Source organism: Stieleria mannarensis, from assembly GCF_014154935.1.
In the GTDB taxonomy this organism is placed as follows: Bacteria; Planctomycetota; Planctomycetia; order Pirellulales; family Pirellulaceae; genus Stieleria; species Stieleria mannarensis.
In genome coordinates this window covers 115,344-173,014 of record NZ_JACEHH010000015.1, presented here as the reverse complement: position 1 = coordinate 173,014, position 57,671 = coordinate 115,344, and the positions used below count along the sequence as shown (strand labels likewise).

37 protein-coding genes (2 of these 37 cut by a window edge) are annotated in these 57,671 nt (G+C 60.3%); 26 read left to right on the top strand and 11 right to left on the bottom strand.

Annotated elements, in window-relative coordinates:
- The 17 genes from H1B37_RS12525 to H1B37_RS12445 all read left to right on the top strand — a co-directional run.
- On the top strand, positions 1 to 796 hold the end of the coding sequence (locus H1B37_RS12525; RefSeq protein ID WP_182866995.1) for a PSD1 and planctomycete cytochrome C domain-containing protein. Its footprint begins 2,321 nt before the window's first position; only the last 796 of its 3,117 coding nucleotides appear in the window; the start codon falls outside the window, past its left edge; the stop codon is at positions 794 to 796.
- Positions 786 to 2,231 carry a DUF1501 domain-containing protein gene (locus tag H1B37_RS12520; protein WP_182866994.1) on the top strand — a complete coding sequence of 482 codons (1,446 nt, stop codon included), beginning with the start codon at positions 786 to 788 and terminating at the stop codon, positions 2,229 to 2,231. Before H1B37_RS12525 ends, H1B37_RS12520 begins: the two co-directional genes overlap by 11 nt.
- Positions 2,232 to 3,170: 939 nt before the next feature.
- Positions 3,171 to 4,079, top strand: coding sequence for a DUF58 domain-containing protein (locus tag H1B37_RS12515; protein WP_182866993.1), 909 nt, complete (start codon positions 3,171 to 3,173; stop codon positions 4,077 to 4,079).
- Complete coding sequence (locus H1B37_RS12510) at positions 4,076 to 6,343, top strand: BatA domain-containing protein (RefSeq protein WP_182866992.1); 2,268 nt, start codon at positions 4,076 to 4,078, stop codon at positions 6,341 to 6,343. Before H1B37_RS12515 ends, H1B37_RS12510 begins: the two co-directional genes overlap by 4 nt.
- Positions 6,340 to 8,739: a hypothetical protein gene (locus tag H1B37_RS12505; protein ID WP_182866991.1), complete on the top strand. Its 2,400-nt coding sequence runs from the start codon at positions 6,340 to 6,342 to the stop codon at positions 8,737 to 8,739. The genes H1B37_RS12510 and H1B37_RS12505 overlap by 4 nt, the downstream gene beginning before the upstream one ends.
- A 31-nt stretch (positions 8,740 to 8,770) precedes the next feature.
- Complete coding sequence (locus tag H1B37_RS12500) at positions 8,771 to 14,674, top strand: hypothetical protein (RefSeq protein WP_182866990.1); 5,904 nt, start codon at positions 8,771 to 8,773, stop codon at positions 14,672 to 14,674.
- Positions 14,675 to 14,811: 137 nt separating this feature from the next.
- A complete protein-coding gene (locus tag H1B37_RS12495; RefSeq protein WP_182866989.1) occupies positions 14,812 to 15,915 on the top strand; it encodes a prenyltransferase/squalene oxidase repeat-containing protein in 1,104 nt (367 codons plus the stop codon).
- Entirely contained in the window at positions 15,912 to 16,649 is a 738-nt protein-coding gene (gene bshB1 / locus H1B37_RS12490) for a bacillithiol biosynthesis deacetylase BshB1 (protein WP_182866988.1), read from the top strand. The genes H1B37_RS12495 and bshB1 overlap by 4 nt, the downstream gene beginning before the upstream one ends.
- Positions 16,650 to 16,942: 293 nt before the next feature.
- Positions 16,943 to 18,553 (top strand): alpha-L-fucosidase, encoded by a 1,611-nt coding sequence (locus H1B37_RS12485; protein WP_182866987.1) that lies wholly within the window; start codon positions 16,943 to 16,945, stop codon positions 18,551 to 18,553.
- A gap of 14 nt (positions 18,554 to 18,567) precedes the next feature.
- Entirely contained in the window at positions 18,568 to 19,620 is a 1,053-nt protein-coding gene (locus tag H1B37_RS12480; protein ID WP_182866986.1) for an aldo/keto reductase, read from the top strand.
- Between the two features lie 345 nt (positions 19,621 to 19,965).
- A complete protein-coding gene (locus H1B37_RS12475) occupies positions 19,966 to 21,405 on the top strand; it encodes an MFS transporter (protein WP_182866985.1) in 1,440 nt (479 codons plus the stop codon).
- 257 nt (positions 21,406 to 21,662) lie between these two features.
- Entirely contained in the window at positions 21,663 to 23,138 is a 1,476-nt protein-coding gene (locus H1B37_RS12470) for a sulfatase family protein (protein ID WP_182866984.1), read from the top strand.
- Between the two features lie 966 nt (positions 23,139 to 24,104).
- Positions 24,105 to 24,335, top strand: coding sequence for a hypothetical protein (locus H1B37_RS12465; RefSeq protein WP_182866983.1), 231 nt, complete (start codon positions 24,105 to 24,107; stop codon positions 24,333 to 24,335).
- A complete protein-coding gene (locus H1B37_RS12460; RefSeq protein WP_182866982.1) occupies positions 24,313 to 24,609 on the top strand; it encodes a type II toxin-antitoxin system RelE/ParE family toxin in 297 nt (98 codons plus the stop codon). The genes H1B37_RS12465 and H1B37_RS12460 overlap by 23 nt, the downstream gene beginning before the upstream one ends.
- 109 nt (positions 24,610 to 24,718) lie before the next feature.
- On the top strand, positions 24,719 to 25,246 hold the full coding sequence (locus H1B37_RS12455; RefSeq protein ID WP_182866981.1) for a hypothetical protein: 528 nt from the start codon (positions 24,719 to 24,721) through the stop codon (positions 25,244 to 25,246).
- A 193-nt stretch (positions 25,247 to 25,439) separates the two neighbouring features.
- Complete coding sequence (locus H1B37_RS12450; protein ID WP_182866980.1) at positions 25,440 to 25,877, top strand: hypothetical protein; 438 nt, start codon at positions 25,440 to 25,442, stop codon at positions 25,875 to 25,877.
- Between the two features lie 702 nt (positions 25,878 to 26,579).
- Positions 26,580 to 27,026, top strand: coding sequence for a hypothetical protein (locus H1B37_RS12445; RefSeq protein WP_182866979.1), 447 nt, complete (start codon positions 26,580 to 26,582; stop codon positions 27,024 to 27,026).
- Positions 27,027 to 27,134: 108 nt separating this feature from the next.
- Here H1B37_RS12445 and H1B37_RS34375 read toward each other — a convergent pair whose 3' ends face one another.
- Both H1B37_RS34375 and H1B37_RS12435 read right to left on the bottom strand, forming a co-directional pair.
- Positions 27,135 to 30,275 (bottom strand): dockerin type I domain-containing protein, encoded by a 3,141-nt coding sequence (locus H1B37_RS34375; protein ID WP_182866978.1) that lies wholly within the window; start codon positions 30,273 to 30,275, stop codon positions 27,135 to 27,137.
- On the bottom strand, positions 30,236 to 30,496 hold the full coding sequence (locus H1B37_RS12435; RefSeq protein ID WP_182866977.1) for a hypothetical protein: 261 nt from the start codon (positions 30,494 to 30,496) through the stop codon (positions 30,236 to 30,238). The genes H1B37_RS34375 and H1B37_RS12435 overlap by 40 nt, the downstream gene beginning before the upstream one ends.
- A 317-nt stretch (positions 30,497 to 30,813) precedes the next feature.
- Here H1B37_RS12435 and H1B37_RS12430 point away from each other — a divergent pair, with 317 nt between their 5' ends.
- Positions 30,814 to 32,487 (top strand): hypothetical protein, encoded by a 1,674-nt coding sequence (locus H1B37_RS12430; protein ID WP_220498176.1) that lies wholly within the window; start codon positions 30,814 to 30,816, stop codon positions 32,485 to 32,487.
- A gap of 295 nt (positions 32,488 to 32,782) precedes the next feature.
- Here H1B37_RS12430 and H1B37_RS12425 read toward each other — a convergent pair whose 3' ends face one another.
- Complete coding sequence (locus H1B37_RS12425) at positions 32,783 to 34,822, bottom strand: M13 family metallopeptidase (protein WP_182866975.1); 2,040 nt, start codon at positions 34,820 to 34,822, stop codon at positions 32,783 to 32,785.
- A gap of 455 nt (positions 34,823 to 35,277) precedes the next feature.
- A complete protein-coding gene (locus H1B37_RS12420; RefSeq protein ID WP_182866974.1) occupies positions 35,278 to 36,705 on the bottom strand; it encodes a sulfatase family protein in 1,428 nt (475 codons plus the stop codon).
- A gap of 456 nt (positions 36,706 to 37,161) precedes the next feature.
- Between H1B37_RS12420 and H1B37_RS12415 the strand changes: the two genes are divergently transcribed.
- The 5 genes from H1B37_RS12415 to H1B37_RS12395 all read left to right on the top strand — a co-directional run bounded on the left by H1B37_RS12415 (position 37,162) and on the right by H1B37_RS12395 (position 44,702).
- Complete coding sequence (locus H1B37_RS12415; RefSeq protein ID WP_286177676.1) at positions 37,162 to 38,922, top strand: peptidylprolyl isomerase; 1,761 nt, start codon at positions 37,162 to 37,164, stop codon at positions 38,920 to 38,922.
- 412 nt (positions 38,923 to 39,334) lie between these two features.
- The gene (locus H1B37_RS12410; RefSeq protein ID WP_182866972.1) at positions 39,335 to 40,729 is read left to right on the top strand and encodes an aldehyde dehydrogenase family protein; all 1,395 of its coding nucleotides are present in this window, start codon (positions 39,335 to 39,337) and stop codon (positions 40,727 to 40,729) included.
- 119 nt (positions 40,730 to 40,848) lie between these two features.
- Positions 40,849 to 42,432, top strand: a complete 1,584-nt coding sequence (locus tag H1B37_RS12405) for a phytoene desaturase family protein (protein WP_220498175.1) — start codon at positions 40,849 to 40,851, stop codon at positions 42,430 to 42,432.
- A 222-nt stretch (positions 42,433 to 42,654) separates the two neighbouring features.
- On the top strand, positions 42,655 to 43,530 hold the full coding sequence (locus H1B37_RS12400) for a lysophospholipid acyltransferase family protein (protein ID WP_286177675.1): 876 nt from the start codon (positions 42,655 to 42,657) through the stop codon (positions 43,528 to 43,530).
- Positions 43,527 to 44,702 carry a glycosyltransferase family 2 protein gene (locus H1B37_RS12395; protein WP_182866971.1) on the top strand — a complete coding sequence of 392 codons (1,176 nt, stop codon included), beginning with the start codon at positions 43,527 to 43,529 and terminating at the stop codon, positions 44,700 to 44,702. The genes H1B37_RS12400 and H1B37_RS12395 overlap by 4 nt, the downstream gene beginning before the upstream one ends.
- 433 nt (positions 44,703 to 45,135) lie before the next feature.
- On the opposite strand, the gene H1B37_RS12390 is transcribed toward H1B37_RS12395, so the two are convergent.
- From H1B37_RS12390 to efp, 3 genes are all read right to left on the bottom strand, one after another.
- Positions 45,136 to 46,560 carry a class II fumarate hydratase gene (locus H1B37_RS12390; RefSeq protein ID WP_182866970.1) on the bottom strand — a complete coding sequence of 475 codons (1,425 nt, stop codon included), beginning with the start codon at positions 46,558 to 46,560 and terminating at the stop codon, positions 45,136 to 45,138.
- Positions 46,561 to 46,953: 393 nt separating this feature from the next.
- Entirely contained in the window at positions 46,954 to 48,300 is a 1,347-nt protein-coding gene (gene mgtE, locus H1B37_RS12385) for a magnesium transporter (protein WP_182866969.1), read from the bottom strand.
- Between the two features lie 9 nt (positions 48,301 to 48,309).
- Positions 48,310 to 48,879: an elongation factor P gene (gene efp / locus H1B37_RS12380; protein WP_147867623.1), complete on the bottom strand. Its 570-nt coding sequence runs from the start codon at positions 48,877 to 48,879 to the stop codon at positions 48,310 to 48,312.
- A 158-nt stretch (positions 48,880 to 49,037) separates the two neighbouring features.
- On the opposite strand from efp, the gene epmB reads away from it, so the two are divergent.
- Positions 49,038 to 50,078: an EF-P beta-lysylation protein EpmB gene (gene epmB / locus H1B37_RS12375; RefSeq protein WP_182866968.1), complete on the top strand. Its 1,041-nt coding sequence runs from the start codon at positions 49,038 to 49,040 to the stop codon at positions 50,076 to 50,078.
- Positions 50,079 to 50,147: 69 nt separating this feature from the next.
- On the top strand, positions 50,148 to 51,782 hold the full coding sequence (locus H1B37_RS12370; protein ID WP_182866967.1) for an ABC transporter permease subunit: 1,635 nt from the start codon (positions 50,148 to 50,150) through the stop codon (positions 51,780 to 51,782).
- Between the two features lie 529 nt (positions 51,783 to 52,311).
- Here the strand turns inward: H1B37_RS12370 and H1B37_RS12365 are convergent.
- From H1B37_RS12365 to H1B37_RS12350, 4 genes are all read right to left on the bottom strand, one after another.
- Positions 52,312 to 52,983, bottom strand: a complete 672-nt coding sequence (locus H1B37_RS12365) for a YMGG-like glycine zipper-containing protein (RefSeq protein WP_182866966.1) — start codon at positions 52,981 to 52,983, stop codon at positions 52,312 to 52,314.
- A 497-nt stretch (positions 52,984 to 53,480) separates the two neighbouring features.
- Complete coding sequence (locus tag H1B37_RS12360; protein WP_182866965.1) at positions 53,481 to 53,813, bottom strand: P-II family nitrogen regulator; 333 nt, start codon at positions 53,811 to 53,813, stop codon at positions 53,481 to 53,483.
- Positions 53,814 to 53,823: 10 nt separating this feature from the next.
- On the bottom strand, positions 53,824 to 54,861 hold the full coding sequence (locus tag H1B37_RS12355) for a Gfo/Idh/MocA family protein (protein WP_182866964.1): 1,038 nt from the start codon (positions 54,859 to 54,861) through the stop codon (positions 53,824 to 53,826).
- 67 nt (positions 54,862 to 54,928) lie between these two features.
- Positions 54,929 to 55,825: an AAA family ATPase gene (locus H1B37_RS12350; protein WP_182867007.1), complete on the bottom strand. Its 897-nt coding sequence runs from the start codon at positions 55,823 to 55,825 to the stop codon at positions 54,929 to 54,931.
- A 170-nt stretch (positions 55,826 to 55,995) separates the two neighbouring features.
- Between H1B37_RS12350 and H1B37_RS12345 the strand changes: the two genes are divergently transcribed.
- On the top strand, positions 55,996 to 57,671 hold the 5' portion of the coding sequence (locus H1B37_RS12345) for an outer membrane protein assembly factor BamB family protein (protein WP_182866963.1). It continues 7 nt past the right edge of the window; the window shows 1,676 of its 1,683 coding nt (coding positions 1–1,676); its start codon is at positions 55,996 to 55,998; its stop codon lies beyond the right edge, outside the window.

The window sequence follows — 57,671 nt, the reverse complement described above, 5'->3', positions numbered from 1 at the left end:
GGCTCGACCGGTCCCCAACGAACAACTCGCATCGCTACCCGAGCTGCCCGATCCCAAACCCAGCCGCTGGCAGTATGGTTTTGGTCGTTTCGACGAAGACGCCGGCCGGACCGAATTCACCGCGTTTCCGCACTTCACCGGCACACACTACAGCGGCGGAGAAAAACTGCCCGACGCCGACCTGGGTTGGGTGCATGTGAACGCCGCCGGTGGACACCCCGATGGCGCCGATCGCTCCGTGATTCGTCGTTGGGTGGCGCCGCACGATGGTGTCGTTTCGATCAGCGGAAAACTGCATCATCCGGCAAAGAATGGCGACGGGGTGCGGGGACGCATCGTGACAAATCGGTCGGGGGTGGTCGGCCAGTGGGTCGCGCACAACGGCGGTGCCGAGACGAAGCTGGATTCAATCGACGTTCGATCCGGCGACACGATCGACATGATCACCGACTGTCGCACCAACCACAGTTCGGACTCCTTCACTTGGCCGGTGACGATCACGTTGACCGCACCAGACGGATCGGAGGCGACGTTCACTTCACAAACCGAGTTTGCCGGCCCCGCGGTCTCCGCCGATGCAGTCCCCGGTCAGATCGCTCGAGCTTGGGAACTCGCCTACAACCGGCCACCCAGCAATCATGAATTGACGATGGCCATCGAATTCATTGCCGATCAGATCCGGACGATGGATTCGATGCCGGAGGCCGTTCCGCCGGGACGAACAAGTGTTTCCCAGGCGATGACCAACCTGTGTCAATCGCTCCTCAGTTCCAACGAGTTCTTGTATGTGGAATGAAGCCGTCACACGCCGCTGTTTCTTAAATCGCCAGGCCTTGGGGATCGGGTCAGTCGCGCTGACCTGGTTGCTGCAGCAAGAACAGGCGGCGGCGAAACCGAAGAACGTTCCCAAAGAACCGCTGTCGTTCGACTTGGATCTCAAGACGACGCACCATCCGCCCAAGGCCAAGGCGATGATCTCGCTGTTCCAGCACGGCGGCCCCTCGCACATGGACTTGACCGATCCCAAACCGGAGCTGACCAAGTACGACGGCACGCAGTACGATGGCGAAGTCGGATTCAGTTTCGTCAACGAAGCCAGCAAGAAACTGATGGGCACCCGCTGGAAGTTCGCCAAACACGGCCAGTGCGGGACGGCGCTTTCCGAGTTGTTGCCCGAAACGGCAAAAATTGTCGACGACATCTGCTTGATCCGCAGCATGCACACCGGCGCGAACGGGCATGAAGTGTCGATCCGCTACTTCCACGGCGGAATCCCCGGCGTCACCGGGCGAGCCCACATGGCGTCGTGGTTGTTGTATGGGCTGGGCAGCGAAACACAGGAGTTGCCCGCATACATGGTGCTGACTGATCCGGGCGGGCATCCCGTCGACGGCACCCACAATTGGTCCAGCGGCTTCATGCCCGCACTGTATCAAGGCACGGTGCTGCGTCCCAAGGAGCCGCGGATTTTAAATTTGGATGCGCCGGCCCATCTGCAGGGCGTTCCGCAACGGCAGAACTTGGATTTCCTGCAAGCACTCAATCGCAACCATGCCCGGCGGTTCCCCGGCGCCGGTGACTTGGAAGCCCGGATCGCCAGCTATGAATTGGCCGCCCGGATGCAAACGGCGGCGGCCGAAGCGTTGGACATCGCCAAAGAAACCAAGGCGACGCACGAGTTATACGGAATCAACGACGATGCAACGAGAGAATACGGAACGCGTTGCTTGATCGCGCGGCGGCTGGTCGAACGTGGCGTTCGGTTCGTGCAGTTATTCCTCAACGGCCAGCCCTGGGACAACCACAGCAACTTGGGGACGGCATTGCCGGCGATTTGCCGCAAGACCGACAAGCCCTCGGCCGCCTTGGTCCAGGACCTCAAACAACGTGGCATGTTGGACGACGTGATGGTGCATTGGGGTGGCGAGATCGGTCGGCTGCCGGTGACACAAAATCAGGGTGCTCCGGAGAAGGACGGCCGCGACCACAACGGTCAAGGGTTCAGCATGTGGTTAGCCGGCGGTGGCATCAAACCGGGGATGACGTTCGGTGCGACCGACGATTTCGGCCACCGCGTGATCGAAAACAAGGTCACGCCGAACGATTACCAGGCGACGTTGTTGCACCAATTCGGATTGGACTGGAACGATCTGGTCTTTCACCACAACGGCCGCCAAGAAATCTTGACCGCCGGTCGCCCGGCCCGCGTCGTCAACGAAATCCTGGCGTGATCCCTTCGGCACGACACCCTTGTCGCCGAGAATGAAGCCCACCGATAGCAGCGCGGCCCCACGGATGTGGTTGTGGACATCAAGTTTAGCCATCGCACCACCTCCAGCGGCCATCCGTTATGAAGGGCAGCGTGGGGTCATGGCGGATCGAGATCGCCGTATGCTGCTCCGCGTTCCTCTTGAAACCCGACGTTGTACATTGACGATCAACGATGCCATTCGATTCCTGGTGACATCTCGGCTGATCGGCTCGATGGTGTTTTTCACGCCGTTGTGGGCCCATCACTTGGTCTATTGCGGCTTGAAGCCCGACCGAGTCAGCAGGGGATCGAAAAGCGGTGTCGATCGCTTTGGACTCGTGGGCCTCGGGGCGCTCTTCGTGTATCTCGCGATCGCGAATACGATGCAGCTCCAGCACCGAGACTTCTATCGCCCGTTTCCCAAATGTGACCAATTGGCATATCGGAATGTCACTTCCGCGTTGGTAGGCCGTGGCAAATGAAGCACAATGCATGTTTCGCGGGTCGATCGCTTCCTTTCGGGCCCAGGAACTTCGCCGATCTCGCGGAATCCACACCGGGGCACAGGGTATAATCGTGACCCGTGACCGTTGATTCGAGTGGCGTCCCGCCCAGCGGGGCGGGAAAGTGTAGAACCGTTGTCCCCAACTGTTCTCCCGTGACCGCGTAGCGGGCACCCGCCGGAGCACCGTCAGCCGCACCCAGCGGGGCGGGAAAGTGTAGAACCGTTGTCCCAACTGTTCTCCCCTGGCCGCGTAGCGGCACCCGCCGGAGCACCGTCAGCCGCGCCCAGCGGGGCGGGAAAGTGTAGAACCGTTGTCCCCAACTGTTCTCCCCTGACCGCGTAGCGGGCACCCGCCAGAGCACCGAACCAATCGTCCCCAACCCATCACCTCCAGCCCACCCGCCCGAGCCCCCCATGCGGATTTTGGATTTCGTCAAACCGAAGGAACTGTCGCGCGTCGCGCGGCTGCAAATCCTGGCGCGGGAAATCGTCGAAGGCTACTGTAGTGGACGGCACCGATCCCCCCATAAAGGGTTCAGCGTCGAATTCAAGGAACACCGCCAATATGTCCAAGGCGACGAGCTGAAGAATATTGACTGGAAGGTGTTCGGCAAGAGCGATCGCTTGTACATCCGCCAATACGAAGAAGAAACGAATCTGCGCTGCCATCTGCTGGTCGACCAGAGCGGTTCGATGGCGTACAAGGGCACCCGCAGCTTTGAGGGATTGTCCAAGCACGAGTATGCGACTCGGCTGGCCGCCGCGTTCGCCTACTTCATGCTCGGCCAGCAAGATCCCGTCGGCTTGGTGACCTTCGACAACGACCTCCGCCAACAGGTCCCACTGCGAAGCCGCCCGTCACACTTGCAACCGATCTTGTCGGCGCTGGTCGCCGAACAATCACGCCGCGAGACGGACTTGGGGGGCGTGTTTCGCAAGATCGTTCCCAAAGTCGGACGACGCGGATTGATCGTGATCCTTTCCGATTCGATGGGTGACGCCGAATCGATCTCTCGGTCGCTGGCACAGTTCCGAGCCAACAAGCACGAGATCATCTTTTTCCAGATCCTGGATCCCGACGAAGTCGAGTTTCCGTTTTCGGGGCGAATCCAATTCCGCGACTTGGAATCCGCGATCGACGAGCAGACCGTCGATGCCGCATCGATTCGCGATGCGTACCAACATCGTTTGACCGAGCACAACGAAGCCTTGCGCGAAGCCAGCCGACGCAGCCGCGTGGATTTGATTCCGATCACCACCGACCAGCCCTTCGTCGATGTCTTGCACGAGTATGTGGCGGCCAGGAGACGGACGATTCGATGAGTCTTCTCAATGCCGCGTTGGCGTTCGGTGCGCTGGCGTTCACGATCCCGCTGGTCATCCATCTGTTCTTCCGCAGCCGATTCAAGACGGTTGACTGGGGCGCGATGTACTTGTTGGAAAGTGTGGTGCGGGTCAATCGGCGGCGGATGCAAGTGACCAATTTGTTGCTGTTGCTGCTGCGATGTGCGATCCCGGTGCTGCTGGCGTTCTGTCTGGCCCGGCCGGTTTGGACGGGGCTTCGCGCCCTGGCCGGTGATGCCCCGAAAACGTTGGTCATCGCGATCGACGATTCGCGCAGCATGTCGGCAACGCCGCCGGGCGAACCGTCGCGAATCGAGATCGCCAAGCAGGAGATTCGCACGGTGCTGGGCGATCTGACGCGGCGTGACGAAGTGATGCTGGTTCGCAGTTCGCGCTTGGGGGCCGTCGCTTCCAAGATGGGCGTTTCGGATGCGTTGGCCAAGCTTCGCAAGATTGATTCCCAGGGCAACGCCGTCTCGATCGGCCAACTGATCGATGCGGCCATCGTCGCGTCCGAAGAGGGATCGTATCCCCGGCGTCAGATTCTGGTCGTGTCGGACTTTCAATCCGGCGCCGTCGACACCGCGACGTTGGAAGCCGCCCGTCGGATCGCCGAAACCAATCGGATGGCGGCGGAAACCGAGGGCGGAACGCGGCTGGTCATCGACCTGTTGGACGTGGGTTCCCGCTGGGACGATCTGGCCAACGTCTCGGTCGATGCGGTCTCGATCGATTCTCCGGTCGTCGTCAGCGGGCGATCGGGCGTGTACACGGCAACGCTGCGGAATTCGTCCGACCTTCCCGCCAACGACTTGCGGCTGATCTGGTCGATCGACGGAAAACCGCTGGAACCCCGCGTGGTCTCGATCGATGCGAAATCAACGTCGACCAATCGGCTGACACACACCATCGACCGAGCCGGGATCCACGAAGTCGCTGCGACGATCGATCGGGGTGACGTGCTGGTCGACGACAATACCCGACGTGTCGCGGTGGAGGTGATCGATGAAGTCAACGTGTTGTTGGTCGAAGGCGGTCCCAGCAAGGAGCCGCTCGGTGGCCAAGCCGACTTTCTGGCGATCGCGCTCAGCCCGTTTGCCTTCGGCGGCGATGATCGCCCCGATCCGGTTCGCGCCGCCGTCGTGTCACCCAAACAGTTGGACTCTGCCTTTGCCGAACACCAACCTCGCGTCGTCATCCTCTGCGGCGTCGGAAAACTTCCCGATGCCGCCAGGCAACGACTCGCCACCTTCGTCGACCAGGGTGGCGCGTTGGTGGTTTTTGACGGGCGAAACGTGCGTCCTGACCTCTACAATCAACTCTGGCGGGGCGACGATGCCGAGTTGACCTTTCCGGCGACGCTGGGCGAGATTGTCGGCCAAGTCGACGTCGACTCCGCTGCCCCCGAGCAATCCTTCGCGATCGACCAGCCCACGACGCTCTACCAGCCCTGGAAAATCCTATCGCGGGGCGACACCAACCCGTTTTCCGGCGTCGACTTGTTCGCCTACCGCTCGCTGGGGATCGACCAGGCGGATCAGCGAGATTCGACCCGTCGCATCGTTTTGCTCCGCACCACCGATGGAGCCCCGTTGGCGGTGATGGATGCCGTCGGCGAAGGCACAGTCGTGCAGTTTGCGGTTTCTGCGGGCGCGGCCTGGACCAATCTGCCGCTGCGTCCCGTGTTTCTGCCACTGGTCCAACAACTGGTTCTGGACTTGGCCGGCAAACGGAGTGACGCGATGATCCAAGTCGGGCAACCGATCGTGATCGCTGAACAGGACTGGCCGGTTTTGAACGTCGACCCGACATCGCAAACTCGCACCGCGTACTCCGCCCGCACGCCGAGTGGGCAATTCGAGATTCAGCCGCCCACCGCCGGCGATCCGATCCGGCTGACCGCGACCTATGCACCCGGTGTATACACGATTCAAAAACGCGTGACCGACCTGCAAGATCCAGACAAAGTTGCCGTCGCCGAAATCATGCGAATCGCCACCGTGGACGCTTCGGAATCGCTGTTGGTCGACGTGAGTGAAGAACGCCAGCAGGCATTGGCAACGATTTTGAACGCGGGTGTTTTCGAGTCGGCTGCCGTGTTGCAAGACGCCGACCGTTCGCGTTCGTTCGGACGCGAGCTCTGGCGCGTGATCTTGGTCGTCCTGTTGGTGGCTTTAATCGCCGAGCTGTGGTTGCAGCAGAACCTGCTCGCGCGGCGAAGAATCACGGGAGGCACACCATGATGGTTTCAGGCCTTGCCGCTTCCACACTGCTTGCATCGATCCGTTTTGCCGGCGATCTGCCCGCCCCGCTGGTTGCCGTGTTGGCGTTGGTCGCCGTCGTCGCCGTGGTTGTGCTTTACGCGCGAGAAACACGCTCGATCCGGCCACCGTACCAGTACCTGTTGCCGGCCCTGCGCGGGACGGCGGTCGCGCTGGTCGTGTTCATTTTGGCGGGGCCGGTTTGGCATCGGCGACAAGTCATCGGCACACTCGGGCGAGTGGTGTTTGCGGTCGACACCTCACGCAGCATGTCGCTCACCGACAGCCAATCGAATTCCGCCGCCGACAATCGGCTGCAACGTGTTTCGGCGGCCCTGTTGGGCGACGCGACCGAACCGGGCTGGCTGGAACAGATCCACAAGACTCATGCGATCGATATCATCGCGTTCAGTGATTCCGATCCCATTTCGATCTGGTCGTCCGATGACCCGTCCGAATTGCCCACGGCATTGGACTGGTCGGCCGACGGACCGGCAACCAATCTTTCGCGTCCGCTTCAATCGATTCTGTCGACGATCAATTTGGATGCCGCCGTCGATGACGTAAGCCGGTCGACCTCCGGCGACGACGTCGATTCGGTCCGCCGCGCCGCGATCGTGCTGATGACCGATGGACGCGACACCGACACCGCAAAACGATTGGAACGGCCCGCACCTTCGGTCGCAAAACAACTCGCCGGCGGCGGGACCACGGTCAATACACTCGGATTCGGTTCGGTCGACGAACCACCGGACGTCGGCATCGTCGAAGTCATCCGCCCCGAAACCGTCGCTGCCGAAGGCAAGCTGGCCGGCCAGGTCGTCGTGAAACAGTTCGGCCGACAAGGCGAACCGGTGCTGGTCCGAATCGAATCCGACGGCCAGACCGTGTGGCAACAACAGATCCGCATCACGGACACGCCTCGGCAATCGGTGCCCTTCGAAATTGATGTCGTTGAACTGGTTGGTCGATTGCGTGCTCGTTCCCCACGCGGCATCAACCGAACCAACGAAGTGTTGCGTTTGGTCGCCAAGGTGGAATCCAGCGGCCCGGATTATTCGGCCGACAATAACCTGTCGCACTTTCGCGTGGCCGCATCGACGCGTAATCGTCGGCTGTTGATCGTCGACGGATCCAGCCGCTGGGAAACCCGCTATCTGAAGAACCTGTTCGTGCGTGACCCCGCCTGGCAGACCGACGTGGTCTTGTTCGGCCCCGGGACGTCCACTCCGAAGTTGCCGCGGGGCGATTCGCCGGGGCAATTTCCCGACTCCGCCGAGGCGATGGCGCAGTACGATGCGATTCTGTTGGGCGAAATCGATTCGCCTCAATTCACCACCGCCGACCGCGGGCTTGTGTCACGATTCGTCGCCGCCGGCGGCGGTTTGGTGATCATCGACGGGCGATTCGGGAAACTGCGCCCGCTGGCGGCCACCGAGTTCGGCGAATTGATGCCGGTGCGTTATCGGGGCAGCGGCCCACCGCCGATGCCCGACCGGTTGCAAGCGACCCCCGCGGGGCTGGAACAACCGGCACTCGGCTTGATCGACCAAACCGACCAATTGGATGCGTTCTGGCGCTCGTTGCCCTCGCCCACTTGGACCGCGAACGTTGAATTGAGCGAAGGCGCCGAGGCCTGGGGCGAAGCGGTCTTGGACAACGGCACCCGCATGCCTTGGCTGGCGACACGCATGTACGGGGCGGGGCGGGTGTTTTATTTCGCATCCGATCAAACCTGGCGATGGCGGTACAAGGTGGCCGACCGGTTCCACGCGCGGTTTTGGAATCAGTTGGTCGTCGCGGCGATGGAGCCGCCGTTTTCGGCCAGCGACCAATACGTTTCGATCGGAACCGACAAGGTCGAATACCGCGACGGCGAATCGGTGTCCGTCCGCGCCCGGTTGCGTGACGTTCGCGGCAACCCCGTCGTCGACGCCACCGTCGATGCCCTGGTCATGCACGACGGCAATGTCGTCGCCACGGTTCCGCTGGGCGTCGATAATCCCAGTCGCGGCACCTATGCCGGCGACGTCCCGCCGCTGCCCGGCGGCGAGTACTCGATCCGAATTCGCGCCAGCGGATTCGACGAATCGGCGCTGTTGGCGTCGACGCCGATTTGGGTCACCGAAGGTGACAATGCCGAAATGCAACGGATGAGTTTGGACGAAGACTCGCTGCGCCAAATCGCATCGGCCGGCGAAGGCACCTATATCCATGAATCCGATGCCGGTCGCATGTTGGAACTGCTGAAACCGCTTTCCAGCGGAACGGTCATCGAAACCGACACGGTGCTGTGGCAGTCTTACCTCTGGTTTTGGTTGATCATCGCGCTGCTGACCATCGAATGGTGGTGTCGCAAGCGATCCGGATTGGTCTAACGGACAGGAATCAACGGACAGGAATCAAACGATGGCAACGGCAAGTGAACACCCGATGGCCCGAACCGGTCTGGACCCGATCACCCGACGCACGCTGGCCGCATTCCGGCGTCGCCGCGGGATGCTGTTGGTGGCCCGTGCGATCGGTGTCGCCTTATTGACATTCATTTCGCTGGCACTGCTTCTGGCGACCTTCGACTACCTGTTCTTCTTTAGTGACACGATCCGCTGGATGCTCAGCATCGGCATCTACGTCGCGACGGCGGCCGCGATGTGGTTGTCGGGTTTGGCGGCGTTGGCCAAACGAGACGAACTGGAAATCGCCCGCCATGTCGAAAGCGTTGCGCCCCACTTGCGCGAAAATCTGGTTGCGGCGGTCGAGCTGGCCGATCCGGGCGGCAGCAACGGGTCGCCCTACTTTCGTCGACTGCTGCAAAGCCGCGTGGCTCGGCGGATCGCCAAGGTCGACGTGGGCGAAGTCCTGCCGCTCCGTCTGGTCCGCCGTTGGGTGCTCAGCGGAACCACGGTGGCGCTGCTTTGCATCGCATTGATGTTTATCCCGTCGGCTCAATTCGGTCGCCGATTCGCACGCGCCGCCCTGCCTGGGATCGCGATCGAACGGGCCTCGCGGACCAAGGTCACGATTTTGGAACCCTCGCCCCCGTCCCGCTATGTCGCCGAGCGTGACGCGGTGGGGGTGATCGTCCGCGTCCAGGGCGCCGAAGAGGATGACGTGATGCTGCATTGGCAGAGCGCCGATGGGACGTCCGGCGAATCGATCATGACCCCGCGGATGGACGCCGCTGCATTCCGCCCCGGAGCAGATTCGCAACAAGTTCGTGATTCAGATGCGGTCGACGAGCCCGCAGTCCAGACTGCTCCCGGAATGCGGTTCGCAGCCAACCTGTCCGTCGGTTCGGTCCCGATCCAATACCGGATCACCGCCGGAGATGCGATCACGCTGTGGCACGAACTGACACCGCTGCCACGCCCCCACGTCGTGCGCTACGAAAAACACTATCGGCTGCCGACCTATGCCAAATTGGACGATCGCAGCGCGGATGAAGAACACGGCGACCTGAAAGCGTTACAGGGAACGACCGCCGAAGTGATCGTGACGTTTGACCAAAGCGTCGAAAACCCGGTCGTCCGATTCGGCGTCCGCGGGTCACGCAGCGAGATGGAACCGGTTGACGAGTCGGGGACGAAGTTCTTGACCCGAATCTCCATCAAAACCTCCGGCCAATACCAAGTCGATGCGACCAGCGTCCGCAGCGGATTGGACAACCCGTTCAGCCCGACCAACATGATCACGCCGGTCTTGGACACGCCGCCGATCGTCCGCTGGGACGATGACACCAAACCCAGCCAACTGGTTTCGTCTCTGGACGTGATCGAACTGTCCGCCTCGGCGGCCGACGATTTGCCGCTCGAGCGTGTATTGCAAGAGGTCCAGGTCAACGGCGGACGGTTCGATTCGTATCCGCTGACGATCGAGATTCCCGATCGCAAACTGGACCTGAACTGGTCGTGGGACATGTTGCATCGATTGGGCGAATCATCGCAAACGCCGCAACTGGCTGCCGGGGATTTGGTCAAAACCCGACTGGTCGCCATCGACCGCCGCGGCGCCCGAACCGAATCGCCGGTGATCGAGTTTCTGATCGCCGGCGACGGTTTCGATGCCGGTCGCCACCAATTCCTTGCCCCCTTCGCCGGGCAGGTTGAACGCATCATGAAGTGGTCCCTGCAATCGGAGGAACTCGCCAACGAGCTCAAGGAAATCGCCGACTCGGGCGACTTCCAAGCGATGCCGGAGATCGCCGAGCGGTGGAAAACGATGCAGCAGGATTCGGTCGCACTGATCAAAAGCTTGACCGGAACGCTCGCCGCCACCCAAAACACCGCCAGCGCTTCGAACACCGAGCTTGTCGGCCGAGCAATCTTGGACGTCGAAACGCGATTGGACGGCCAGATCAAACAGTTGCAATGGCTGGGCGAACCTCACGACGATCTCTGGAGCGAGACGCACAAAAAACATCTCGAATCGATCGGCCGTGACGCGAAACAAACGGCCTATCAATCCGATCGGCTGAGAGAATTTACCCAGGCACGGTTCGGACTCGCACTCACCGCGTCACTTTATTCCGACGTCAGTATGTTGCGCGACGGCGTGATCAGACTGGTCGACGATCTGCCGCGACAGCGTTTGCCCCGCTACCTGACCCTGGTCGCCGGCCAACTGGCAGAAATCGATCGGCTGATCGAGCAATATGAATCATTGCTGACCCCGCAACACGCCCAACATCTCGCCGGTGACCATTGGTCGCGTTGGTCCCAGCGTTGGCGGATTCAAATCGAAACATTGCTGGAGGACCAGGCAAGCCGCGACCAAGTTTATGCGGTTCTGCAATCGCTCCGTAAAGAAGTCCGAGAAAAACCGCAACATGTGGTCTATTCCGGCACACACGATGCCGCATTGAGATGGGGCCGCGATCTCCGCAAGGAAATGCGTTACCTGGCGGATCTGACACGTGAGTTGGCCGACGCCGGGCGGGCTTGGAAATCCGCCCAAGCCGCGGCCGAACGCGATCGCGATGCCGACGAAGCGATCAAAAGCGGTTTGGACGTCCAGTGGAATCAACTCCGCTGGCAGACACGGCGAAACCGTTTGATCGTACGTTCGGCCGGGCAAGAGAGACTCAATCGGGCCAAATCAAAGGTCGATCTGCACTACGCTGCCGATCAAAACCTGTTCGTGCGTGCGATCAAAAATGTGACCGAAAACGGCTACCAGGACTACGATCAAGAACCGGCCGACCGAGTGCTCAATTCCATCGCCGGCGCGATCGGCGTCTTGCAGGCGACCAGCGACATCGCTGCGGCCCGCGAAGACTGGTTGTCGATCCGCCAGGGCGAAGGACAAAGCGATTCATCCCCGCTGCGAAAGATCTACCATCCCGTCTGGCTCAAATTCCAGGACGTCCGCATCGAATTGGGCATCCGCTATCTGCGCCAATCCAACGTCGATTCGAAAGCTGCACTCGGACGCATCGACGCGACGCGGCAAAACGACGATCACAACCAAGCCAATGCCCGCATCGATCCCCGGCGTTGGAGCCTGGACGATTTCCTGTCCGCCGAGAAACCGTTGCAATCGCTCGCGCGTGACCTGCAACTCGGACTGGATGATTTGGCCGAACACCGTGACCAGGCGCGCGATGTCTTGCGGCGCTACGTGTTGACACTCGCCCAGCAAGCCCGCCAAGCCGCCGAAAAAGCCGAACAAGCCAAACAGGCCACCGACGCCCGAGAGGATGCCAGCGAGGAATCGGCCCAAGAGGTTCGCCCCGAACAAGACGAAGCGATCGCGAAATCGACCGAAACCATCGGGGCGCTGATCGATCAAGCCAACACCACCGACATTGTCAACGACGAACAGCGCGAGGTGGCACGCGATGCCGACGCCGCCGCCGAATTGATCGCCGAAGCCGTCCAGGAAACCAAGGAAGCCCTCAAGCGAGCCGAATCGGCAACCTCAACCCAACAGCGTGATGATGCTCTGGAGTCGGTCGAAGAAAAACTGGGCGAACTCTCCGATCGGCTGCAACAAACGGCCGAACACTTCGAGAAAATCGAACAAGGCCAAGATGTCTCCCAGTCCCGACAACAGCTGCGCCAGGCCGAAGCGGAACTCGACGCCGCCGAAGCGCTCAGCGAGCGATACGAAAACGCCGAACAAATGGCCGCCGCCGCGAAACAAGACCCGCGCGAATTGCTTCGACAGCTCGAAGAGGAGCTTCAACGCAATCAACCGATGCAAGAGGCGCTCAGCGACATCGCCGCCGAAACGGTCGACGAGGTCGCTGACAACCTCCGGCAAGCCGCCAAAGAAGAAGACACGCTGCAACGTCGTCTGGAATCCGAAGACAACGCGTTCGCCGAACAAAAGCGTCAAAAACAATTGATGCTGGACGAATTCGTCCAGCGGGCAAAAACGCTGCGTGACCGGACGTTGGCCACCGCGTCCAAAGCCGCCGGCTGGGCTGACGAACCCGAGACGCAGAAATCGATCGAAAAAATCCGCGAACAATTGAACGACTCCATCAATCGGGCCGAGCAAACCTCGCGTGGTCAACCGACCTTGAGCGAACTGCAATCGGCCACACGCCAAATGCAAGATGACGTCGCACAGGCCGCCCGGGCGAGCGAACAATCCGCCGCACAATTGGCCCAAGCCGTCGACAAAGACCTGCACGGTGACAAACAGCGGCGGAACACCACCGCCGAATCGATGCGGCGCAACGAAAACCAACTGCGAAACGATGAACTGCGTGCCCTCGATCAACAGCGAAAAAAATGGTCGTCCACCGAAAAAGACGCCGGTCGACGCGTCCGCAACGAAGAACAAAAGAAACGCAACGCTGAAAACGCGATCAAACGCGAGCAAGACAAGCTGAAAAAGAACTCGGACAACGATTGGCACCGACGCGAGATCGAAAAACAACAGGGCCTGCTCGAACAAGCCGACCGGGCGATCCAGCAGACCCGCAACACCAAAGATCTGGCGACCGAGCGTAGCAAGCAGGCCGTCAACCGCGCTAACGATCTCAATCAATCCAAGGCAACGCCGTTGGACAAGCCCAACCCGGCGGCCGAGTTGGGCCAGAAAGTCGCGCAAGACGCATCGGATCGGTTGAAAACAATCGCCGATGAATTGGCACAGCTCGCCCAGGATTCCGACATCGATTCCGACCTCCGCGCGAGCACCGAGTCCGCGCGCAACATCGCCGATCAACAGCAACGCGTCGAAGGTGACGTGCAAACCGCGGCCGACGACTTGGCACGCGCATCACGCCACGAAGCCCGCTTGCAGAACGATCAAGCCGCCCAGCAACTAGCCCAGGCATCAAAGCAAACCGAGCAGGTCGCCGGACAGGCGGCCAAACTGGCCGGCGAAGAACTGGGGCAATCGGTCGACGAAAACCAACGCTCCGCCGATGCCGCAAACGCCCTTCAACAGGCGGCCGAAAAAATTGCCGCCCAGGCCGAAGCGGTTCAGTCGCTGACCGGGCAATCCCAGCCGCCCGACGCACCGGCTGAATCGTCGCCAGGTCAACCCGAACCGCAAGACAGTTCGTCCGCCAATGAGTCATCCGCCGGTGAGCCATCCGCCAGTGAGCCATCCGCCAGTGAGCCATCCGCCAGTGCCGACGCGACGCAATCACCCGGCCAGTCGCCCGGCCAATCACCCAGTCCGTCCGCGGGGCAGCCGTCGGGGCAATCCGCCGGAGAAACCGCACCCGGAAATCAATCGGCCGCCGGTCAGCAACCATCCGGCTCCCGCCCCACGCCGCAGCAAATGGCGCAAACGCTCGACGACTTGGACCGTTCCTTAGCCGCCCAGGGATCGCCGTCGGGGCAACCGTCCGATTCACAACAAGCATCCGATCAACTCTCCCAGGGCAACCAGGGGCAACCATCCGACGACCAGTCCGGCAACCAACCCGGCGGCGAACCTTCCAGCGATCCTTCCGATCAGGGCAGACTCGGCTCGGGCCAGCCGCCTCAGAACGCGGTCGAAGCCTCACCGACCCTGGCCCAGATGTTGGAAGCCCAAATGCAACAAGCCGCGCGCGAACGTTTGAAGCGTTTGCAGCAGGCACAAGCCGGCGAGCAACCGGGGCAGCCGTCCGATTCCGATCCCTCGTCTCCCAATCCGATTTCCGAATCCGGTGAAGGCGAAATGCCGGACGGCCCCGACGACGTCGAATTGATCCAGGGTGCAATCGCCGACGGCGACTGGGGCGATCTCCGCCGCCGCGGCGTGGACGATGCGGCCCAAGGTCGATCGATTCAGGTCCCGCCGGGTTACTCGCGCGAGATCAAAGCCTACTTCAAAGCGCTCTCCAAACGAGCGGCGGAGTCGAAGTGATGCTTCTTAAAAAACGTGTTCCTGCCAGCCCGACGCGCGAGCGAGGGGCACCGGGTAGTCTCCTGCCGACACGAGCGGGCTTGCATCAACAAGCCGGCCGGCGTCCTAACGCAGCCAATTCGGATCGAGTCGTCGCGATGCCCGCCAGCGCGTGTTCGATCCGCCGCCGCGAATTCTTTGCACTCGCCGGCGCGGTCACCGGGCTTTCGGTCGCCCCGACCCTCGCCCAGGAACCGCCGTCGATCGACAACCTGTACATCGACGACGAATTGGACCAGGCCTGTGATCGCGCAATCGATTTCCTGCTCCGCAATCAACGCTCCACCGGCGCGATCACCGACCGTGGGCATGAACTGGCGCTGACCTCGCTGGCGATCATGGCGCTGGCGGCGATCGGCACCGAACCGGCCGAACCCACCCGCCGCGGACGTGCCATGCGTGCGGCGTTGGACTTTGTCCTCGGTCCACACCACCAAAACGAAGCCGGCTATTTCGGCGCCCACGACGGGTCACGGATGTACGGCCACGGCATCGTCACGTTGATGCTGACCGAAATGCTGGGCATGGGCGCAACGGCCCAACAGAACGAGATCATTCACGACCGACTTGAGCTTGCACTGCGATTGATCCTCTCCTCCCAAGCGGTTCGCAAAGAACGCAAGCTCGAAGGCGGATGGCGGTACTCGCCGCAGTCGCGTGACAGCGACCTGTCGGTATCGATCTGGCAACTGATGGCACTCCGCTCGGCAAAAAACGACGGCATGAATGTGCCCAGCGAATCGATCGAGCAAGCCCTGCAATACCTCCGCAATTCCTTCACCGGGCGACGCACCGCATCAGGCGTCGGCGAAGGCGGATTCAGTTACACGCCGGGACAGACGCGGCCTTCGTTCACCATGACCGCGGCGGGATTGCTGGCAATGCAAGTTTGTGGACAATACGATGCGCCTGAGGTCGCCGCGGCGGCCGATTGGTTGCTCAGCCACGAACCGAAGTCGAACGAACGCTACCTGTTTTACGGGCTGTATTACTACGCCCAAGGCATGCATCAAGTCGGCGGCAAGCATGCCGACCGATCCAGCCGCGTGGTCTCCACCCTGCTGTTGCCACGACAACGCCGCGACGGATCGTGGATGTCCCCCGGCGGCGAAGAACGAAACGTCGGCCTGGTCTACTCCACCTCCTTGGCATTGCTTTCCCTGTCCGTTCGCTACCACTACCTGCCGATCTATCAACGATGACCGAGATCCATACCGACGGCCCCGAGGCGATCGGAGACGTCGCCCCACTTGATTTCCTGGTCGTCGCACCGCATCCCGATGATGCGGAAATCGGCATGGGCGGGACGATCGCCAAAATGATTCGGCAAGGCATGCGGGTCGGCATCTTGGACCTGACCAGCGGCGAACCGACCCCGCATGGCAGTGAATCTATCCGCCGCGCCGAAACGATCCGCGCGACCGAAATCTTGAACGTGACTTGGCGTGGCAATGCCTCGTTGGTCAACCGTGAACTCCAGCACACGCTGGAAGCTCGCAAGCGGATCGCCAGCTACTTTCGAATGTTGCGGCCTCGCTGGGTCTTCGCGCCGTACTTTCACGACGCCCATCCGGATCACGTCGTCGCGACCGAATTGATCGAAGCGGCTCGGTTTTGGGCCAAACTCAGCAAGACCGATATGCCGGGCCAGCGGTTTCACCCCGAGCGAACGTTCTACTACTTCTGCGTGCACCTGCGTCTGGCCATCCAGCCCAGCTGGATCGTCGATATCAGCGAGACGATCGAACAAAAAATGGAATCGATTCGCGCCTACGAAAGTCAGTTCATCACCGGCCGCCCGGCCGAGCCGCCGACGATGCTGGACCGCATCGAAACCGACGCCGCCCACTTCGGCAACCTGATCGCCCGCCGCTACGGCGAACCCTTCGCCACCAAAGAACCGCTCGCCCTGACATCCCTGCGAGACATCTTCTAACCGCCCCCAATCCAACCTCTCCCTCTCTTCATCCTCCCTCTCTTCATCCTCCCTCTCTTCATCATTCTGCCCCCATCATTCAGCCTTTCATCGTCTTGCCCCCATCGTTTTGCCCCAATGCCCCGTTTGGCAGAACGATTCGGGGCAGAATGATGTCGGCATCGCACGGCGGCCGAACAGGTTAAAAATAGACATGCAAATGTCAATCTCGGCTATGGGGATTTGATCGGCCTGTGTCACAATGTTTAGCCCTCCCCCACAGCCGCTAACCTGTTTTCCCCATGAGAGTTGTGATGACCCCGAGAAGGTTTACGTGTGCCGCGATCGTGTCCGCCGCGATCGTGTCCGGTTCCTGTTTCGCCGAGAAACCGCACCCGGCGACGCTTCCGCATCCCGCGGTCGCCCCCGCGGTGGAAAAAATTCAAGCGGTCAACGCGGACGGTCAATTCAAACCGGAGTGGGAATCGCTGGAGCAGTACCAGATCCCACAGTGGTACAAGGACGCCAAATTCGGGATCTTCATCCATTGGGGCCCCTACGCCGTCCCCGCGTATGGCAGCGAGTGGTATCCGCGCCAGATGTACATCAACCGGGATCGCCGCGGGGATAATTTCTTTGACCACCACGTCAAAACGTACGGGCCGCACAACAAGTTCGGCTACAAGGACTTCATCCCCGAGTTCAAGGCGGAAAAGTTCGACGCCGATCGCTGGGCAAAGCTGTTCAAGGAAACGGGGGCGCGGTACGTCATCCCCGTGGCCGAACACCACGACGGGTTTCCGATGTACGACTGTGCGTTCACCCGCTGGGACGCCTCGGAGATGGGGCCGAAGCGTGACGTGATCCGTGAGTTGTCGGTCGCCGTGCGCAAGCACGGCATGAAGTTCGGTGTCAGCAGCCACCGTGCGTTCAACTGGATGTATTACGTGCGTGATGAGTCGTACGACAATGCGGATCCACAATACGCCGACTTGTACGGGCGTCCGATGCCGTTTTTGTTTGAAAAGGACGCCTGGGACTACCAGAACCGGTTTGTGCCCCAAGACCAACAATTCAAAGACGACTGGCTGGCACGTTCGTGTGAATTGATTGACAAGTATCAACCCGATGTCTTCTGGTTCGATTTCGGGATCTCGGCCGGTCAGCGTTCGGCCAACCATGAGAACAATCCCTACGCGGACCATTTGAAGCAATTTGCGGCGTACTACTACAACCAGATGTCGAAACAAACCGGCCAGCCTGGTGTGATCAACTACAAATGGGAAGCGTTTCCCGAGACGGCCGCCGTGCTGGACAAAGAGCGTTCCAAGATGGCCGAGATCCGCAAGCCGTTCTGGCAAACCGACACCGCCGTCAGCGCCAGCTCTTGGGGTTACACACAAAATCAACGCTACAAAACCCCGGAACGGCTGATCAATGATTTGGTCGACATCGTCAGCAAGAACGGGTGCCTGTTGTTGAACGTCGGCCCCCGCGCCGACGGCACGATTCCCGAGGAAGACCAGGCGATCCTGAAAGAGATCGGAAGCTGGTTGAAGATCAACGGCGAATCGATCTACGAGACGACCTACTGGAAGACGTTCGGCGAAGGCCCGACGAGTGTCTCGACCGGACACGTCTCGGAATCAAAAGACAAGCCGTTCACCGCGGCGGACCTCCGGTTCACCACACGCGGCGGCGACAGCACGCTATACGTCACCGGATTGAAATGGCCGGAGAACAACCGCGTCACTGTCAAAACACTGTCCAGCGACAGCGAACACTACACAGGCGACATCGCATCGATCTCGATGCTCGGTTCGGACCAGAAACTGGAATGGTCGCGTGACGAAAGCGGGCTGACGGTGGAACTTCCAAAGACCAAACCGTCCAAGTACGCCTATGTCTTGAAAGTCACCCAATAGCGGACGCAGGATTCATGGAATTGAGCACCCAGGACTCGGCGTCCGGCACGGACGTTTCGCAGCTTCCGCCGATCGTTTTCGGATCCAGTGCGCTCGGCAATCTGTACCGGGCGCTCTCCGGCGATGCCAAGCGTGAGATCGTCGCGCAGTGGATCGAACACGCGCCTGGCAAGGTGGCCGTCGATTCGGCCGGCAAGTACGGTGCCGGGTTGGCGCTGGAATCGATCTCGAAAGCTTTGTCGCAGCTCCGCGTCGATCCGGCAGACATTCTGGTCAGCAACAAATTGGGCTGGCGCCGCGTCCCGCTGGAATCTCCCGAACCGACCTTCGAACCCGGTGCCTGGGTGGGGCTGGAACACGACGCGGTCCAAGACATCAGCTATGACGGAATCCTGCGTTGCTGGCGCCAGGGATGCGAGCTACTTGCCCCCTACCGAGCACAGCTCGTCTCCGTGCACGACCCCGACGAATACTTGGCCGCTGCCAAGAACCCGTCCGATCGCCAGTCACGCTGGGATGACATCCTGGGTGCCTACCAGGCACTCGGCGAACTGCGTGAGAGCGGCGAGGTTGCGGGGATCGGAGTCGGATCGAAAGATTGGCGGATTTCACAACAACTTGCCGAGCAATGCGACCTGGACTGGGTGATGCTGGCGACCAGCTTGACTGTCTACACGCACCCGAGTGAGTTGCTTGAATTCATTGAATCGCTGCGACTGAAGGACGTCGCGGTCATCAATTCTGCGGTCTTCCATGCCGGATTCTTAACCGGAGGCGACTTTTTCGACTATCGAAAAGTCACCGGCGAAAGCGAAACAGATCAATCGCTGATCCGTTGGCGTGACCGCTTTCATCACCTCTGCGACCAACACGATGTCACGCCGGCCCAGGCCTGTGTCGCGTTCGGCATGTCGCCACCGGGCGTCGTGGCGACGGCACTCAACAGCAGCCGCCCCGAGCGGATCCGGCAAAACGTCACCCTGTGCGCCGCATCGCCACCGCCAGAGTTTTGGTCGGCGATGAAAGAAGCCGGCCTGATCGATCCCAGCTATCGCTACGTCGGTTAAACTCCGACCGGATGCCCAAAACCCTTCCTGAAAGGCAGGATCGATCGCAGCGAGGAAAAGTGCGAACGTCAAATCACCCAACCAGCGTTCAAGCCTCGTTCCCTGGCCTCGCCTCTGGTCGCTCGGTCGCTGGTGGCGGGAGCCACATCTACAGCGCGTTCCAAGGCGGAGCCTTGGATCGAGTTTCGACCTCCCTTGAAACCGCGATGCCCTCGGCGAATCAACCGACACCATCGAATCGCCCCTCCTTCACCCGCAACATCATTCTGCCCCCCTAATCCTGCCTTCGATCGTTTTGCCCCCATCGTTTTGCCCCTCTTCTTCCAAACCGCCCCAGAACACTCCATGTCATCCACTTCCTCCAACTCCTCCTCCGGCCGAGCTGATAGCAAGGTGGTCCCCCGAGAATTCTTGATGGCGTTCATCTTGACCACCTGCTGTTTCGCATTGTGGGGATTTGCCAACGACATCACCAATCCGCTGGTCAAGGTGTTCAAGGAGGTCTTTCAAATCAGCAACACTCAGAGTTCGCTGGTCCAATTCGCTTTTTACGGCGGTTACTTCACGATGGCGTTGCCGGCGGCGATGTTCATCCGCAAGTTTTCGTACAAGGGCGCGATCATGGTGGGCTTTTCGCTCTACGCCGTGGGCGCCCTGATGAGTATCCCGGCCAGCTTGAACACCAACTTTTGGATCTTCATCGTCGGCTTCTACATTTTGACGTTCGGATTGGCGTTCCTAGAAACGAGCTGCAATCCCTACATCCTGGCGATGGGACCGCCCGAGACGGCGACGCAGCGGTTGAATTTGGCCCAGGCGTTCAACCCGATCGGATCGCTGACCGGCATGGTCGTCGCGTCAACGATCATCGCACCCAATTTGCAAGTCGGTGAATTCCGTGCCGCGATGGAATCCAAGTCGCCGGCGGCGATCCAATACGTCCAAGCCGATTATCCCGACGGGTTGCCCGATTTCAAACAAGAGTTCGGTGCACTCGACGGCGCCGTCAGCGCCGGATTGTCCAACATGCAGGCCAACGATCCGGAGTCCTTTCTGGCGATCCAGCAACACGATCTCGGCGTCGTCCGCACACCCTATGTCGTGATCGCTTGCGTGGTGATCGGTTTTCTGATTCTGTTCGCCATCACTAAAATGCCGACCTTCGCCAGAGAAGAACCCGATGGTCCGATGGGCGAGGTTGCCGGGCGGCTGCTGGGGAAAGCCCACTACCGTGAAGGCGTCGTGGCGCAAGCGTTTTATGTCGGTGCCCAAATCACGTGCTGGACGTTTATCATTCACTATGGGATGGAGCAGGTCGGATTGACGCTGGCCCAAGCACAAACGTGGAACATCGCGGCGATGGTGATCTTTTTGGTCAGCCGATTTGTTTGCACGTTCATGTTGAAATACTTCAGCCCCGGGAAACTGCTCGCGGCACTCGCGATCGTCGCGATCGCATTCACCCTGGGCGCGATTTGGTTGCCGGGGAAGATCGGGTTGACCTGCCTGGTATTAATCTCGGCCTGCATGTCGTTGATGTTTCCGACGATCTATGGCATCGCACTGAAGAACCTGGCCCATGAAGAGGCGAAACTCGGATCGGCAGGGTTGATCATGGCGATCGTCGGCGGTGCCTTGCTGCCGCTGTTGCAAGGGAAATTCATCGACGAACTCGGCGTTCGCAATTCGTTCTACTTGCCGATGGTTTGCTTCGTCGTCATCGCCGTCTACGGAATCCGGACGTTCACACGGTTCGAGAGCGAACCGGTCGCTGCGGCAGCATGATTCTCGGGATCGATCATTTACGGAGGCGGCTCGGTTGGCAGGATGCGTCGACTGCAATCAGACGTAACCCACGGATGGCAGAGTGCTCGGGATCCGTGGGGGAATTCTGCTGTCGGTGGGCTGATTCTCATCCGTCCCTGACAGCGGCGGAGACTTTGGTCATGCTGGGGGGCCAATCCATCGTGTCATGGCCGCGGATTTGCTTTTACAATGTGACCTCTTCGTTTCTTTCCTCGCCTTCCCCCACTGCGCACGCCATGCTCCGTCACTTCCTGATCGTTTGTTTCCTTGTCGGTTGCGCCGCAGTGCATGCCGATGATCGTCCCAACATTGTTTGGATCATCCCGGACGACATGTCGGCAAACTTCTCCTGCTACGGCGAGACCGCGATCGAAACACCCCACGTGGATGCTCTGGCCGCGCGAGGCGCGAAATTCACAAATGCCTTCGTCACCGCGCCGGTCTGTTCGACCTGTCGATCGGCCTTCATCACCGGGATGTACCAGACCAGCATCGGTGCCCATCATCACCGCAGCGGACGAGGGGAGTTGAAGATCCATCTGCCCGAGGGCACCGAACTGGTTCCCAAACTGTTTCAAGACGCCGGTTATCACACCTCGATCACCGGATGGCCGCCCAACGGACGACTGGGCAAGACGGATTACAATTTCCAGTGGGACGAATCGGTCTATGATTCCAACGATTGGGCGTCACGGCGGGAAGGTCAGCCGTTCTTCGCGCAAATCCAAACCCAAGGTGGCAAGCTGCGGGGCAAAGACGCCGAGGGGTGGGAGAAGGTTTCCGCCGCGGCGGAAAAGACGCTCGGCAGCCGCACGCCGACCAGCGCCGTCACGCTGCCGCCCTATTACCCCGATCATCCGGACATCGTCCGCGACTGGGCCGCTTACCTGGATTCGGTGCGGATGACCGACGTGATGGTCGGCCAGGTGCTCAATCGGCTCGAAAAAGAAGGCGTCCTGGAGAACACGCTCGTGTTGTTCATGACCGATCATGGGATCAGCCACGCCCGTGGCAAGCAATTCCTCTATGACGAAGGGCTGCACGTTCCCCTGGTGATCGCCGGGCCTGGGATCGATTCGGGGACGGTTCGCGACGACGTGGTCGAGCACATCGACATCGCGGCGCTGTCCTTGGCCGCCGCAGGCATCGACGTCCCCGACTGGATGCAGGCCCAGGACATCCTGGCCGACGACTACACGCCGCGACAAGCCGCCTTTGCCGCCCGCGACCGCTGTGATGAAACGGTCGACCACATCCGCAGCGTCCGTACCCAGGACTTCAAGTACATCCGCAACTTCCTGCCCAATCGGCCGCACTTGCAACCCTGTGCCTACAAGGACGCCAAAGCGATCTTGATCGCGCTTCGCGAATCCCACGCCGCCGGCGAGCTGAACGCGACGCAGCAGTTGCTGTTTCGAGACACTCGTCCGGCCGAAGAGCTTTATGATCTGAAGAAAGACCCGCATGAGATTCACAATCTGGCGGACGACCCGGCCTTTGCGACGACCCTGACCGACCTGCGTCGCCGACTGGATGTTTGGATGGATCAGACCGGAGATCAAGGCCGCCGGCCGGAATCGGATGCGATGTACGACAGCGACATGAAGGTCTACACCGACCGCCTGAGTCTGCCAAGATTCGATCCCAAGCAACTCGAAACGGTGCAGAAGAACATCGCCCTGATGAAGCAATGGGCCGCCGAAGGGAAATAGGTCGAGTGCCTGAGCAGGCGGTCGCCCTGTCGACAAACCAAGCCACTCCTTTGCTGGCAGCGGCCTAGAGGCCTCAGTCGGTGGAGAACCGGCCGGTCGATATCCCCGCCCGCACCCCTTAAATCGGGTGGAACCCATTATCGGCAGTCCGACTGCTGGTGATATGCCTAAATCGCGGCAGTCGGACTGCCAAGAATTCATCGTTCGCGCTGCTAGCCAACGCCTGACCGCAACGGCCCACTTCTTCTCTGTGACCCTCCGTGACCTCTGTGGTTGACTGTTCATCCACGGTTTGATTGATGCGCTCGAAGTGCGCCCATCGGATTTCACCAGACCTCTGTTTCCTGGGATTCGCATTTGGTTAAATCGTTTGACTGGTGCGCTGACAAACCGAGCCTGATATGACGACCGCAAAGTGATTGCTGAATCCAACGGACCGGCTGGCCGGGCGATGTGTCTGAGGCCCGGAGGGTCGGTAGAGTGTCTGCCGGTGGTGTCAGCCACCGGGGATGGATTCCAAGGGATGCTCAAGGCCCAGCGGGCCGACACAGTATTCGGGCTTCGGTCGCTCCCGGTTCGCCAAGAGAATTATTGTGCCGGCCCTTCAGGCCTTGGTGGTACGCTGCACTGGAGACCGAGGGCTGACACCCTCGGCAAACACTGTGCCAGCCCTCCGGGCTTCAGCACGACGGTCCATCAGAAAGAGTGGTGTCAGGGAAATGAAGTTTCCCTTGGCGATTCCGATCGAGTAGATTAGTCACCAGCGGCGGTCGCTCAAAGTGTCGTCGTCGCCGGACGCGCGAACCAGATGGTGCATCGCAGTCGGCGAGTTGAGTTTGATTTTGAGTTCAGGTCCATCGCGCCGACGCGGTGACCACAGACCGTTCGCCGGCAGAACGAGTTGCTCGCCAATCGTCGACAGAACCTGAGCGTCCTGCTAAAATGGTTCGCCTGAGAGGACTTCCGATGAACATTGAGTCATTTATCGACACACTTAGCGCTGAACAGCAACAGGCCGCTTTTGACTTACTTTGGCAACGACTTTCGGCCGATCCGCAGAATCTAGCCTCCCCTCCATGGCACGGAGAAGTGCTCGCGTTTCGTGAGGCCAATCCAAGTGACAAGCCGAAAATGTCGGTCACCGATGCAAAAAATGAAGTGAAACGGATGATCGATGAACGTCGAAGTTCTCGATGAGGCCCGATTGGATATTGCTGAAGGCGTGGCGTTTTACGACCACCAAAGCGATGGAGCAGGTGACTATTTTTTTGAGCGGATTTTCGATGACATTGACGCATTGAAAGACACCGCCGGGGTTCACGAAACCCATTTCGGATTTCATCGTAAAATTGCTTCTCGCCATCCATATTTGATCTACTACCGTATCATCGGAACCGGCGTGGAGGTCGTTGCTGTTCTCGATGGTCGAGGGCGTCCCTCCGACATGGAGGGGATCTTGCGACGGCGATGACGCGGCGAACCAGCGAATGCACATGAGCGACGGAGTTGGCTTTGGTCCTGTGGTCACCTCGTTCGCCGTCGCCATGTGATTCGTATCGTTCGCCGATGAAGGTTCAAACATGAGAGCTGCCGCTCTTACGCTCGTGGTGCTGCTGACTGGCCCGAACCTCACGTTTGCCCGTGGCGTGCCGAGCTTGAGTTACGCTCAACTGATGGAACAGTCTGATCTTGTGGTAATCGTTCATTCACTTGGAACTCGAGCATCAAACAACGATGACAAAATCGTCCCGGTTGAGCCCGCAAGAGACTATCTCGCTCCTGTATTCACGAAATTCAAGGTGTTGACCGTTTTGAAGGGCCAGCATGGCGAAAAGACATTGGAATTGTGCCACTACAAATACAAGCCTGATTCTCCCGGAATCGGTAACGGCCCCTTGCTGGTTTGGTTTCCGACTCGTGAAGACAATGAGATTCGTCAAAGCGACAAACATGGATCGTGGATGATGCGCGTACCGAACGACTTTGTCCTCTTCCTGAAGAGAGATAGCCAGGAGCGGCTGACCTTCGTAACGGGGCAATTCGACGCTGCACCATCTGTTCGACAGATTCACGATCCATTGCCGCCTTCCATGCGTCCCGATCCCTGACGGCGGCGAACCATGCGATGCACCCAAGTCGCGGAGTTGTCATTCTTGACAATGGAAAATCGTTCGCCGCGACGGGGTGATTTTAGACGTTCGTCGAGTAAGACAAATCTGAAATGAAATGGAAGAACCTGTCCACCTTCACTACCATTTGAGTCGTCGGCAACGCCTGGTCCCGCACCTTCGACTATGGCACATGAGCGGACCACTTCTTGTATCGACGCTTTTCATTTTCCTTGCGGCCACATTTACGGTTAGCGGGTGGTGTTTTTTAATCGCACTGATCGCCGCGTGGTTAGTCCGCGGATACCTCATTGGCATTGTCGATGTTGTGCTTCATCCGATTCGGGAGATGGATGTGATTATTGAACCGTTGGGGATCGGATACCTGGTCGGAAGCCAACGGTTGTATAGCCACATGGACGGAATTTGGTTGATTCAGAGGCTCGCCAAAGACGTTTGGACGATCGCCCATGACAATGGTGTCGTAATTGGCGTGCCGGATAGCTACATGCCTGAATCCTGCGTCAGGCACATTCGCGCTGCGATCAAAGATAAGTGGTCGTATCTTCAACCGTTTGCGGACAAACGCAAGTTGCGACTTAGCGACGAATCTCGCGATCAGCTCGATTGATACATGAGATAGCCAGGTGCGAGACCGATACCCCGACGAGCCAAGTGGTGCACCGGAGCGACCGCGCCATCGGTTTTGAGTTCACGTTTTCTGGTGGTCGCCCGGTGACCGCCGACGTTCGCGCTGCTAGCCGACGCCTCACTCACCGCGGCATCTTTCGTGTTTTTCGCGTCTTTCGTGGTTGCTCTCTCTTCCGCTGTTTCCATCGCGGTCCTAGGTCTGACATCCCGGTTTGATGGATGCGTTCGAAGAACGCCCATCGGATTTTTTCAGACCTCTGTTTCCTGGGATTCGCGTTTGGTTTCGTCGTTTGACTGGTTCGTTGACAAACCGACGCCTGATATGACGACCGTAAAGTGTTTGCTGAATCCAACGGACCGGCTGCGCGGGCGATGTGCCTTAGGACCCGGAGGGTCGGTAGAGTGTCTGGTGCACTCATCAATTCGGCGGCCAACACGCGACTGCTCGCAATTCCGCGGTGATCGATTGAATTGTGGATGTATCATTCGCGATTCGGCACCCGTGATGAAACGCATCGCCTAGGCATCATTCACGGCGTTGGGTGGCACCACTCGCAGTGCTATACTTCAACCAAGAAGCACCAAGACCGGTTCGGGTCCGCAGGCGGGGCCGAGGATCAAGAGGACGGCGACAAGTCGGTCATGACGGGCTGATCGTCGACACTCCTTAAGCGGAAGGACAATGAAGGACGCGGCAATTCTCGCTTCATTTTCCGTGATTGGTTTTGCCGTCGGCGCTGGCGCAGTCGCGTCTACCGTCGTACGGGAACCGCTGATCATCGTCGCGGCGGGTCTATCGGCTGCCGCGTTGGGAGCGTTGCTCGGTGGTGTGATTGGAACCATTTCGCGAAAGACGAGCATTCGCAGGACAAATTCATCAATCAGAGTCCGGCGCAAAAAGAACGAGATGCGTCCGGTCGGAACTTCAAAATCGTTTCGAACGCGGTTGGCCGGATTCGTACACAAACCTGAATCCGAAGTGATGGCCGACAGTGACCCCGTGAAGTCCCGAATGACTTTTTGGACATCTGCGCGTGCTTTTTCCCGCCATCCACCGAAACCGAGCTGGCTGATCCGTCACTACATCATCCGTATCCGGCAGATACTGAGCCGACACAAGAGGCGGTAAACCATCGGAGGCGTCGGACCGGCTGAGTCCGATTGGTTCGGGGGTTGCGCGGATCGATCACCATTGGATGACGGGCGCGGTTTGCCGGAGGCAGCTTGATCGGGCGAATTACTTCGACTGGCCGAGCAAGGAGATCAGTTCGTCGATCGCGTGGGCCAGCTCGGGGTCTTGGTCGTCCTTGCGGATCCCTTCCAGCCAGTCGGTCGCCCGTGACGATTGCTCGGCTGACAGGGGCGACTGGTTTGAAGGCGTGTCGGACGATGGGGCAGGAGTGATCGCACTGTCGTGTGCGTCGACGGGGCTGAGGGTGTTTCGGCTGTCCAAGGCGTCAGCGGCTTTGACGATCGGGGCGTTCTGCAGGGCAGAATTCGAAGGGGCGAGATCGGCCGGCGTGTTCTCGGGGCTTTCGCTGGACGACGGGTCGGAATCGCTGGCACCCTGGTCCGGGGCCGAGTTGTGCAGTGTGTCGCCGACGGTGCCGCCGTTTTGCAGGGTGTTGAGAATGTTGATGACCAACAGGGCGTCCAGTGCGGTGACTTGACCGTCGCCGTTGACGTCGTACCCGAATCCGGGGTCTCCAGGACCGACCGGGCCGGGCCCGTAGATGTTCAGGTAATTGATGATCGCCAGAGCGTCTCGGGGTGTGACTTCGCCGTTGCCGTCGACGTCGTAGGGATTGTCATCGTTGTGGAACGGTGTCTCGTTCTCCAGGACTTCGATCACGAAGGTGGCCGTGACGGCATCGAAGACGGCCGAGGTGTCTTGGGCGGTGATCGTCAGTTCGATCTGCTCGGCGGCCGAGCGTCGGACGAATTGATCATCCATCAATTTCAGCAACGAGCCATCGATTTCGAATCGCGGATCATCAACGGTCAGGTTGTAGCTGTCCGCGGCGGGGACGCCGTCGAGAGAAACGTCGCCGACCGGGGCGCCGGCTTCCAGTTCCATCACGGTTTGGTTGGACAGGGTGATCTCGGCAATTGCTTCGGGCACATCCATGATCGGAAGTCGCATCTCCATCGATGCGGTGCTGCCGGCATGATCGTTTGCGGTGATCGTCAGCACGACGACCGATTCCGCTTCGTAATCGATCGACTGACCTTGCTTGAGCCAAAGTTGGTTACCGATCACTTCGAAGCGTTGGTCGTCGACGGTGTAGGTGATCGTTTGGCCAAGGTCTTGGTCGGACGCTTCGAGTTCGGCGACAAACGCCCCTTCGTCGTTCTCCATCACAAACGTGTAATAGGCCATGACATCGACGACGGGGTCGTTTTCGTCTTCGACGTAGACCGTCAAATCGTGGCTGAAGTATTGTCCGGCGTCTCGGTCCAGCCCGGCAACCGTGATGGTGATCTGCGGCTCGACTTCATAGTCCAGCCCGCCGCTGACCAAGATCAAGGTGCCGTCTTCGATCGTGAACCGCGGATCAAAGATTTCCAGGTCGTATTGGTTTTCGATATCGACGTCATCGATGTGGACCGAACCGACTTCGTAAGGTCCCTCGGCGTGCTCGGGCACGTCGCCGCCGTGGAAGCGGATTCCGCGAGGCAGGTCGGGCTGGGGGGCGATCGAAACGCTGAAGTGGATCGGTTGGGAGGCGGCTTGTCCGTCGTGGAATCGAACGGCGAAGGAGTCGGAGCCGTTGTAGTCGGCGTCGGGCTGGTATTTCAGGCCGCCGTCGGGATCGAAGGTGACCGCGCCATGAGTCGGTTCTTCCACGATCAGCGAAACCAACCGGTCTCGATCCGCGTCGGCGACCAAGGCAGCGATTTCCGACGCGTCAATCTCCAGCGGTTTGTCTTCCAGGGCCGAGACACTGTACTGACTCGGCACGTTCGGTCGGTCGTTCTGGCCATCGATTTGAACGCCGAATTCGATCTCCGCTTGATCCTCGTCGGCATCCAGGACGACGCGGTGGGCGAGCGGTTCGTTCAATTTAATCGAAGAGGTCCCGGTTTCACCCAGCAAGAACAACGAGTCCAGTGACGCACCGGGGACGATCGAGATCGGATTTCCGATCGAATCGATATTCACCGGAAGACTGGTCAGCAACTGACCGTTGCGGATGTCGTGCATCAACAAGACGTGACCGGATTCATCCGCGTCGATCGCTGCGATCGCTTCGTGGCCGGGAATGAAGGTCCAGGGGCCGGTTGCCGAATCGAACTGATGCAGCGGCGCGAAGCCGGCGTCGACGTCCAGGATTCCCACATCGCCGGCGGCGTAACGCACCGCCAGCAACCCGGCCGCATCGTCAAAACTGAGCAATTCGGTGGCGCCGACCAGGACCGTCTCGGATCCCGCAATCCAGTTCGCCGCATCATTGCTCCACAACGTGGTTTTCAGCGCCGCGGCCGCCTGGTCGTCGCCGGTCGCCGAGGCCGTGCTGGCATCGACCGGCCAGGCCATCACGCTCCGGCTGGCGACTTCGGAGGGTTGCGTCGACAGATCGACGGAACTGGATGATGCGAGAACTTGAGTGTTGGCGGGCACGGTGACCCGCGTCGGCAGGACTTGAGCGCTGACCGGGTTTTCGCCGCCGGTCGAGGGCGTCACTCGGATCGTGTGCACCGTACCGGGGGCGCCGGGTTCGGTTCCGGCGGCGATCACGAGGCCGTTGCCATCGGCACCGACCGCGGATTCGGGGTTCGCAAAGGCGAGCGGGTTGGTCGAGTACTGGAGCATGCGGAGCGGGGCCCCGCCGGCCGGCACCAAATAGATAGCCGACCGTGGTTGGCCGACCTCCGTAAAGGTAGCGGCAACGACCGACGCCACAACGCCACCGCCGGAACCACTGACGGCCGCCGTGACCAACCCCGTCGCGGCAAAACTGAGCGGGACGTTGGAGGTTCGGGTGCCCGAGGTATCGATCTGGACCAACGCGGACTCGGTCAAGACGCTCAGCTGGGTGCCGGCCAGAATCGCGTCGATCGGCTCGTGGAATGCCGCCGGCAGAGGCGTTTGTTTGGCGCCGACCGGGAAGGTTTGCCGCTGGTGTTCGGAGCCATCGAACAGCCGGACCGGATAGGTCCCCGGCGGCAGCTCGTCGAACCGGAATTGGCCTTCGGCATCGCCGATCGCAAACGTTTCGCCGGGATCCAGGTGGGCGTTGTCGTTGGCGTCGATGTAGGCCAACCGCGAGTCCAACCGCACTTCGGAGGGGTCCGGACGCATCGATCCGTCTTGGTCGTGGTAGACCGACCCGGTGATCACCGCCAACAGTCGGCGTTGTCCCAGGCGTTCGAACACCAGTCGGCGACGGCTCCGGGCAGGCCGACCGGCAGCCCGATCGCGGGAGCGGCTCGCCGAATCGTCGCGCTCACTCGGATCGCAATCGGCAGCATCGATCCGCCGCCGACGGCCGCCTGCGTTGTTGCCACTGTTTGCTCGCCGGCGTGATCCCATTTCGCTGCGGTGCGTCCCTGAAAGGTTGAAGGCTGGAAAAGTTGAAGGTCGGCTCGATTGTTCACTCTCGAAATCCGGTGGGTTCAGCCCCGCGCCTAGCCCTCACCGTTGACTTCGACTGTTCATTTGCTGCTTAGTTCCCTTTGCGGGGGGGAATTCCAGCAGACTTAGGAAACTTTTTTCATTTCTGAGCGTCTTCGCCGGGAAACATTCGCCCGACAGGGCGTCTATGATACGCTGTAAGGGCCGATTGCGGTTGGAAAACCGGCCGCATTTCGCGCGAATATCACGCCAAAAAAAGACGCGTTGTACGTGCCACCGCCCCGCAAATCAGCAGCGGTCGATCGTCTTCCTTCGTCGCAATGATCGGACGAGATCTCACATGGTTACTCTTTTCATGAACGCTCCGCAACGACTCGGGTACCTGCTCGGTTTGCCATCGGTCGCCGCAAAACCGCTGATGATGGCAAAACCGCTGATGATGATTGCGATCGGGCTGGCCGCCCTGTCCTGGACCACTCCCAACGTTCTCGCCCAGTCGGAGGAAGACTACGAGGAGATGGGCATGGAGGGCTACGAGGACGAGATGGGCATGGAGATGATGTATGAAGAGGAAATGGGGATGGAGGGCTACGGCTATGGATCCGGCGGCCGACGTGGCGTGTCGCCCCAAGACCTGGTCGCGACGCGGCTGTCCGATGCCCTGACCAAGGCATTTGAATCGACCAGTTTCGCATCCTTGGCCGACCCGGAGGCCGCACCGCCGGTCCTGGCCGGACCGGTCCTGATGAACGACGCCACCGTGGCCTACGCCAAGGGAAAATACGACTTGGCGATGAAGCTGTACTTCGGCCATCTCGTCGCCGAATATGACCACGCCCAAAACCAGCTGCAATTGGTCAAGTACAGCCGGATGATGCGACGTCCGACGTGGCAGTTGCGCTGGGGAATCTCCTATGCCGTCCGTGGAGACGCGACCGATCCACAACCGATCGGCGATGTCCAGGCGTCCGCTCGTGGCGGTGGTGGATTTGATGACGGTGGAATGGAAGCCGGGATGGATGAGTTTTACGAGGAGGGTTTTGGCGGCCCCGGGGAGCGTCCAGGAATGGATGACACCGCGGGCATGGACGGCTATGGCGACGACATGGAAGGTATGGATGACATGTACGAACAGGAAATGATGATGATGATGGGGCCCGGCGGTGGCGCTCGTCGCCCCGCTGCACCAGCCGCGGCCCCCACCCCGGCTGCCCGACTCGCCGCGCTTGACGCCACCATGCTCAGCCCCGAGGCCGAAGAGAGCCTGAGCAAAAACGTGGGCATCGTCGCCACCCTGATCGGGGAAGAGTTTGACAAACGCTACACCCAAGGTGACTTCGGCCGGGCGATGACGGATGTGACCGCCGAATCGGGGAGTGTTGAGACGGTGTCGGAGGACTTCGTGAATCTGATCGAGAACGCCGGCGACGCGCTGCCGTTGTGGCGGCCCGGGATCGTGTTTCTCGGTGAAGGAACTTCGCCGGACAACATCCGACGCGCCCAAAAAGCCGGCTTGGATTTGTTGATCCACCTGGACGTGGTGCTCAAACCGCTGCGTGGCGAGTACACCCAGAACATCAGCCGATGCCGGTTGTTCCATGTGCCCAGCGGCGATTCGAAAGGCATCTCCAAGACCATCGACTCGCTGGAATTTGCCCAGAAATCTCGCATCAAGAGTGTCTCCTCGCGAGAGTTTGTCGGTGAGCGACTGGAAAACTTCTTTGCGATCATCGACCGAGAAACCGTCACTTCCGAGTTTCCTGGGCTGACGCCCGAGATCGCCAGCAAACGCATCGGGGCTCTGCTGGCCAGCGGAGGCGGGAAGAACCTCCGGACGCTCGCCGAAGTCCGATTGTTTCAATCCCAACAACTGCTCAGCGAAGAGGAAGTGCTGACCGCGTTCGACATCGTCGGCGGCGAAGAAGCCTTAGCACTGATCTACGGATCCGAAGAAGAGCGGCTGCGAATCGTCCGTAACTGGGCCGGCGGCCGGACCGGCGAGTCGACCGAGTAGTCCGGTAAGAAAATTTCGGGGGGGGAAGAATACGGTGAAATGTAGCCCTTATTTGCTTGGGCTAATTTTCCTACCTCCAAAATCTTCCTACCGCTCCTGCCAAGCCACGCGTTTTGTCACGCCGATGGGAGTCAGGAAACGGATGGCAGAATGATTCGGGGCAGAATGATGAAATGCCCGTCCGCTGGCGGCATTTCACTCAGACGTAGCTACCTTCGCCAGAAGGTGGATCCCCGCGCTCTCCACGCTCTGGCGAGCGTAGCTACGTTCTGCCCGCTGGAATCGACCGCTCGGTCTACCAGATTCGCACGCGGTCCTTGGGATCCAGGTACAACGTGTCGCCTTCCTTGATTCCGAAGGCTTCGTACCAGGCGTCCATGTTGCGGACGATGCCGTTGACGCGAAACTCGCTGGGGCTGTGCGGATCGACGTTCAGCCGACGCACCAATTCGGGATCCCGATACAGTCGCCGCCAGATTTGGGCCCAGCCCAAGAAGAACCGCTGATCACCGGTCAACCCGTCGATGACTGGGGCGGGTGAGTCGCCGAGGGAAAGCTGGTACGCCGCATAGGCCACGCTCAATCCGCCCAGGTCGCCGATGTTTTCGCCCAACGTCAATTCTCCGTTGACGTACTTGCCTTCCATCGCCTCGAACCCGTTGTACTGGCCGACCAACCCGCCAGCGCGTTTTTCGAATTCGCGTCGGTCCTCTTCGGTCCACCACATCCGCAAGTTCCCGTCGCCATCGAACTTGCTGCCCTTGTCATCAAACCCGTGGCTGAGTTCGTGACCGATCACGGCGCCGATGCCGCCGTAATTGACCGCGTCGTCGGCTGCCAAGTTGAAGAAGGGCGGTTGCAGGATCGCGGCCGGGAAGACGATTTCGTTCATCGTCGGGTTGTAGTAGGCGTTGATCGTTTGCGGCGTCATGTGCCATTCGTTCCGATCGATCGGCCCGCCCAGCTTGTTCAAATCACGCTCGTATTCGAACCGCGCCGAGGCGAGCAGGTGGTCGCCCAGCACGCCATCGCCGATGGTCAGTTTTTCATAGTCCTTCCACTCGTCCGGATAGCCGATTTTGGTCGTGAACTTGGACAGTTTCTCCAGGGCCTGTTTTTTCGTCCCCTCGCCCATCCAGTCGCGGGTCTTGATCCGGCCTTCGAACGCTTCGATCAGGTTGTCGACCAGTTCGTTCATCCGCTTCTTGGCCACCGGTTTGAAGTGTTCGGCGACGTACAGCTGGCCGACCAGTTCGCCGAGTACACTTCCGGTGACGTCGACGCCACGCTTCCACAGCGGTTGTTGGACATCGATCCCGCTGATCGCCGTGTCGTGGAAATCGAAGTGCCGTTTTTCCAACGACTCGCTCAGCCCCGACGCCGATCCGTCGATCGTGTGGTAGGTAAAGTAATCCTTCCACTGGTCGACCGTGAACTCGTCGAACAGGGCGGCCAAAGACTCGAAATACGAGGGCTGGCGGACGACGATGTTTTCGACCGCATCGATCCCGGCCGCGCTGGCGTAATCAAACCACTTCAACGTTCCCAGCATCGCGTCCAGTTCGGCGTGCGAGCGTCGGTTGTAGGTCGCGATCGGATCTCGGTTTTCCGTCTTCGTCCAATGAATTTTGGCAATCCGGCTTTCGATCTCGACAATCGTTTTTGCTGCGGCCTCGGGGTCGGGGTGATCGACCGCCCCAAGCATGTCGGCGATGTAGGTGTGCAGTTTTTTACGCAGTTCGACGTAGCGGTCTTCATCCAACAGGTAGTAGTCGCGATCGGGAAGCGACAGTCCCGATTGCGTCAGGTAGACCGTGTAGGCATCGCTGTTTTTGGCATCGATCGAAACGTAGGGGACGAACGGTCCGCCGATCCCGGCACGTCGCAGGAAACCGATGGCGGTCGCCAGAGAGGTTTGTGAATCGACCGCGGAGATTTCGGCAAGCAGCGGACGAATCGGATCCAGACCGGCCGCGTTTCGCGCATCGACGTCCAACACGCTGCCGTACAAATCACCGACCTTTTGTTTCGGCGTCCCGAACTCCGCCTCCGACTCGGCGGCCTTTTCGATCAACGTTCGCACTTGGGCACGTGTGTTGTCGTCCAGGACGGTGAAGATTCCATAGTTGGATTTGTCGGACGGGATCTCCGTTTCGGTCAGCCATTGATCGTTCGCATACCGATAGAAATTGTCTCCGGCGGCGACCGAATCGCCGAAAATGGACAGGTCAATGCCGGACACCTTGTCGGTGGACTTTTCATCACCGAAGGCGGGCGTCCACCAGGCCAACGCGGCGATCGTGAGGGCCGACAAACTCTTGGCGAAAAAACGCATCAAAAACTCCGTTTACGGGGCGAGTCGAGTGGTGCAAGGGTTGCACCACAGGATTCTATGCAAAATCGCGCCCGGCTCGTAGCGGCGGTCGGTGCACGAGGTCCTTTCGAGGTCGTCGCACTGATGTCCTACGGGCGATACCCCGGAGCGTGCCGGCGCACGAAAAAAGGCGGAGTCTGGGCTAGGCAAAATCGTGGGGCGGCCATCGCAAGATCTCTACCGAATCGATTCTTCGATCCACCATCGACGAACAGCCGGCGGCTAGGCAGGAAAACGAAGCCGACATCAGCCGGTTCGCGGACTTGGTCTCGATCGTTAAAGGACTGAGAAAATAGGGTAAGAACATTTCGCGGGTAAGAAAATGATGAATCGCCCCCTCCATTGAGTCTCGCCAATTTTCCTACCTCCAAAATCTTCCTACCTCTCCGCCGGAGACGTCGAAGGGGAGCCTGTCGCTAGCGGTGGTCGCGGCACCAGTCTTTGGTGTGCACGCCGCTGCGGATCCGCCACTCACGAAGCTCGTCCAGCAGACGCGTTTGATGGACCGCCGCGGCCGGGTCATTCCACAGATTGTTCACTTCGTCCGGGTCGGCGACCAAATCGAACAGTTGCCCGTCCGGCTCGTCCAGAAAGTGGACCAGCTTGTGCGTCTGGTCGCGAACCATCGTCATGAATTCGCAACCGGTCAGCACCGCATCCTTGACCTGTTCACAATACACGAACGGACGTCCTTGGAATGATTCCGGGTCATCCAAAGCACCGGCCAACGAAATCGCCTCCAGGTCCTCGGGCACGTCCACCCCGGCCCACTGCAAGATCGTCGGGCCCAGATCCATCTGTTGGACCAGTCCCGAAACACGTTGCCCTTGGCCGAAGCGTCCAGGAGCCCAGACGATCATCGGGACGCGGGTGATTTGCTCATACATCGTCCACTTTTGGCTCTGGCCGTGGTCGGTCAAACAGTCCCCGTGGTCGCTGGTGAAGATCACGATCGTGTTTTCCGCGTACCCGCTGGTTTCCAACGCCGACATGAGTTGCCCGACTTTTTCGTCGATCATCGTCACGTTGGCCAAGTAATAAGCGCGCTGTCGTTGCCGCTGCTCTGGCGTCACCTGCAACGGCATCACCACCGAATCGTGATCGATTTCCGAATTGTGGACCCGCAACTCCTTGAGCGCCGGGGGCTGGCGATCAAGCTCCTCGTCGCTGACCGGGATCAACGGCAATTCTTGATTCAGGTAAGGCTCTGCATAACGCGGCACGGGATCGTAGGGAGGATGCGGTCCGGGAAACCCGATTTGCAGAAACAACGGATCCTTTTTCGGCGTCGACTCGATCCACCACGTCGCCATGTCGCCGACGAAGAAGTCCGGGTGGGTGTCTTCGGGCAATTCCCAGTCGAAGGCGCCGAGGGCCTGGTCGTATCCCGGCAGCTTTCGGTATTGCTCGCGTTGCTGTTTGACCAGCCCGCGGAATCGCAGCGCTTTGTCCCATTCGTCAAAGAAATAGCGGCCTTCCAGGTAGCGATCTTTGTTTTCGACGACGAATCGTTCGTGAAAGCCCAGTTCGGTCAAGAACGGCCAGGTGTGCATTTTGCCGATGTTCGCACAGTAATACCCGGCGTCGTTGAGCCGCTCGATCCAGCTGCGTCGCCAACGATCGGCGTTCTTCAGGATTCCCGTGGTGTGGGGGAAGTAGCCTTTGAACAAACTGGCGCGGGCGGCGGCGCAGGACGCCGCGGTGACGTGGCACTGGTCGAACGAGACGCCTTCGCGGACCAGCCGGTCCAGGTTGGGGGTGCTGACGTGCGGGTAACCCAACGCGGCAATCGTGTCGTAACGCTGCTGGTCGGTGATGATGAAGATGATGTTGGGGCGTTGCACGTGGCTGTGTGGTTTGGGGGGAGGGTGTGATGAGAGAGGGAGTGAGGGAGAGAGGGAGAGATTCGGTCGGCGAAACCGCTTCGTTGGATAGTGGATTGAACTCTGATTGCCAGCCCCCTCATCCCCAGCCCTTCTCCCCCACAAAGCCGGGGGAGAAGGGAGCCAGGGTACATTATGGTGGCACGTTTAGTCCTGGCAGCCAGACGGGGGCCATTGTCAGTGGTGATTGCGAGTTTCGCTACCGGCAGGGCCGACATTCGACTTGAGGCGAAATGGAAATTTTTCTAGTTTCGCGATCCAGTCGACCGCGGAGTGTCGTTTTCCCGGTCGATTCCCGCATTGCATGATCCGTGAGAACGATTCAAAGGAGTGATCGCCATGGTTTCGACGAGTTGGCACCGTAACATCCGTTCCGCAGTTGGCTCGGCCCTGCCTGGATCGGGTTTCTCGCCCGCCTTGATTTTGTCGGCCGTTTTGTTTGTCGTCACCGCGGCGGTATCGCCCGTCGCAGTTTCACCCGTCGTCGGCCAGGAAAACAATTCGGTCGTCGCGGTTGTCAACGCGGATCCGATCACCCGCCAAATGCTGGCCACGGCCAGCCTGGAACGCTATGGCGAAACGGTGCTGGACAACGTGATCGTTAATCGCCAACTGATCCTGCAGGCTTGTAAGGATCGCGGTCTGGAAGTCACCCAAGCCGAAGTGGCCCAAGAAATCACCCGGCTGGCGACCAAATTCGGTTTCAGCGTGCCCGACTACTTGGGGCTGTTGCAGGAAGAACGCGATATCGATCCGGGCCAGTACGGTCGTGAGATCGTGTGGCCGATGTTGGCGCTGCGAAAACTGGTCGCCAACCAGGTCGAACCGACCGAAGAAGAATTCAACCGCGCGTACTTGGCCCAGTACGGCGAAGCGGTCAAGTGCCGCATGATCATGGTTGCCGACGAACAAAAAGCACGTCAATTGCACCAGCAAGCGACCACGACGCCGGCCGCATTCGGTGCCCTGGCCAAAGCGAACAGCGAAGACGAAGTCAGCGCAAGTGTCGGGGGATTGATTCCGCCGATCCGACGCTACACCGGAGATTCACGTCTGGAGGAAGCCGCGTTCGCGCTGGCCAACGACCAGATCTCGCCCGTCATGCAGGTGGCCGATCAATGGCTGTTCCTGCAAGCCGTGCGACGGATTCCGGCCACCACGCCGCCGATGACTGCGATGCCGACGATTCGCGAGCAGATCAATGACCGAATTCGCGATCAGAAAATGAAGGGGGCCGCGAGCGAGTTGTTTGCACAACTGCAACGTGACGCCAACCTGGTGAAAGTCTTCGGTGATGCCGAACTGACGCAACAATACCCCGGCGTCGCAGCTATCGTAAATAACCAGCGAATCACGATCGCCCAATTGGCAGCCGAGTGTGTCAAACGTCACGGGAAAGACGTCTTGGATGGCGAAATCAACCGCAAGCTGCTGACCCAAGCCCTGTCCAAAGCCAAGAAGACGGTCGCCGACGCAGACATCCAAGCCGAAATCGCTCGTGCCGCAAAAAGCTATGGCTACATCCGCAGCGACGGATCGGCCGACTTGGCCGCATGGACCGAATCGGTCACCAGCGAAGGCGACACGACGTATGAGATCTATGTGAAGGACGTGGTTTGGCCCAGCGTGGCGCTCAAAAAACTGGTCGAAGACCGGGTGGCGATCACCGACGAAGACATGCAGCAGGGATTCGAATCCAACTTCGGGCCCCGCGTCGAAATCCTGGCCTGCGTTTTGAGCGACCAGCGGACGGCACAAAAGGTCTGGAAGATGGCCCGCGACAACCCGTCCGAAGAATTCTTCGGACGCCTGGCCGAACAATACAGCATCGAACCGGTCTCGGCCAGCAACAGCGGCAAGGTCCCACCGATCCGCAAATACAGCGGCCAGCCGACCATTGAACGCCAAGCGTTCGCGCTCAAGCAAGGCGAACTGAGCGGGATCATCGCGACCGGCGACAAGTACATCATCTTGAAGTGCCAGGGACGCACCAAACCGATCGTCGCGGACATCGAAGCGGTGCGTGGCGAACTGGTCCGTGACCTGACGGAAAAGAAATTCGCCGCCGAGATGGCGCAAGAATTCGATCGACTGAAGGACACCGCCCAAGTCGACAACTTCTTCGTCGCCGCCAAAGAGATCGCCACCGCAACCCAAAGCGGCAAAGCGACTCGGTAGGCCCCCCCCTGCGACGCTGGTGACGGAGCAAAGCCAAAGTGGCTTTGCCAGGCGAGACGCTTGAGCGAGAACAGACGCACCGAGAGAGCAATTAACCCTCCCTGGAAGAGCGTCGTGCGGTTTTTTGAATTAACCCTCCCTGGCAGGGAGGGTCGAGCGTAGCGAGGGGAGGGTCGATTCGTCGCGTTTGAGTGGATCCGAGCCACAACGAACCCTCCCCGCTCCGATCGCTCACTCCTCCGCGACCCTCCCAGAGGGAGGGTGAAGTCGTCAACGCCTGTAAAATCAGAGTCCCAAAACCGCACGACGTCTGGCAGGCAGGGTGTCTTCCATCGTTCGATACCTCCACGACTTGTTGACCGAGCGCGCTGCGTAAATCCACAAACCGCTGACTTCCGCTACAGTGGCGTCCATGTGGGACCAACTCTCTTCCAAACAACGATGCCGCATCGTCGGTTCGATCGCCGGGGCACTTTGCGATCGGTCCGACGAACTGATCCAGGCTTGTGCTTCACCGCAGCGAACCGATCCTGTCGAAACGATCACCAGCGAGTTGTTGCCGTTGTGTGCGGCACTGAAATTCTTGGGCAAGCGGGGCGCCAAGATCCTCGCCCCGCGGCGGCTCGGAATGTCCAATCGTCCCGCTTGGCTGCTGGGAGTCCATTCGGTCGTCCGGCGCGTCCCGCTGGGAACGGTTCTGGTTCTCGGGACTTGGAACTATCCGCTGTTGTTGCCGGGCGTCCAGTTGGCCCAGGCCATCGCAGCGGGAAACCGTGTGCGACTGAAACCGGCCGTTGGTGCCGAACGGGCGTCGCAAATCCTGGTCGAGTGTTTTCATGCCGGTGGCGTGCCGGAGGACCAGCTGGTTTTGCTCGATTCGGACACATCGGCTGCAGTCCACGCGATTTCCGAGGGCGTGGATTTGATCGTGTTGACCGGGGCGGCGGAGACGGGGCGCAAGGTGCTGGAGTCTGCGGCTCCGATGTTGTCCGCTTCGATCATGGAACTGAGCGGTTGCGACGCGGTGATCGTGCTGCCCGGCGCCGATGAACAACGTTTGATTGCGGCCCTGCGGTTCGGATTGAGCTTCAACGCCAGCGCGACATGCATCGGTCCCCGCCGGTTGATGGTTCAATCAGCGGATCATGACACGGCTGTCGAGCGACTGAAGCCGGTGCTGGCTGACATGCCGCCGGCGATCGTCCACCCGGCGGCGCGTCAGGGCGTTGCCGACCTAGTCGCCCAAGCCCTTGCCGCCGGCGCCGTCGATTGTCTCGGTCGCTACGACCACACGCAGTTGCGGGAACAGGGAGTGATGTCCCCGTTATTGCTCGATCACGTCACGGCGGACCACGCGATCGCCTCGGCGGACGTGTTCGCGCCGGTGCTGTCGGTGATCCGTGTCGACGACATCGATCATGCCGTGCATCTGGTCAACGAATGTCCATATCGTTTGGCCGCCAGCGTGTTCGGGCCGGCGTCCGAAGCGACCCGCGTGGCAGAGCGGTTGAACGTCGGGACCGTCACAGTGAACGATTTGATCGCACCGACCGCGGACCCCCGATTGCCCTTTGGCGGGCGCGGGCAAAGCGGATTCGGCGTGACCCGCGGCCCAGAAGGCTTGCTGGCAATGACGGCCGCCAAAGTGATCAGTCGGCGACGCGGCCCGGTCGCCCCGCATTTGCGTCCCCGAGCGGAGTCGGATCAGGAGATGTTGCACGGCGCGCTGCACGCGATGCACGGCGGCGGAGTGCGGAAACGACTCGCCGGGTTGCGTCGCATCGTCCGCAGCGTCAAAAAGACGTAAACGATTCTCCACGTACGGCAGCCCTTCCAGGCTGTCTCTCCTCGCTGCGTTGCGGGGATCTACCGTGGAGGCTTCCTGGCCAGGTACACTTCCATTAAAAGCCTCCTCCACGAGTTTTCATGATGATTGCAGCCGATTCGAATTCATTGAACGTCGTCGTCGTCGGTAGCGGTCTGGCGGGGCTTTCGAGCGCCTGTGTGCTCGCCGCACGCGGGCACCAGGTGACATTGTTGGACAAGAACGACTGGGTGGGCGGAAAGGCCGCCCAGCATCGCGCCGACGGGTATCGGTTCGACATGGGGCCGACGATCTTGACCGTGCCCAGTGTCCTGAAACGGGTGTTCGCCGAAGCGGACCGCAAGCTGGAGGACTACCTGGAAATCCTGCCGCTGGATCCGCAATGGCGGTGTTTTTTTGAAAGCGATGGCAAAGGCGGCAACGTCGGTGAGAACTCGGTTTTGGATCTTGTTTCCAGCACGCCGGAAATGAAGGCGCGACTGCGAGAATTCACGGGCGATGACGTCAACGCCGAAGGCTACGAAAAGTTCATCGGGCTGAGCGAACACCTGCACGGCGTGTCGGACCGTTTTTTCTTTTGGCGGTCGATCGGCGGGCTGGCCGACACGATGGACGTCGGTGGCGCGTTCTCGTTAAAGGTGCTGAAGGATGTGATGTCGCTGCGGATGGGGAAAAGTGTCGCGTCGGTGGTTCGATCCCATGTTCCCGACGCCCGCGTGGCCCAGATGATGGACCACTTCACCCAGTATGTCGGTTCGTCGCCCTATGCGTCGCCGGCGGTGCTGTGCAGCATCGCCCACATGCAGACCGAGGAAGGCATCTGGTATCCCGTCGGCGGAACGCGGGCGGTCCCCGAGGCGCTTTGCAAGCTGGCGGTCGAACTGGGGGTGGACGTCCGCACGGGGGTGGACGTGATGCGAATCCAAACCAGCGGCAGCCGCGTGACCGGGGTGATCACGGCCTCCGGTGAAACCCTGCCCTGCGACGCCGTGGTCAGCAACTGCGACGCGGTTCGCACGTACCGTGAACTGTTGCAAGACACGCCCCAGTCGACGCGATTCGAAAAGAGCAACCGCTACTCACCGGCCTGCAGCGGCGTCGTGTTGTACCTGGGACTGAACCGACGCTACGAGCAACTGTTGCACCACAACTTCGTGTTTTCGAAAGACCCCGAAACGGAATTCGAATACATCTATGACCGTGGTGAACCGGCCCCCGACCCGACGGCGTACGTGTGCGCCCCGGCGATCAGCGAACCCGAGGTCGCACCGGAGGGTTGCGAGGCGCTGTACATCCTGGTTCACACGCCTTACCTTCGCCCGCACCATGATTGGAAACGGATGTTGCCGGAGTATCGCGAATTGATATTGGACAAGATGGAGTCGTGTGCGGGGACCAAGGGGATTCGTGATGCGATCGTCCATGAAGCCTCGTTGACTCCCGAGGGCATCCACAACCGCTATCGCGTGCTGAACGGTGCAATCTATGGGCTGGCCAGCCACGGCAAGTACGTCGGCGCGTTCAAGCCCGGCAATCGTCGCAAGGACGTCAGCGGGTTGTACTTGGCCGGCGGAGCGGCGCATCCCGGGCCCGGCATGCCGATGGTGATGATGAGCGGTTGGATTGCCGCGGACTCGCTGGACCAGGACGCCCGTGGAGGCAAACTGACGCCGCTGGCGTCCTAGATCGTATGATCCGCTGGTCGGCGCTAGCGTTCGTGCCCCATGTCGGGAAACAATGACGCGAACCAGGTAAACGACCACAATTCGATTTGCGGGGGCGTGTCGTAGCGGAAGCCGCCAAGGCTTTCGCCCCCCGGTACGGCGTCGCCGCGCCAAAGCGAAACTCTTGGCGAGTTCCGCTACCCGAAACCCAGGCTCCGCTAAACTACGACTGCTGGGCTCGAATTGAAACAAAGCACCGAGTATCTCGGTTTCGCCCCCAACGTGACCGACTTCATGGCAAAGGCTCCCGAGCAAGCATCGACCGACGACACGCTGTTGGTCAAGAAACCGGCCGCCTGGTTTCTGGGCGGTTTCCACGCCTTTTTGCGTCCCTACCTGCGACGCCATTTTCATTCCATCGCCATCGATCGGGCGACGCATCCGTCACCGGATTTCGCGCGGGGCACGCCGTTGATCATCTATGCGAACCATCCTTCCTGGTGGGATCCGCTGATCGCACATTTTTTGCACCGAACGCTGTTTCCCGAGCGTCACTTTTTTGCGCCGATCGATGCTGATGCATTGGAGCAATACAGTGTGTTTGAAAAACTGGGGTTCTACGGCGTCAAACTCTCCAGTGCCTCCGGTGCCGCTGCGTTTTTAAAGAACAGCGTCTCGATTCTGAATCAGCCCGACTCGGCCATCTGGATGACGCCGGAAGGTCGCTTTGCCGATGTCCGTGACCACGGTGCCGAGTTGATGCCCGGACTGTCACACCTGTGCAAACGAACCGACGATGCGATCGCGCTGCCGTTGGCGTTGGAGTATGCGTTCTGGGACGAGCGTTTGCCGGTCTGTTTGATCTCGCTGGGAACGCCGATCCGCACGGCAGACCACCCGGATTGGTCCAAACCGGACTGGGCCAAGCACCTGGCCGGCGGACTTAGAAACGCACAAACGCACCTTTCCCGGTTGACGATCTCACGCTCCAGCGAGCCGTTCGACAACCTGCTAAGCGGTGCCCGCGGCGGCGGTTGGGTGTACGATTCGTGTCGACGCGTCAAAGCAATGTTGACGGGTAAGAAGTTTCGCGCCAGCCACGGGGGCCAGTTTCAATGACCCTGTTCCTCGCGATCGCTGCATTCGCCTTGACCGCATTGCCGGCCGTCATGTTCCTGGCCAATTTGTCGCTATTTCAATGCCTCGGCGCGGTTGGTCTCCGTTGGTGTCCAGGCTTAAGCCAATCCCCGTCTGACGATGCCCCCCCAGAGCCTTGCGTCTCGATTCTGATTCCTGCCCGCGATGAAGCATCCGCCATCGGCCGATGCGTTGAAGCGGCGCTTGCGAGCGAGAAGGTGACCACCGAAGTGATCGTGCTGGATGATGACTCAACCGATGCCACCGCAGAGATCGTCGCTCAGCTGGGGCAAGCCGACCAGCGCGTGCGACTGATTCACGGACGCCCCTTGCCGGCCGGCTGGAATGGCAAGCAACACGCGTGCTGGCAGCTCGCGGCAGCCGCCACGTACGACCGGTTCGTGTTCTTGGATGCCGATGTGCGACTGGCACCCGACGCGTTGTTTCAGTTGATTTCGTATCACGATGAAACCGGAGTCGGGCTTCTAAGTACGTTTCCGCACCAGATCACCGGAACATGGCTCGAAAAATGGCTGATCCCGATGATGCACTACATCCTGTTGTGCTACTTGCCATTCTCGCGCATGCGTTCCCACCCCGACACCGGCTTGGCGGCCGGCTGCGGGCAGTTGTTCTTGACATCGCGTCAGGATTACGAGAACGCCGGCACGCACGAAGCGATCAAGTCGTCGCGACACGACGGCGTCAAGCTGCCGCGGACATATCGGTCAGCAGGCCTCATGACCGACGTCGTTGACGGAACCGACTTGGCCGAGTGCCGGATGTATCGCGGGGCGACTGAAGTGGTTCGCGGTGTGCTGAAGAACGCGACCGAAGGCATCGCCGCCCCAAAACTGATCGTCGTTTTTAGCGTGCTGCTTCTCGGGGCGAGCGTGTTGCCGCTGGTCGCGCTGGTGCTTTCGGTCGCGGAGAACCATTCCGTCGCGATCGCGATTTCCGGTGTCGCGATCGTGTTGGCCCACTTGCCGCGATTGATAGCGGTCGTGCGGTTGCGTCAATCGTTGTTCGGTGCGTTGTGTCATGTGCCGGCGACGACGGTGTTCGTGTTATTGCAGTGGATCGCACTTGCCAATCACCTCGCCGGCCGTCAAATCGCGTGGCGCGGTCGCACCGAAGGGACCTCGCAAGCGTGAGAGGTTGGTGTTTAGCCTTGAGGCGATTTCCGTCGCTGCGCGGGACGTCGATTGTATTGGTGCAACTTCGGTCCACCTCTAAATTCTCTCCCCCTGGGAGAGACGGCGTTTACATAAATCGGTCCGCAATTCAGGGCATGGCTCCCCTCATCCCCAGCCCTTCTCTGTGCGCAAAGCCGGGGGAGAAGGGAGCCATGGTAAATAGTACAGGCGTCAATGCTATGGGAGAGACGGCGTGTGCACAGCACGCAAATGCCAGCGAGCAAATGCCAGCGAGCAAACGCCAGAGAGGGCTCGCCCGAGCAGAGTCGCTTTCGCCTCGCGAACACGAAAGTCTTGGCGACTTCCGCTACGAACAAATCCGTCACTTATAAAGTCGACGTCCCAAGCAGCGACCCTGTGCGGCTAAAGCCTGGACACCAGCGCGTGTTGTTCAGCCCTGGGGCTCGGTCATCTTCCAGGGGTCGAGGGCGTCGGTCAGGACGTCTTCGTCCAGGATGCCTTTTTCCAGACACAGTTCGCGGATGGTCTGGCCGCTGGCGAAGGCTTCTTTGGCCAGTTTCGCGGCCTGTTCGTAGCCGATCAGCGGGTTCAAACTGGTGCACATCGACAGACTTTGCTCGACCGCCGCGTTGCACGATTCCTCGTTCGCTTCCATCTCTTCGACGCAGAATTCGACGAAGGCGCTGGAGCCGCTGGCCAGCAGCGCGATGGATTCCAGCACGGTGTGGGCCATCACCGGCATCATGATATTGAGCTGGAAATTGCCGCCGGCGGCACCGCTGATCGTGATCGTGCCGTCGTTGCCGATCACTCGGGCGGCCAACTGCATCATCGACTCGCACATCACCGGGTTGACCTTGCCGGGCATGATCGAGCTGCCCGGTTGTCGCGAGGGCAATTGCACTTCGTAGAATCCGCAGCGTGGGCCGCTGCCCAACCAGCGAATGTTGTTGGCCAGGTTGAACAACGTTTGCGCGATGCATTTCAATTCCCCGTGCGATTGGACCAGGGCGTCGCGTTGGGCGTTGGCTTCGAAATGGTTGACCGCGTCGATGAAGGCGATGCCGGTACGCTGGCTGAGTGCGGCGGCGACGCGGGCGCCGAATTCGGGGTGCGTGTTGATGCCGCTGCCGACCGCGGTCCCGCCGACGGGCAATTCCAGCACGGCATCACGAGCGACCTTGGCACGGGTGATCGACAGTTCCACTTGTCGCGCGAACCCGCCGAACTCCTGTCCCAGACGCAGCGGGGTGGCGTCCATCAGGTGGGTCCGCCCGATTTTCATGACCTTGTCCCACGCCTGGGCCTTGGTCACCAACGCCGCGTGCAGGGATTCGAGCGCCGGGATCAGTGCGGTTTGAATTTGGACGGCGGTGGCGACATGGATGGCGGTCGGGAAGGTGTCGTTGGTGCTCTGCCCCATGTTGACGTGGTCGTTGGGGTGGATCGGCTTTTCCAGTGCCATCCGGTCGCCGCCGACGATTTCGATCGCACGGTTGCTGATCACCTCGTTGACGTTCATGTTGCTGCTGGTGCCGCTTCCGGTTTGGAAGACGTCGATCGGGAATTCTCCCCCCAGTTTGCCTTCGATCACCTCTTCCGCGGCGGCCAGCATCGCGTCGACTTGGGAGTCGGTCAGCGGGTTCTTGCCGCTGCCGGTCAGTTTGCCCAGGTCACGATTGGCGACGCCGCAGGCGTGTTTGACCATGCCCATGGCGCTGATCATCGTTTGCGGCAACCGCCACCCGCTGATCGGAAAGTTTTCGACGGCGCGCTGTGTCTGGGCGCCGTAGTAGGCGTCGGCCGGTACCTGAACGTCACCCATCGAGTCGTGTTCGGTTCGAAAATCCGTCATGGCTGTTGCGGTCGCGGTTGGAGGAAAGAATTGGGTCCCCCGAAGTTTACCGCCGGCAACAGGAGTTGAGAATTGGTGTGCGGCGATGCACGCTTCGGTCGAGGCGGGCGCCGCGGTGTCGCGGGGCCGCGGGGCCGCGTTTCGAGGTAGCGGAAGCCGCGAAGGCTTTCGGCCGCGCGGCCGCCGCGCGGCGCCGCGGAGGCGAAACTCTTGGCGAGTTCCGCTACCTAAAAACGACGTGTTACCAAAGCGTTAGAGCATGACGCGGGCGATGTCGGGCTTGGAGGTAGCGGAAGCCGCGAAGGCTTTCGGCCGCGCGGCCGCCGCGGAGGCGCCGCGGAGGCGAAACTCTTGGCGAGTTCCGCTACCTAAGAACGAGGTGTTATCAAAGCGTTAGAGCATGACGCGGGCGATGTTGATGTAGATCACGATGCCCAGGATGTCGACGATGCCGGCGACGAAGGGGTTGCTCATCATGGCCGGGTCGAGGCCGAGTTTTTGGAAGATCAGCGGCAACGCGGCGCCGAAGAAACAACCGACGATGATCACCGCCAGCAAGGTCATCGGGATCACCAACGCGGCGAATGCGGTGGGAGCCATGAACACGGCGACGGAGTATCCGATCGTCGAAAGGAAGATACCTAACACACCGGAAACGATCACCTCGCGTCGGATCACGGTCCCCCAATCCTTGAGCTCCACATGCCCGCTGGTCAGCGCGGTGATCACCAGCGTCGCCGATTGGCTGCCCGAATTGCCGCCGGCGCTGATGATCAGCGGGATGAACGACACCAACCAGATGTAGTCCTGAAGTTCATCATGATAATGCTCCAGGGCGAACGCGGTCAGCAAGGCGGCGAAAAACAGGATGATCAGCCAGATCCCGCGTTTCCAGGACAGATTCAACAATCCGATCCGCAGATAGTTTTCTTCCAGCGGTTCGACCGCCGCGATCCGGTGGGCGTCTTCGGTCAACTCTTCGCGGACGACGTCGATCACGTCGTCGTGTGTGATGATGCCCAGCAGCTGTCGGCCCGAATCGACGACGGGGATCGCCAGCAAGTTGAACCGTTCGACCTTCTCGGCGACCGATTCCTGGTCCTCGTCCACTTCGGCGACGATGACATCGGTTTCCATCATCTCGCCCAGGGTGCGGTGGGGGCGTGAAAGGGAGGACACGAGTTGTCGTGTCGAAACGATGCCCCGCAGCAGGTTGTCATTGTCGACGACGTACAGGTAGTAGATCGTTTCCAATTCGCTGGCTTGTTTGCCCAGTGCCTCCAACGCGTCGGACACCGTCAACGACTCGGCCAGCATCGCGACCTCGGACGTCATCAACGCGCCCGCGGTGCCTTCTTCGTAGGAACACAGACGCAAGATGTCGCGGCGGTCCTCGACCGGCAACAGCGGCAGGATCGACTGGACCCGCGCCGGCGGCAGTTGCTGGATCAGGTCGACGCGATCGTCCGACGCGATTCGGTCCACCAGCGCGGCGACTTCGCGCGGTTCCTGGGTCCGCAGCAATTCGACTTGCCGCTGGTCCTCGAAGTACGAAAAGATCTCCGCACGTCGATCCAGGTCGGCGTACTGCAGCACCGACCACAGATCGACATCGTCCAACCCCTCCATGAACTCTGCGGTTCGCCCGGGATTGAGGGCCGTGCAGAATTCGACCAGTTCGGCCGTATTGTTTTCGGCCAACATCTCTCGAAGTTCTGGCAGTAGGAGAGGGTTGACCATGGAGGGAGCCTAGTTGCTGACGCGTTCGCTGTACTCGCCCGTCCGCGTGTCGACTTTGATCACGTTTCCGGTCTTGATGAATCCGGGGACGATAAATTCCGCTCCGGTTTCGACCGTGGCCGGTTTGGTGACGTTGGTCGCCGTGTCACCTTTGGCCCCGGGGGCACAGTCGGTCACTTCCAGTTCGACCATGGTGGGCGGTTCGACGATGATCGGGTTGGAGTTGTACGTGGTCATCGTGCAGACCATGCCGTCCTTGAGGTACTTCCAGATGTCTCCGGCGACTTTATCAGGCACTTCGTACTGCTCGAAGGTCTCTTGGTGCATGAACACGTAATCTTCGCCTTGGCGATACAGAAACGAAACGTCGGTCGTTTGCACGTCTGCGGCTTCCAGTGAATCACCGCCCTTGTAGGTCCGGTCCAGCGTGGTTCCCCGGATCAAGTTCTTCAGTTTGCATTTGTAGAGAGCGTTTCCTTTGCCCGGCTTGACGAACTGCATGTCCGTCATCAGGTAAGGTTCTCCATCGATTTGGACCTTCAGCCCTTTTCGGAAATCGCTGGTGTTGTAAGTTGCCATCGGTTTGTCCGGCTCCGTGATACAGACTTTTGGGGGGTCGAGAGGAGTTTCAACGACTCCCAACGGGGCGAGAGTTTACCGATCGCGGGCGGTTTTGTCCCGACCGGGTAGACGCTAGTTTTCCCTCAACCGCCAGAAACCGCCCTCGGACCGAATTCATGTCGCCCCCTGATTGCTCCTCGACCGCTCCGCCGCGGGGAAACGCGGCCCGTTTCTCCGCCTCCGCCGGCCCAGTCGGTTGGCAGACGGCGATGAAGCGTGCGATCCGTTCCCAGGCCCAATTGCGACAGTATCTGGGATTGGCCCCGGACGGGCGGGCGGACCATGCCGAGGCGTTTGCGACCTTCGTGCCCCTCGAACTTGCCTCGCGGATCACCCCCGGCGATCCCGGCGACCCGATCCTGCGCCAGGTGCTGGCCACGGCCGAGGAACTGACCGATCGCCCCGGATTTGTTTCCGATCCCGTCGGCGATTTGCAAGCCCAGCGTGGCGGCGGGTTACTGCACAAGTACGACGGACGTGCGCTGATCGTCACCCACGGGGCCTGTGCGGTGCATTGTCGCTACTGTTTTCGACGCGAATTCCCGTATTCCGAAAGCGGATCGCGAACCCAGTCGTGGGCGCCGGCGCTGCGTTACATCCAAGACCACAACGAAATCCACGAAGTCCTGCTCAGCGGTGGCGACCCGCTGACGTTGACCGACGGCGTGTTGTCGGATTTGATCGGTCGGATCGAAGCGATCGACCATGTCCGTCGGCTGCGGATTCACACCCGACTGCCGATCGCGATTCCTCAACGCATCACCGCGGAACTTGCCGAGCGACTCGATCGGTCGCGGTTGGCCGTCTGGGTGGTCGTGCACAGCAACCACGCCCAAGAGATCGACGAACACGTCGTTGCCACGTTTGAACGGATGAGGCGGGCGGGGGTCTCGGTGCTGAATCAGGCTGTTCTATTGGCCGGAGTGAACGACTCCGCCGAGGCGCTGAGCGAGTTGTCGCTGAAATTGGTCAATTCGGGCGTGCTGCCCTACTACCTGCATCAACTCGATCGCGTCCGCGGTGCCAGCCACTTTTGGGTGGACATCGAGCGTGGCAAACAGATCATCGAGCAACTGCGCCGCTCGCTGCCCGGCTATGCCGTCCCCAAATACGTGATCGAGCAGGCCGGCGAAAACAGCAAGACGCCGATCGCGTAGAATGTCACGCTGTGTGGGATAGGCTTCCAGCCTGTCGAACCGTCCCGTGATACGGAAATCTTTTGATCGATGTACGTTTTCGAAAACCCGGTGCTTCAACGCGAGTTGTTGGTCAATCTGCGAACCAAGCGTGCGTTCGTCTTGTTGGCCGTTTACCAGCTTCTGTTGGCAACGGTGGTCGTCGCCGCCTGGCCGTCGGACCAGCGTTTGGACCTCACGACGAATCCGCCCTCGGCGACCAAGTTGGTCAACCTGTTCTTCCTCGGACAGTACGTGATCGCCTCGCTGATGGCCCCCAGTTTTGCGGCCGGCACGATCGCCGGAGAAAAAGAGCGCAAGACGTATGAGATGCTGCTGGCCAGTCCGCTTCGGCCCGGCGCGATCATCATCGGCAAGGTCGTCGCCTCGCTGACCCACATCGGCATGCTGATCATCGGTTCGCTGCCGATCATTGTGTTGTGTCTGCCGCTGGGCGGGGTGAGTGTCTATGAAGTGTTGGCGGCCTACCTGGGGCTGATCATCTCGGTGATCCTGTTCGGCGCGATCGGCGTGATGGCCAGCAGCTATTTCCCGCGGACCAGCAGCGCGCTGGTGGTCAGTTATCTGGCGATTTTGCCGTTGGTGATCGGCGCCTGTTTGTTTTGGGCTTCGATGGCCAGCGAAGGCGACTTGCGACTGAAGATCTCCGCCATCGTGTTCCCGGCGTTTGGGTTAACGGCCGTGATTTTGATGGGGGCCGCCGCGGCCGGGCGCATGCTTTACCCGCCGGACGTGGGCAGCGAAGGCAAGGAGGTGATCGACTTGGATCGCGAAGCCGAGGAGGCGGTGGGGTTGGTCATCCAACCGGATCAATTTCCCGATCGCTTGTTCGCCCCGCCGAAGAAAGACGAGATGATGGCCGACGGGGCCAACCCGGTTTATGACAAAGAACTGCACAGCGAAATCTTCAGCCAGGGAACGCTGATGTTGCGTCTGGTGATCCAGATCAGCATCCTGCTGGCAATCCCAATGATGGGTGTGTTTCTGTTCTTTCAACAGCGCCATGCGCCGTGGTTTGGTGTGTACGTGATCGTCTTCAACATGCTGGTCGGCCCGTCGTTCTTGGCCAGTAGCATCACCAGCGAGCGTGAGCGACAAACGTTGGACCTGTTGCTGACGACGCCGCTATCGCCGGTGCAAATCCTGTGGGGCAAGTTCGTGGTGCGGTTTCGCATCACGTTCGTGCTGACGTCGTTTCTGATGTGGCCGTTGATTTTGGGAGCGGCGCTGAACACCTCGTTCTGGTCCAACGGCCTGACGGTGTTGGGCATGTTCGCGATCATCGCGACGGTTTGCCTGGTCAACTGTGTGATCGCTTTGGCGTGCAGCTTGTTCTCACGCAAGACCTCGATCGCGTTGTTGACGACCTATGCCGTATTGTTGCTGTTGTACGTGGCTCCTCCGGCATTTTCGACGCTGGCGCGCACATTGGAAATGTCCGCTCCGGTGATCGCCCAAGCCGATTGGACCGGCGTGGCGAGTCCGTTTTCGGCGTTGTTCGCGTTGCCGTTGAATGAAGAAATCGCGCCGGAGAATCCCGAAGTGAACGCCGGACAATGGCCGATCGTGATCGGCTATTTTCTATTCAGCACGACACTGGTGATGGGCATCACGGCCGCCATGGTGCTGCGGTTGAGGTCGCGGCAGGGGCTGTCGGAAGGGTAGGTGGGAGAAGCTTCCGGGATGATTCAAACCGTAGCGGAAGCCGCGAAGGCTTTCGGCGTTCAGACCGTGGCGGTTCCACATGGGAGGGCGAAACTCTTGGCGAGTTCCGCTACCTGTGGTCCCCAAGGCAGCGGTAGCGGAAGCCGCGAAGGCTTTCGCGACTCACTCCTTCGGCGTTGCCACGGGGGGCGAAACTCTTGGCGAGTTCCGCTACGTGTGCTCCCCAAGGCAGCGGTAGCGGAAGCAGCCAAGGCTTTCGCGACTCACTCCTTCGGCGTTGCCACGGGGGGCGAAACTCTTGGCGAGTTCCGCTACGTGTGGCCCCCAAGGCAGCGGTAGCGGAAGCCGCGGAGGCTTTCGCGACTCACTCCTTCGGCGTTGCCACGGAGGGCGAAACTCTTGGCGAGTTCCGCTACGTGTGGCCCCCAAGGCAGCGGTAGCGGAAGCCGCGGAGGCTTTCGCGACTCACTCCTTCGGAGTTGCCACGGAGGGCGAAACTCTTGGCGAGTTCCGCTACGTGGAGGCACCATCAATGATGGTAATAATGAAACATCGGGCGGCGGCCGTGGCGATAATGCGGCGGCGGGTAATACGGCAGCGTGTGTTTTTCGATGATGATCGGCGCCGGGCGGTAGATCCGTTGCTCGACGATCGTCGGCGCGGGCGTCGCAGTGGCGACCGGCGCCGACGCTTGGGGCGGACCGGCGGACTGGAGCGCCGTGATCACGTTTTCGCTGACACCTTGCTGGTGCAATGCGATGATGTCACCGACGGCCAGCTTTCCCAAGTAGCCGCGCTGGCGGACCTGGTTCAGGATCACTTGGTCGCTCAACCCGTTTCGTGACATCGAAATGACGTCTTGAAGCGTGACGGCTGACTGCTGGGCCACGGCCTGTTGCTGGGCGGCATACTGTTGGCGTTGCGATTGATAATACGCCGCTCGCTGTTGCTCCATCGCCGCCTCTTTGTCGGCCGCGTTGCCCAGGATGCCTCCGGCGACCGCACCGACAACGCCACCGATCGCGGCTCCCGCACCGGCTTCGTCATTGTGGTCCCCGATCAATCCCCCGGCGATCGCGCCGGCGAGTCCGCCGAAGGTTGCACCACGTTGCTGGTTGACCTGAGCACGTGTCTCGCCCGGGGTACAAATGGCAACCAGGACCAGCGAAACAAACAGGCCGAAGGGTCGAATGGCAGTCATCCTTGAGATTCCATATCCAAGAGGGAAATTGGCAGCGTTGGAAATACCACAGGAGACGCAGCGGGGTCAATTGAATTGTCATCGCCAGAATCCGCCATCGACTTGAATTCATCAAGCAAATGGAATCACCCTTTGTTCCGACGTCGTGTGGTTTTACGAATTAACCATTCCTGCCGAGCTCGTGCGGTTCTTGGAAATCACCCTCCTGGCAGGAGGGTCGAGCGTAGCGAGGGGAGGTCGAACGGTGAACTGCCGATCAAGCTTTTGTCCTTCGGTCACATCGAATCGCGGATCAACCCTCCCCGCGTCGTCGCTTACTCCTCCGCGACCCTCCCGAAGGGAGGGTGAAGTCGCAACCCCTGATATATCAGAGGTTAAGAAAACACACGATCTCTGGAAGGGAGGAGAGCGTCTCGGAGCGTCCAGCGGACGACGGCCCGGAAGGCCACCGTACGTGGGCGATCGTACATCGGGCAGCGCTCGGCTCGTCCCCGGTGTCAGCGTCTCGGGTCGGCGAGGTCGATGACTTCGGCGACCGGCAGGACGAAGATCTTTCCGTCGCCGATTTGACCGGCCGATCCGGTCAAGGCATGACGGCAGATGCAATCGATGACCGGTTGCAACTCGTCTTCATGCACGAGCACTTCGACGGCCACTTTGCGCAGCAGGTCGACTTTATATTCATTGCCACGAAACAGTGCCGATTGTCCGTGTTGGCGGCCGTACCCCATCGCATCACAGATCGTGATGTCATCGACTTGCAGTTCGCGCAGCGCGTCACGGACGGTGGATAGCTTGGTCGGCTGGATGATCGCGACGACGACTCGCATGTGAAAACCACTAGGCGGTGTGGGAACGGTGGAGCGGGACAGTAGAATCGAGCGGCGGAACGGGAACCGGTTGCTTTTGACGCGTCGATTCGGCCAAGGCGTCCAAGACCGCTTGGGTTTGCAGCGCCAATGTGTTCCAAGGGCCGAGCGGTTGGTTTCCGACCAGCGTTTCGATCATGCGTTGTTCCTGGCGATCGGTGGATTCGTTCGCCTCGACGTTGCCGCTGGCATCATGGATCCAATACCGCGTCGGCCTTTCCGCCCAGGGGCGGGTGAAGTCGTCACAGATGATCGAGGCGTCGCTGCCGGCGACTTCGAACCACTTTCGTGTCGCGGTATCGTAGCCGCACGAGAAACTGGCCGTCAGGTCCTCACCGAACCAAAGCATGCCATTGCAGCGAATCGGAACGCCGTTTTCTTGTATCGAATCGGCAAAGACACGGGTGGGCGGACGGCCGGCGAAGTGACAGGCCAGTCCGGTGGTGTACCATCCCAAGTCCAACAGGCATCCGCCGCCCAGGTTCGCGTCCAAGCGATGTTCACCGGATTGGAACGGTCGATAAAACGAAACGGAAGCCGAGATGTGGCCGACGCGTCCCAGTCGGCCGTTGTCGGCCAGCGCCCGCATCTCCTTGGTGCGTTTGTGATGCAACCAACCGGTCGCGTCCAACCATCGCACGCCGCTGCGGTCACAAGCCTCGGCGATGGTTCGGGCCTGCTCGGCGGAAGTAGCGAGGGGTTTTTCGCACAGGATCTGTTTGCCCGCCTCCGCCGCTCGCACACACCACTCGGCGTGCATCGACGGTGGCAGCGACAAGTAGACCGCATCAACATCGTCGCGGGCCAACAAACGCTCGTAGCCTTCGATGCCCACCGGGATGCCGTACTGCGAGGCGAACCAATCGGCGCGCTCTTGAGAACGACTTGCGATCGCCGTGACCGACACACCATCGGTCGACTGTAGATCGGCGACCAGACGACGGGTGATGCGTCCGGTGCCGATGACGCCGAAACGGGTCGCGTTGGTTGCGGTGGGTGGATCAGTCATCGTGTGGTCTAGGGTTCCGGCCGGCGGAACGAGTGGGGGACAGTCGAACTCAAACGGGCACGGGAACTCAAACGGGCACGGGAACACTGCGCAGCAGTTCCGCCATCAGTTCTTCGACGCTATCCCGGCTGCTGTTGCCGGAGAAGTCGTCGACCAGGACACGGTGGGACAGCGTCGTGACGGCCAGCGACTTGACGTCATCGGGTGTCACATAGTCACGCTGCTCGGTCACCGCCCGAGCCTGGCAACCGCGATAAAAACTGAGCGTCGCGCGGGTACTGACGCCCAATCGAAACACATCGGTCGTCCGCGTCAGGGCGACGATTTCCAGCAGGTAGTCTTGCAGCGATTCGTCGACACGGACATTGCGGACCGCGGCCTGGGCAGAGACAACGTCCTCGGCCGTCACCACGCTTTGGATTGAATCGACCGGCTCGCCGGATCGATGGGACTGCAACACCAACCGCTCGCTGGCCCGCTCGGGATAACCGATGCTGGTCCGCATCAAAAACCGGTCCATCTGACTTTCCGGCAAAATATACGTGCCTTCGAATTCAAACGGGTTTTGGGTCGCGACGACGATGAACGGCTTGGGCAGGGGGTACGTGGTTCCGTCGGCCGACACCTGACCATCGCTCATCGCTTCCAACAACGCCGACTGGGTCCGCGGCGGGGCGCGATTGATTTCGTCGGCCAGCACGACGTTGGAAAAAATCGGCCCCCGCGTGAATTGAAACTCACGGGTGTCGCTGCGATAAATCGAGCTGCCGGTGATGTCGCTGGGCAGCAGATCGGGGGTGAACTGAATCCGGCTGAATTCGGTGTCGATGCTGCCGGCCAGAGCCTTGGCGGCGAGCGTTTTTCCGACACCGGGGACGTCTTCCAACAGCAGATGTTCGCCGGCCAGCAAGGTCAGAACAATCGAACGAACCGCCTCGGACTTCCCCAAAATGACCGTTTCCATGTTTTCCCGCAGCCGTCGAGCGGTCTCGTAAGCATGCTGCATCATCGATAAAACAAGATCGGGGAAGGGACGGCATTTTTGTCGTCGCGTATGTTAACCCAGGTGTGACCGGTGGCGGAACCCACGACCGCGGACGCATTGCCCGAATTGGATCTTGGAGAAATGACGGAATGTCGCAGTCGAATCAGGCCCCGTCCGGGAAGAATCAGCCCCCGGGCGAACCACCGCGGTTGATCGGTGCCGCGATCGCGCTGGCCCTGGCCATCTTGATCACGGCGATCGCCCAGTATTTTGCGCCGTCGTTCGATCACCAGAACGCCAACCTGATCGGGTTGGGGGCGCTGTCGATCGCCACGCTGTACGTGCTGTTTTGTTTGCACCGGCTGATGCGCTGGGCCGGTCACCCCTGGGGCGTCCCGGCCGCGATGTTGGTCGCGGCCGTGTCATTCGGGGCCGCGTTTCAATTCGATGGATTCAGCGGCGAAATGCTGCCGCAATTTCGCTGGCGATTCGCGAGCGAAACGGTCCACGAACTAAAATCGGTCACCCCCCAGGCGGCCGAAACCACCGAGGATTCTGCCACCGCTGAATCGAACGCACCGGACGCAACCGGAACCGACGAGTCGACCGATGCAGCAGACCCGCTCCTCGCCTCGCCCCAGTTTCTCGGCCCCAACCGAAACGGCGTCTATCCCCAACGCTTGTTTGCCAAACCGACCGCTGCCGATCAGGTCCACGTGGTCTGGGACCACGGAATCGGTGACGGCTGGTCGTCCTTTGCGGTTGCCGGAGACCATGCGATCACGCTGGAACAGCGAGACGACCAGGAATGTCTGACCTGTTATCGGCTTTCCGATGGCGAACTGATTTGGATGCAACAGCACGAAGGGGTGCATCAAAACCCGCTCGGTGGCATCGGCCCTCGTTCCACACCGACCATCGACGGCGACCGTGTGTATGCCACGACGGCGACCGGATTTTTATGGTGTGTTGATCAAGCGACCGGGGCGGTGCATTGGAGCCGCGACTTGCTGGAACTGGCCGGTTGGGATCAGGTCGCGTTCGAAGTGGCGGCGCCCTGGGGCTATGCCTGTTCGCCGTTACGGGTCGACGGATTGTGTGTGTTGCCGCTCGGTGGGCCCGTGGGTGAAAAACCGGTTCGTTCGCTGGTCGCGCTCGATGCTCAATCCGGAGATCTGGTTTGGACGGCCGGTGACGACCAACTCAGTTACGCGTCGCCCGTCTTGGTGACACTCGATGGCCAACGGCAAATCGTCTCGGTCAACGAGAAAACCGTCAGCGGACATCGGATCGAAGACGGCGTGGTGTTGTGGACGTTTCAGTGGCCCGGCTCGACCAACACCGGGGCGACCTGTTCCTCGGCCGTGCCCGTCGGTGCGGACCGGTTGCTGGTGGGCAAGGGATACGGCGGCGGCAGCGCGCTTGTCCGCGTGGCCAAGCAGGGCACCAACTGGGCGACCACCGATGTGTGGCGCAGCAATCGTGTTTTGAAAACCAAGTTCAACCACACCTGTGTCGACGGCGACGTCGGTTATGGGATCAGCAACGGATCACTGCAAGCGGTCAACTTGGACGATGCGACGCCGTATTGGACGCAGCCGCGGCGCTGGCGGGCCGGCCAGGGACAGGTCGTTCTGGTCGAGGATGTCTTGGTCGTCCAGGACGAAGCGGGAGAGGTCGTGTTTGTCGATGCGTCGATTGACGACTACCACGAATTGCTGCGGATCCCGGCGCTCGATTCAAAGACCTGGAACATTCCCACCGTGGCGGGCCGCTACGTGTTAGTCCGCAACGACCGCCAGGCGATTTGTTTTCAGTTACCGGC

Bases quoted from the DNA above. Each gene is read 5' to 3' on its own strand.
- H1B37_RS12475 (WP_182866985.1), top strand. From the start codon at position 19,966: ATGTCATCCACTTCCTCCAACTCCTCCTCCGGCCGAGCTGATAGCAAG.
- H1B37_RS12500 (WP_182866990.1), top strand. From the start codon at position 8,771: ATGGCAACGGCAAGTGAACACCCGATGGCCCGAACCGGTCTGGACCCG.
- H1B37_RS12450 (WP_182866980.1), top strand. From the start codon at position 25,440: ATGAGCGGACCACTTCTTGTATCGACGCTTTTCATTTTCCTTGCGGCC.
- H1B37_RS12405 (WP_220498175.1), top strand. From the start codon at position 40,849: ATGATGATTGCAGCCGATTCGAATTCATTGAACGTCGTCGTCGTCGGT.
- H1B37_RS12485 (WP_182866987.1), top strand. From the start codon at position 16,943: ATGACCCCGAGAAGGTTTACGTGTGCCGCGATCGTGTCCGCCGCGATC.
- H1B37_RS12515 (WP_182866993.1), top strand. From the start codon at position 3,171: ATGCGGATTTTGGATTTCGTCAAACCGAAGGAACTGTCGCGCGTCGCG.
- epmB (WP_182866968.1), top strand. From the start codon at position 49,038: ATGTCGCCCCCTGATTGCTCCTCGACCGCTCCGCCGCGGGGAAACGCG.
- H1B37_RS12480 (WP_182866986.1), top strand. From the start codon at position 18,568: ATGGAATTGAGCACCCAGGACTCGGCGTCCGGCACGGACGTTTCGCAG.
- H1B37_RS12430 (WP_220498176.1), top strand. From the start codon at position 30,814: ATGGTTACTCTTTTCATGAACGCTCCGCAACGACTCGGGTACCTGCTC.
- H1B37_RS12425 (WP_182866975.1), bottom strand. From the start codon at position 34,822: ATGCGTTTTTTCGCCAAGAGTTTGTCGGCCCTCACGATCGCCGCGTTG.
- efp (WP_147867623.1), bottom strand. From the start codon at position 48,879: ATGGCAACTTACAACACCAGCGATTTCCGAAAAGGGCTGAAGGTCCAA.
- bshB1 (WP_182866988.1), top strand. From the start codon at position 15,912: ATGACCGAGATCCATACCGACGGCCCCGAGGCGATCGGAGACGTCGCC.
- H1B37_RS12520 (WP_182866994.1), top strand. From the start codon at position 786: ATGTGGAATGAAGCCGTCACACGCCGCTGTTTCTTAAATCGCCAGGCC.
- H1B37_RS12470 (WP_182866984.1), top strand. From the start codon at position 21,663: ATGCTCCGTCACTTCCTGATCGTTTGTTTCCTTGTCGGTTGCGCCGCA.
- H1B37_RS12390 (WP_182866970.1), bottom strand. From the start codon at position 46,560: ATGACGGATTTTCGAACCGAACACGACTCGATGGGTGACGTTCAGGTA.
- H1B37_RS12365 (WP_182866966.1), bottom strand. From the start codon at position 52,983: ATGACTGCCATTCGACCCTTCGGCCTGTTTGTTTCGCTGGTCCTGGTT.
- H1B37_RS12465 (WP_182866983.1), top strand. From the start codon at position 24,105: ATGAACATTGAGTCATTTATCGACACACTTAGCGCTGAACAGCAACAG.
- H1B37_RS12410 (WP_182866972.1), top strand. From the start codon at position 39,335: ATGTGGGACCAACTCTCTTCCAAACAACGATGCCGCATCGTCGGTTCG.
- H1B37_RS12370 (WP_182866967.1), top strand. From the start codon at position 50,148: ATGTACGTTTTCGAAAACCCGGTGCTTCAACGCGAGTTGTTGGTCAAT.
- H1B37_RS12505 (WP_182866991.1), top strand. From the start codon at position 6,340: ATGATGGTTTCAGGCCTTGCCGCTTCCACACTGCTTGCATCGATCCGT.
- H1B37_RS12495 (WP_182866989.1), top strand. From the start codon at position 14,812: ATGCCCGCCAGCGCGTGTTCGATCCGCCGCCGCGAATTCTTTGCACTC.
- H1B37_RS12510 (WP_182866992.1), top strand. From the start codon at position 4,076: ATGAGTCTTCTCAATGCCGCGTTGGCGTTCGGTGCGCTGGCGTTCACG.
- H1B37_RS12460 (WP_182866982.1), top strand. From the start codon at position 24,313: ATGAACGTCGAAGTTCTCGATGAGGCCCGATTGGATATTGCTGAAGGC.
- H1B37_RS12445 (WP_182866979.1), top strand. From the start codon at position 26,580: ATGAAGGACGCGGCAATTCTCGCTTCATTTTCCGTGATTGGTTTTGCC.
- H1B37_RS12355 (WP_182866964.1), bottom strand. From the start codon at position 54,861: ATGACTGATCCACCCACCGCAACCAACGCGACCCGTTTCGGCGTCATC.
- H1B37_RS12360 (WP_182866965.1), bottom strand. From the start codon at position 53,813: ATGCGAGTCGTCGTCGCGATCATCCAGCCGACCAAGCTATCCACCGTC.
- mgtE (WP_182866969.1), bottom strand. From the start codon at position 48,300: ATGGTCAACCCTCTCCTACTGCCAGAACTTCGAGAGATGTTGGCCGAA.
- H1B37_RS12395 (WP_182866971.1), top strand. From the start codon at position 43,527: ATGACCCTGTTCCTCGCGATCGCTGCATTCGCCTTGACCGCATTGCCG.
- H1B37_RS12350 (WP_182867007.1), bottom strand. From the start codon at position 55,825: ATGGAAACGGTCATTTTGGGGAAGTCCGAGGCGGTTCGTTCGATTGTT.
- H1B37_RS12455 (WP_182866981.1), top strand. From the start codon at position 24,719: ATGAGAGCTGCCGCTCTTACGCTCGTGGTGCTGCTGACTGGCCCGAAC.